This is a genomic window from Micromonospora sp. LHW51205 (assembly GCF_003315815.1).
In the GTDB taxonomy this organism is placed as follows: domain Bacteria; phylum Actinomycetota; class Actinomycetes; order Mycobacteriales; family Micromonosporaceae; genus Micromonospora; species Micromonospora chalcea.
Genome location: NZ_QMEZ01000004.1, coordinates 283,671 through 341,116, shown reverse-complemented (window position 1 = coordinate 341,116; position 57,446 = coordinate 283,671). Strand labels below are relative to the sequence as shown.

Below are 57,446 nucleotides of genomic sequence, written 5' to 3'. Positions count from 1 at the left end.
CATCTCCGGTTGCCGATGTCCGGCGGTCGCGGTGAACTGAATTACATGGGTGTCATCAAGGTGGGCACGTCCTCCTGGGCCGACCAGATGCTGGTCCGCTCCGGGTGGTATCCGCGCGGCGTCAACACGCCCGCCGGCCGGCTGGGTTTCTACGCCGAGCGCTTCGGACTGGTCGAGGTGGACACGTCGTACTACGCGGTGCCAGCGCCGGAGACGACGGCGGGCTGGGCGGCCGCGACGCCGGACGGATTCACCTTCGACGTCAAGGCGTTCCGCCTGTTCACCGGCCACCACACCCCGATCGACGCGCTGCCGAAGGATCTGCGCCCGGCCGGCGGCCCGAACCGGATCCGCTGGCGCGACCTGCCCGCCGGGGCGTACGACGAGTTGTGGGTCCGGTTCCACGCGGCGCTGGCGCCGCTCGCGGCGGCCGACCGGCTCGGCGCCGTGCTGTTGCAGTTCCCGCCGTGGCTGGCCCGCGGCGACGCGGCCCGGCGGCGGATCCTGGACGCGGCACGCCGCTGCCGCCCCTGGCCGGTCACCGTCGAGCTGCGGCACTCCTCCTGGTTCGACGGGGACGCGATGGCCGAGACGGTGACGTTCCTGCGCGAGCACGACCTCGGGTACGCCTGCGTGGACATGCCGCAGGGGCACGTCTCCTCGGTGCCGCCGGTCCTGGTCGCCACCACCGATCTGGCCGTGATCCGGTTCCACGGGCACAGCACGGCCTGGGAGAGCGGCGACAAGCAGGAGCGGTTCCGCTACGCCTACGGCGAGCGGGAGCTGCGGCACTGGTCGGTGCTGCTGCGCGAGCTGGCCGACCAGTGCGCCGAACTGCACGTGCTGATGAACAACTGCTGCGGCGACCAGGCCCAGCGCGACGCCGCGAGCCTGGCCGACCTGCTCGGCGTCGCCCCGGCCGCCGCGCGCGCCTGAGGTTTTCCCGGCTTCCTCCCGGGTACCGCCGGGTTCGTGGACGACCGCGAAGGGGGATCGGTGGAGCAGCGGCGCGACGAGGACGAGCGGGACCCGCGGGCGACCCGGGAGGCCGAGGAGGCGCACGGCGGCAGCATGGCGCCGAGCCTGGTCGACGACACCGGGCACCCGGTGGCCGAGTCACCGGTGCCGGACAACGAGCCGTCCGCGCTCGGCAGCCCGGACGAGGACGGCACCGGCTCCTGAGCTCTCACTGACGCGTCTCCGGACGCATCCCGGTCGCCTCCTCCAGCGCGTTGTCGCCGAGGTCGCCGTCCGCGCGGTCGTCCGGGAACGTCCGCGCCGACGGGGCCGGGTCCGGCGGCGCGCCCGGCCCGGCCTCCGGCGTCCGGGTGGGTTCGACGGTCCCGAACCCGTGCCGGCCCGTCTTCGGGCCGCCCGGTCCTGCGCCGGCCGCCCGGCGTTCACCGAGCCGTCCCTCGGGCACCGCCGTCTCCTCGCTGCCCTCGTCCATCGGGTCGTCGTCGCCCGCGCCCCACGGCGGGTCGGCGTCGAAGCCGCCGGTGCTGCCCCACGGCGCGGCCGACTCCGGCCCGCGCCCGTCGCCCGTACCCGGGCGGTCCCTGCTGGTCATGGTCACCTCACCTTGGCTGCTGGCCACCGGCGTGGCCGGTCCGGTCCCGGTGCACCGCGCGGCCGGCGACCCACCCCGATGTGGGTCGTCGGCCGCGCGGTGGTCAGCGGGTCGCCCCGACCAGGTGACGGCCGGCCGCGCCCACGGCGGCGACCTTGCCGATGTTCTTCGGCGCGGCCATCAGCCCGCCCGCGCGGTCCAGCATGCCCCGGAACACCTGCCCCGGCTTCTGCTGCTCACCCATGTACGCCGACACCACTACCAGCGCGCCGGTCATCGCCGGCACCGCCCACTGGAGCAGCTTCATCTGCCGCTGGCTGGCGCCGACGTTCGCCGGGGTGTGGTGGTTCGGCTCGGTGGTCCCCTCGACCGGCGGTCCGCCGGCCCGCTCCAGCCGCCTGCCGACCAACCGGCTGTAACCGGTCACCGCCAGCGCGCCGACCGTCAGCGCGGTCTTCACCGCGCTCATCTTCCCCACGCCCGCCTGGCGGGCCATCCGCGGGCTCTCGGTGACCAGCTCACCGACCGCGCCGGCAAGGTGCGCCCCGATCGCCGCCGCGTTGACCGGCGTCCACCGCGCCCACCCGGCCGAGGCCACCGGCAGCCGTTCGGTCGTGTCGTTGATCCGCGCCGCCGCGCCGTTCACGCCCAGCGCCCCCATCAGGGAACCGCCGAACCAGGCCGCCAGGCCCAGGTCGTGCATCGAGCGCAGCGTGGTGTGCCGTTCTGACATCAGATCCCCCTCCGCCGTGTTCGGGCGGTGCGGCATACCCACGATCGGGCGACTCACGCCCGGGCGTGGCTCACCGGCGGGGAGCGTGCCGGCTCGGCTCAGCGGCGGGGGAGCGTGCCCGCGAACGCGGCGATCCGGGCGGCCAGCGGCGCCGACGCGCGTACCCAGGTGAAGTGGTCGAGCGGCGCGCCCGCCTCGGCGACCGTGTAGCGGTGCCGCGTCACCGGCGCGCCGGCCAGCTTCCCGCAGAGGTGGTCGAGCGTCTCGTGCGGCGTGTACTGGTCGTCGTCGACGCTGACCGCGAGCACCGGCGTGCGGATCCGCCGCACGGCGGCCTCCGTGTCCACCCCGTCCAGCGCCGGGAACCGGCCGGTGCGGGCGGTGTGCGCCCAGTCCCGGATCACGCCGGCGGCCTGCCGGCCGCCGAAACCCCAGCCGGGCCAGACGCCGAGCAGCCGCGCCGTCGCGGCGATCCCCTGGGTGTACGGCAGCACGCCCCACCCGCGCAGACCCGGGTACGTCCGCCACCACGGCAGCCCCACCGCCACCAGGGCCAGCCCGTCCACCCGGTCGTCGTCGTCCAGCGCCTGGTGCAGCACCGCCACCTGACCGCCCAGGGAGTGCCCGAGCAGCAGCCGGGTGCGGCCGTCCAGCCGGGGCTTGAGCGCGTCGAGCACGGCGCCGACGTCGGCGGCCATCTCCTGGTAGCCGTACCGGCAGGCGCGCGACGGCGCGGGGGTGCTCTCGCCGGTGCCGCGCAGGTCGGCCACGATCACCGCGAGCCCGGCCTCGCGCAGCGCGGCGGCGAACGGCCGGTAGTAGCGGGCGCGCACACCCATCGCGGGCCAGATCAGCACCACCGGCGCGCCGGGCGGACCGGCCGGCTCCGGGTAGACCTGCACGCCGATGCGCGCGCCGTCGACGTCCACGAACTCCTGGATGTAGTCCCCGCTCACCCGGATCAGGGTACGGCCCGAACCCTACCGGTGGGTAGCAAGGGGTCGCCTCACGCCACCGCCGGTGCGGGCCGCGCCGCGGTCGTCAGCGCGCCGTAGACGGCGACGAGCTGCTCCGCGCAGCGCCTCCAGGAGTACCGGCTGCGGACGCGGTCGAGCGCGGCGGTGGCGTACGCGAACCGGCGCACGTTGTCGCCGAGCAGCCGCCGCAGCGCGGTGCCCAGCGCGCGGGGGTCACGCGGCGGCACCAGGTCGCCGGTGAGCCCGTCCACCACGCTGTCGGCGATGCCGCCCACGTTCGTGCCGATCACCGGCACACCGCAGGCCATGCCCTCCAGCGGGGTGAGCCCGAACGGCTCGTACCAGGGTGCGGCCACGAGCACGTCCGCCGACCGGTACCAGGCGGCCATCTCCTCGCGCGGCACGCCGCCGAGCAGCCGTACCCGGTCGGCCACGCCGCACGAGTCGGCGAGCGCGGACAGCCGGCGGGCGAACGTGTCGGCGGGCAGCAGGTGGGCCGGCGGGCCGCCGACCACCACGCACTCCGCGTCCGGCACCGCTGGTAGCGCCCGGACCACGTCCAGGAAGCCCTTGCGTTCGACCATCCGCCCGACGGTGAGGATGCGCGGGCGGGCCGGGTCGCGGGGCGCGACCGGGCCGTCCGGGCGGAACACCGCCTCGTTGACGCCGGACGGCACGAGGGCCATCCGGGACCGGGGTACGCCCATCCGGACCAGTTCGGCGACCTCGTCGGAGCACTGCACGACGACCCGGTCCACGGCCCGGCCGAGCGCCCGCTCGTAACCGGCGCGCCCCGGTGGACCGGTGTCCGGCACGCCCTGGTGACGACGCTTGACCGTGCCGAGCGAGTGGTACGTCAACACGGTCGGCACGCCGGTGCGACGGCTCGCGTGCACGGTGGCCAGCCCGCTCGTCCAGAAGTGCGCGTGCGCCACGTCCGGGGTCCAGCCGCCGCGCCGCCAGGTGTCGGCCAGCCGGCCCCCGAACTCGCCCGTGTACGGCAGCAGGTCGGCCTTCGGCACCCGCCGCGCGGGACCGGCCGGCACGTGGCACACCTGATAGCCGTCGGGCGCGTCGACCGCCTCGGGCAGCGCGGGGGAGTCACGACGGGTGTAGACGCGGACGTCGTGGCCGGCGACGGTGAGCGCGGACGCGAGTTCAGCCACATGCGTGTTCTGGCCGCCCGCGTCCTCCGCGCCGGGCGCGGCGAGCGGGCTGGCGTGCTGGGAAATCATCGCGATGCGCATGTTCTCGTCCTCCAGGATCCGGTCCCAGTCGGCGAGGAATCGGTCCGGACCGGACCGATTCCTCGCCACCTCGCGTGCCCGTGCGCCGAGTCGGTACGCGGCGTCGGCGCCCTCGGTCAGCCGGCGCGCCGCCTCCACGAGCGTGTCGACGCGGGTGGCCGGCGCCCCGGCTTCCGGTGGGACGGCGTCCACCGCTTCCGAGGGGGCCGGAAGATCGCGTTGATACCGGGGACGCGCATGGAGAGACCCGTACCCTCGGCCTGCGCCCCTAACCAGGAGATCGTCGACTTCTCCGCGCGCCGCCCGCTCCGCTGTGGAGGCTCGCGGCCCTGGCCAGGGCATCGACGCGTGCCCCGTACCGAAGAACGGGTCCACGGAGGTCCTGTTTCGCCGCGGGGCGTCAGCCCGGCAGCATCCCCGGGCCGAACACCTCGTAGGCGATCCGCTCGCCCGGCACGCCCCGGCGCAGCAGGTTGGCCCGGACCAGGTTCATGAACGCCACCGGGCCGCACAGGTGCGCGGTCACCCCGGCGGGCAGCGCGAGCCGGTCCGGGTCGATCAGTCCGGCGGACACCTCGGCCTTCAGTCCGGGCAGGTCGGCCCCGGCGGCGTCCAGATACCAGAGGTGGAGGACCAGGTTCGGCAGCCGCTGCTGCAGCGCGGGCAGTTCGTGGCGCAGCGCGTGCGCCTCGGCGGCGCGGTCGGCGTGCGCCAGCGTCACCCGGCGTCCCGGATCCCGGTCGGCCAGGTGGGCCAGCGCCGCCATCGCCGGCGTGAGTCCGATCCCGGCGCTGACCAGCAGCAGCGGCCCGTCGCCGCCGGCCGCGTCAACCTCGCCGAACGCCGGGCTCAGTCGCAGCGTGTCGCCGACCGTCACCCGGTCGTGCAGGTGACCGGAGACCATCCCGTCGGGCGCGCCGCCCTCGCCGCGTACCCGCTTCACGGTGATCCGCCACTGGTCGGCGCCGGGACGGCCGGAGAGGCTGTACTGGCGGATCTGCTGTCCCCGGCCGCCGTCCAGGTCGACGGCGACCGAGACGTACCGGCCGGGGGTGAAGCCGGGCGCGGCGCCGCCGCCGGCCGGCGCGAAGGTGAGCGAGACGACGTCGGCGCTCTCCCGGGTCCGGCCGGTGACCCGCCAGTCCCGCCACACCGGACCGCCCTCCGGTACGCCGGCGCCCGCGTAGAGCCGCGCCTCGCGGGCGATCAGCTCGCAGGCCAGCAGCCAGTAGACCTCGTCCCAGGCGGCGGCCACCTCCGGGGTGACGCCGTCGCCGAGCACCTCGGCGACGGCGGCGAGCAGGTGCCGGCCGACGATCGGGTACTGGGTGGCGGTGATGCCGAGGGAGGCGTGCTTGTGCGCGATCCGGTCCAGGACCGGCCCCCACGGCATGCCGCCGTCGCCGGTCAGGTGCGCCGCGTACGCGACCACCGCCGAGGCGAGCGCGGCCTTCTGCGCGCCGGTGGCCTGGTTGCCCCGGTTGAACAGGTCCAGCAGGTCCGGGTGGGCGTCGAACATCCGCTGGTAGAAGCGGCCGGTGATGGCCTCGCCGTGTGCCCGCACGACGGGCAGGGTGGCGGTCACGATCGCTGCTGAGGATTCCGTGAGCACTACCGAATCTCCTTCCGGGGCTCGAACAGGTCGATCCCCACGAAACAGGATTTCTGGATTCCTCTTTTAGGGTCGAAGGTCCCGGGAGGGCGGTGGCATGGGTCACCGTGAATCTGCCTGTGTCGCCGAGGGCACCGAATGGCTAGGGTCGGTGCGTGAGGCTCAACCGGTCGACAGACATGGCGCTGCGGATCGCCATGCTCACCGCCGCGTCCCCGGTCCGGGCCACAGTCGACGAACTCGCCACCCGGCTCGCGCTGCCCCGCAGCCACGTCGCCAAGGTGGTGCAGCGGCTGCAACGCATCGGCGTCCTGGTCACCATCAGAGGCCGCTCCGGCGGCGTCGCCTTCGCCGAACACGCCGGTGACCTCACCGTCGGCCAGGTGGTCCGCGCCTTCGAGGGCGACGGCGAGGTGGTCAACTGCGCGCAGCCGGTCTGCCCGCTCATCGCGGAGTGCCGGCTGCGCGGCGAGCTGCGCCGCGCCCAGGCCGCCTTCCTCGCCGTGCTCGACGGCGTACGCCTCGGCGACCTGGTCGACGGATCCGCCGGCCCGCTCCTGCTCAGCCTCGGCGCGCCACCGGCCGGTCGCTGATGGCCGTCTCCCATCCGATCTTCGCCCGGCTCTTCGCCCGCGCCAGCGTCGCCATGGACCAGGCCGGCGTGGCCGGGCACCGGGCCCGCCTGGTCGCCGGGCTGCGCGGCCGGGTGGTCGAGGTCGGCGCCGGCAACGGCCGCAACCTCGCGCACTACCCGGCGAGCGTGACCGGCGTGCTCGCCGTCGAGCCGGAACCCCACCTGCGCGCGCTGGCCCACGCCGCCGCGCCGGGCGCCCCGGTCCCGGTCACCGTCGCCGCCGGGCTGGCCGAGGAACTGCCGGTCGCCGACGGCGCCGCCGACGCGGTGGTGGTGTCGCTGGTGCTCTGCTCGGTGCCAGACCAGGCGGTCGCGCTGCGCGAGGCGCGGCGGGTGCTGCGGCCCGGCGGCGAGCTGTGCTTCTACGAACACGTGGTGGCCGCCACGCCCGGCCTGCGCCGGGCCCAGCGCCTGGCCGACGCCACGCTCTGGCCGCTGTTCTGCGCCGGCTGCCACACCGCCCGGGACACGGTGGCCGCGATCCGCGCCGCCGGTTTCGAGGTGACCGCGCTGGACCGCTTCCGCTTCCCGCCGACCGGGCTGCCGGCCCCGGCCTCGCCGCACGTGCTCGGCGCCGCGATCCGGGCCTGACGCCGGACCGGGCCGGTTCGTCCCGGCCCGGTCCGGCGTGCTCAGCTCACATTCACCGTGCCGTCCGGGGCACGGACGCAGGAGACGGTACGGGCGCCGGTGGCCGCCGCCCCGGCCAGGCACCGGCCGAGCACCTTGTGCCCGGCGGCGTTCGGGTGCCACGACTCCTGGCAGGTCTGGAAGTACGTGCCGCAGGCGTTGGCGATCCGCTGGATGTCGAGCTTGTCGAACCCGGAGAGACTGGTGACGAACGTGCCGGTCGGGCCGTCCATCAGCCGGATCGGCGTGGCCAGGGCGTTGCCCGGGCTACCGGTCGACTCGCAGAGCCGGGCCCCGTCGAACGCGCGCTGCACGTTCAGGTAGACCAGGTCGTCCTGCGGGAACTCGTTGGCGAGCGTGCCACGTACCGAGCTGACCAGCGTGCCGAGCCCCTGCGAGAAACGGTGCCCGGGCGCCAGGCTGGCCCGGTGGATCGGGCACCCGGCCGCGTACCGCTCGGCGCCCAGCGCGCGGAACTTGTCCCGGGTGTCGTCCCGGCTGTCCTCGGTCCAGTAGCTCTGCTCCAGCTCGAACGGCAGCGGGTTGGTGTAGTCCTGGAACACCACCCGGTGCTGGCCGTCGGCGTCGATCTCGTCCAGCGTGGTGAGCAGTTGCCGCAGCGCCGTGGTGGTCTCCGCGGTGGCGGCGGCGAACTGCGCGGCGGTGCCCAGGTCGGCGTCGGTGCACGGCTTCTGCTCCACCGGCCCGCCCAGGTACGCCCAGAACTCCCACCAGCCGGTCCAGGCGTCGGCGATGAACCGGTTGGCGCACTTCTCCGCCACGCTGCCGAAGGTGAACGAGCTGTTGTTCGAGCCGAGGCCGACGAGCACCAGGTCGATGTCGTGGGTCCGGGCCACCGACCGGAGCTGGTCGAGCTGGGCGGCCACCTGCCGTCCCTTGGCCCGCGTCGACGAGGCGTTCGCGATGTCGTACGGCTGGCCGCCCGAGCAGGCCAGGTTGAACCGCGCGGAGATGCCGGGCAGGTTCGCCTGGAACAGCGAGGCGTTCGGCGATCGGTGGCAGAAGTAGGCGTTGGCGTTGGCGGCGGACCAGCCGGGGAAGCCCTGGGCCACCCCGTTGACGTCCACCACCGGCGCGTACGCCCCGGCGCCCTCGCCGCTGATGAAGCTGTCTCCCAGCGCCACCGCGGCGGTGGGCAGCGCGGCGGCAGCCGGCTGGGCGGGCGCCGCGGCGGCGGGTAACGCCACCGCGGCGAGCGCCAGCGCCGCCGCGAGCGCGGAACGACGGAACACGGACATGCCCGACCTCCCAGACATCGAAACGTGAAAGATTCTTTGGGATGGCGATCAGATCACGCGCGTGTGACGGGCGTCAATGCCCTGACACCTGCGACGGGTCGCCGGGGAAGACATCGGGCGTGCGGATCGTTGTGCCGCCTGGACGCCCCGTCCGCCCGCCGGACCGCCGTACGCGGCGGCGGCGCGGACCCGGCCGCGAGGCCGATCGCGCAACGCACCGCCCCGGTACCGCCGACCTGTCAGGGCATCCGGCTAGGCTCGCTCCGGCGCGCCGCGCCCGGCGATCATCGTGGGGGAGTCACACGGTGAACGGCACCACACCGCCGAGACCTGGGAGTACGACCAGTTGACCGCACAGCCTGAGACCCTCTACGGGGCCGACGACCTGACGCACCTGGAGGGCCTCGACGCCGTCCGCAAACGCCCCGGCATGTACATCGGCTCGACCGACAGCCGTGGCGTGGGTCACCTCGTCAACGAGATCCTCGACAACTCGACCGACGAGGGTGTCGCGGGTCACGCCACCACTGTCGACGTGATCCTGCACGCCGACGGCTCGGTCCAGGTCGACGACGACGGCCGCGGCATCCCCACCGACGTGCACGCCAAGTCCGGCATCTCCGGCGTCGAGCTGGTGCTCACCCGCCTGCACGCGGGCGGCAAGTTCGGTGGCTCCGGCTACAAGACCTCCGGCGGCCTGCACGGCGTCGGCGCCTCCGCGGTCAACGCCCTGTCCCGCCGCTTCGACGTCACCGTCCGGCGCGGCGGCAAGATCCACGCGATGTCGTTCCGCCACGGCGTGCCGGGCGTCTTCGACGGAGCCGGCCCCGACGCGCCGTTCACCCCCGGTCCCGGCCTGCAGATCGTCGGCGCGATGAAGCGCGGCCAGCGCACCGGCACCTCGATCCGCTGGTGGCACGACCCCCGCTACTTCGAGACCGGCGCCGCGCTCGACACCGAGGCGGTCCGGCTCAAGCTGCGCAACACCGCCTTCCTCGTCCCCGGCGTGGCCTACCGGCTGCGCGACGAGACCGGCGAGGAGCCGGTCGAGGAACGCTTCCACTTCCCCAACGGCCTGACCGACATGGTGGAATACCTCGCCCCGGCCGGCGACCGGCCGGTCTCCGGCACGCTGCTGGTCACCGGCGAGGGCACCTACCGGGAGAACGCCGCCGACGCCAACGGCGTCATGCAGTCCAACGTGCAGCGCCGCGCCGAGGTCGAGGTGGCGTTCCGCTGGGGCACCGGCTACGAGCGCACCGTCGAGTGCTTCACCAACACCATCCGCAACGCCCACGGCGGCACCCACCGCAAGGGCTTCGAGCGGGCGCTGGCGCGTACCCTCGCCGACGCCGCCCGCAACGCCCGCGGCCTGCTCAAGCCCAAGGAGGACGCGCCCACCCTGGACGACGTCCTGGAGGGCATGACCGCCGTGGTGCACGTGCGCATCCCGGAGCCGCAGTTCACCTCGCAGACCAAGGACGAACTGTCCACCGCCGGCATCACCAAGGTGCTCCAGGGCCTGATCGAGGCGCACCTCAAGAGCTGGCTGGACGACCGGCGCACCAAGGCCGAGGCCCGGACGGTGCTCCAGAAGATCGTCGACGCGGCCCGGGTACGGCTCACCCAGAAGCAGCAGAAGGACGCCGCCCGCCGCAAGACCGCGCTGGAGGGCGCGGCCATGCCGGCCAAGCTCGTCGACTGCCGGGCCGCGGGCATCGAGAGAAGCGAACTGTTCATCGTGGAGGGGGACAGCGCCCTCGGGACAGGGCGCCTCGCGCGGTCCTCCGAATACCAGGCGCTGCTGCCGATCCGCGGCAAGATCCTCAACGTGCAGAAGGCCAACCTCCAGCAGGTGCTGGACAACGCCGAGTGCGCCGCGATCGTGCAGGTGCTCGGCGCCGGCTCCGGCCGCACGTTCGACCTGTCCTCCCTACGCTACGGCCGGGTCCTCATCATGGCCGACGCGGACGTCGACGGCGCGCACATCCGTACCCTGCTGATCACGCTGTTCGCCCGCTACATGCGGCCGCTGATCGAGGCCGGGCGGCTCTACGCGGCGATGCCGCCCCTGCACAAGATCACCACGAAGGGGCGCAACCCGCAGACCGTCTACACCTACACCCAGGCGGAGATGGAGGCGACGGTCCGCAAGCTGGAGAAGGCCGGCAAGCAGATCGTCACGCCGATCCCGCGCTTCAAGGGCCTCGGTGAGATGGACGCCGACGAGCTGTGGGAGACCACCATGAACCCGGCCACCCGGGCGGTCCGCCGCATCACGCTCGACGACGTCGACGCCGCCGAGCGGATCCTCGAACTGCTCATGGGGGAGAAGGTCGAGCCCCGCCGCAACTGGCTGATCGACTCCGCCGACCGGGTCGACCGCGACGCCATCGACGCCTGACCAACGGGTTCGTCTCGGAAGGAAACCGCACCATGGCACGCCGCAAGGACGACCGCGCGAAGGCGGATCTGGCCGCCTTCGACCAGGCCGGCGCTCGCGTCTTCGACAACCCGCTGGTCACCGAGGTCTCGGACTCCTACCTGGAGTACGCGTTCTCGGTCATCCACTCCCGCGCGCTGCCCGACGCGCGCGACGGGCTCAAGCCGGTGCACCGGCGGATCCTGTGGTCGATGTACGAGCAGGGACACCGGCCGGACCGCGGCCACGTCAAGAGTGCCCGAATTGTCGGGGATGTGATGGGAAAGTACCATCCGCACGGCGACACCGCGATCTACGACGCGATGGTGCGGCTGGCACAGGACTTCTCGCTCAACGTCCCGCTCATCGACGGGCACGGCAACTTCGGCAGCCCGGACGACGGCCCGGCAGCGGCGCGCTACTGCGTCGTGGGTGACACCCGGATCCGCCTGGCCGATGGCAGCAGCCCACGGATCGGTGATGTGGTCGACCTGCCGCCGAACAGCGAGGCGGAGGCCGATTTCGAAGTCCTCGACAAGGACGGCAAAGCGGTTCGCGTCAACAAGGTCTTCAACTCGGGCGTCCACCCGACGCTCCGGATCACGACTGAGACCGGATTCTCCCTCCGTGGTAGTGAGAATCATCTGGTTCTCTGCCTCGAAGCTCCGATGGGTGTCCCTGTCTTCCAGTGGCGTCGGCTCGACGAGGTGACGCCGGGCTCGGTGGTCTGTATCGCGCGGAACGCATGGAACCAGGTCGTCCCCGCCGCTCGCGAATACATGCTCGGCGTGCTCGGTGGCGCCTGGGTCTCTGAAGGCTTCGCGAGCGAGTCGCGGGCAGGATTCAGCAATACCGATGAGCATTTCTTCGGCGAGGTCCTGCATGCCTACGACCAGGTCGTGGGTGGACGACGCTACGTCAGCGACCGGCACACGCGCCGAGACCGTCGCCGCATACACGAACTTGACGTCCAGGACGTCGCCGGCGGGATGGAATCCTTCCGGGCGAGCCCACTCGCCGAGCTGATCGGTCACCAGGCGAGGGACAAGTTCGTGCCGGAGTTCGTCTGGGCAGGGGGGTGGGGCATCAAGCGGGCCTTCCTGATGGCCCTCTTCGAAGGCGACGGCGGAGTCCGCGTCGCCAACAGCAGCTTCACCATCCAGTACACCAGCTACAGCGAGCGTCTGACTCGGGAGGTCCAGGAACTGCTCGCGGAGTTCGGCGTGATCGCCTGTCGACGCCACTACACCCGGCCCAGTGGCTCGGTGGAGCACCGCCTGGTGGTTTCCGGGACGCGAAACATCAGGGCTTTCGCAACTCGTGTCGGCTTCCTCCGTACCAAGCAGGCGGTGCTGGCCAAGATGCTGCGGCATGCGCCGCTGCGCCCGCATCGGCTTAGTCAGGACCACGTCCCCTTTGTGGCCGACTACGTGCGCAGCAGCATCGACTTCGATCGTCGGGGCAGCGGACGCAAGTGGCTCACCAGCCACAACTTCGATCGTGTCGAGCGGTGGGAAACCGAACGACTCCGCATCATCGACCGCATCAAGGACACCGAGATCCTTGCCACGATCCTGCCCGTGATGGATGCGGGCTATCGGTACGAGAAGGTCGTCGCGGTCTCGCCCGACGAGCCGGCGGAGGTCTATTCCGTTCGAGTGGAATCCGCCGACCACTCCTTCCTGGCCGGTGGCTTCGTCAACCACAACACCGAGGCCCGGATGTCCCGGGAGGCGATGCTGCTCACCGGCGAGCTGGGTGAGGACACCGTCGACGTCGAGCCGAACTACGACGGCTCGCTGACCCAGCCCACGGTGCTGCCGGCGGCGTTCCCGAACCTGCTCGTCAACGGCGCATCCGGCATCGCGGTCGGCATGGCCACCAACATGATCCCGCACAACCTCGGCGAGGTCGTCCAGGCCGCCCGCTGGCTGATCAACCACCCGGACGCCACGCTCGACAAGCTCATGGAGTTCGTGCCCGGCCCCGACCTGCCCACCGGCGGGCTGCTGCTCGGCCTGGACGAGGTGCGCCGCGCGTACGAGACCGGGCGCGGCGTGGTGCGCATGCGCGGGCGGGTGGAGATCGGCCCGCTGGAGGGCAGCCGCGGCCGGCAGGCCATCACCGTCACCGAGCTGCCGTACGGCGTCGGTGCCGAGAAGGTCATAGCGGCCATCACCAACGAGGTGAACAAGACCAAGCGGCTGACCGGCATCGCCGACGTCAAGGACCTCACCGACCGGGAGAACGGCACCCGCCTGGTGGTGGAGTGCAAGGTCGGCGTGAACCCGCAGGCGCTGCTGGCCGACCTCTACCGGCTCACCCCGCTGGAGCAGTCCTTCGGCGTGAACAACCTGGTGCTCGTGGACGGGCAGCCGCGCACCCTCGGGCTCAAGGAACTGCTCGACGTGTTCCTGGCGCACCGCTACGAGGTGGTGACCCGGCGCAGCGCGTACCGCAAGCGCAAGCGGGAAGAGCGCCTGCACCTGGTCGACGGCCTGCTGATCGCCCTGCTCGACATCGACCGGGTGGTCAAGCTGATCCGCGCCAGCGAGGACGCCCAGGCCGCCAAGGACGGCCTGATGCAGAAGTTCAAGCTCTCCGAGATCCAGGCGAGCTACATCCTGGACACTCCGCTGCGCCGCCTGACCAAGTACGACCGGCTGGAGCTGGAGGCCGAGCAGGAGAAGCTGCGCGGCGAGATCGCGGAGCTGTCGAAGATCCTGGACGATGACAAGGTGCTTCGGAAGGTGGTCTCCGACGAGCTGGCCGCGGTGGTCAAGCAGTTCGGTGCGCCGCGGCGCACCACGCTCGTCGACGGCGACCTCAAGGAGGTGCTGGCCGCCTCGGTGCCGGCCGGCCCGCTGGAGGTGGCCGACGACCCGTGCCAGGTGATCCTCTCCGCCACCGGGCTGGTGGCGCGGACCGCGGCCGAGTCGGAGGAGGCCGCCGAGGCGCGCCGGCGCAGCGGCCGGGTCAAGCACGACGCGGTACGCGCGATCGTGCACTCCACCGCGCGGGGCCGGGTGCTGCTGGTGACCAGCGCCGGGCGCGCCTTCAAGATCGACGTGTTGCCGTTGCCGGTGCTGCCGGAGCAGTCCGGCACGGTGTCGCTGCGCGGCGGCATGTCGGCTGCGGAACTGGTGCCGCTGGAGCCGGGCGAGACGGTCGTCGGGCTGGCCCCGCTGGGGTCGTCCGCGCAGGGCTCACCCGGGCTGGCGCTCGGCACCCGGGCCGGCGTGGTCAAGGTGTGCGCGCCGGACTGGCCGGTCCGCTCCGACGAGTTCGAGGTGATCTCGTTGCGGGACGGCGACGAGGTGATCGGCGCGACCTGGCTGACCGACGGCGCCGAGACACTGGCGTTCGTCTCCTCGGAGGCGTCGCTGCTGCGCTTCGCCGCCTCGGTGGTACGCCCGCAGGGGCTCAAGGGTGGCGGCATGGCCGGCATCAACCTGCCCGCCGGGGCGCGGGCGGTGTTCTTCGGCGCGATCCGCACCGACGACACGGCGCACGGTGAGCCGATGGTGGTCACGTCGACCGGCGCCACGGTGAAGGTGACGCCGTTCAAGGCGTACCCGGCGAAGGGCAGGGCGACCGGCGGCGTGCGCGCGCAGCGGTTCCTCAAGGGCGAGGTGGAGCTGTCGGTGGCCTGGATCGGCCCGCGGCCGGTGGGCGCGACCGCCACCGGCGACCCGGTGGAGCTGCCACCTGCCGACCCGCGCCGGGACGGCTCCGGTTTCGCCGTGATGCTGGGCCCGACGGTGGTGGGTCACCACATCGACCGCGACTGACGAGCCGGCTGGGGGAGGGCGGCGGGAGACCGCCCCCTCCCGCCCCGACGCGTTGATCAAGGAGTTTGCGGACTCTTCGCGTCCTCTGCAGTCCCTAAACTCCTTGATCACCGAGGTGAGCGCGTCAGCGGACCGGGCACCCGGAGCTGCTGACGGGATCCGTGCGCTCGTGTGCCCGGCTGCACCCCCATCGCGCGTTGATCAAGGAGTTGGCGGCCTTTTTGCGCTCTCTGCAGGCCCTAAATTCCTTGATCAACGCGCCCGGGCACTCCGGGGGCAGGGCTGCCCTAGGGTAATGGGGCACATTCCGGGTGTTTTTGGCGGAAGACCTCGGCCCTGCACGGTCGATCATGAGGTTGGCGGCGACAAAACGGACACCGAGCGCCGCTAACCTCATGATCGACGTGGTTGAGGGCTGGCTGGCCCTGGCTGCGAGGGCGTCGGGCCGCTGGGGCACCCGCGCGATCTTGCACTTCGGGCCCTCTGGGTGTCCCGCTCGCGTGGGCCGGCCCCAATCGCGCGCCAAATGGTCCGTTGATCATGAAGTTGGCGGGTGTGAGTCGGACAATTTGCGCCGCTAACTTCATGATCAACGAGGCCGGGCCGGGCGGAAGGGGAGGAGAGGGGAGGGGTCAGAGTTCGGAGTCGGGGGACTGGCGGGACTCGGGCGTGGTGCCGCGCAGCCGCGCGATCAGGCGCATCCCGTGGTAGATGATCAGGGCGGCCGCCGTGCCCAGCGCGATGCCGTTGAACGACAGGTCACCGGCGGTCAGCGTGTAGTTGGCGGCGCCGATGATCACCGCCACCGCCGCGGTGAACAGGTTGATCGGGTCGTGGAAGTCGACCCGGCTCTCGATCCAGATCCGGGCGCCCAGGATGGCGATCAGGCCGTACAGCGCGGTGGTGGCGCCGCCGAGCACGCCGGCCGGGACGGTGAGGATCAGCGCGCCGAACTTCGGGCACAGGCCGAGCAGGATCGCCGTGCCGCCGGCGATCCAGTACGCGGCGGTGGAGTAGACGCGGGTCGCCGCCATCACGCCGATGTTCTCCGCGTACGTGGTGGTGCCGGAACCGCCCCCGGAGCCGGCCAGCACCGTGGCGACGCCGTCACCGAGCAGCGCCCGGCCCATGTCGCGGTCGAGGTTGCGGCCGGTCATCGCGGCGACCGCCTTGACGTGCCCGGCGTTCTCCGCGATCAGCACCAGGATCACCGGGATGACCAGCACGACGGCGCGCGCGTCGAAGCTCGGCGTGTGGAACTCGGGGAAGCCGACCCAGGCGGCCTGCCGCAGCCCGCGTACGGCCTGCTGGTCGAGGTTGCCGGTCAGTGCGGCGAGCACCCAGCCGACCACCACGCCGACGAGGATCGACAGCCGCGCCACGAAGCCGCGGAACAGCACAGTGGTGAGCAGGATCGCGACGAGCGTGACCACGGCGATCAGCGGCTGCGCCTTCACGCCGGTGCCGGCGCCGCCGCCGTCCCAGGCCACCGGCGCCAGGTTGAGGCCGATCAGCATGACGATCGCGCCGGTGACCACGGGCGGCATCAGCGCGTCGATCCAGCGGGAGCCGGCCACCTGCACCACCACGCCGACGAGCGCGAGCGCGACGCCCGCGACGACGATGCCGCCGAGGGCCGCGCTGATGCCGCCGTCGGTCTTCGCGGCGAGCACCGGCGCGATGAACGCGAACGACGAGCCGAGGTACGAGGGCAGCCGGTTGCCGGTGATCAGCAGGAACAGCAGCGTCCCGAGCCCGGAGAAGAGCAGCGTGGTGGCGGGCGGGAAGCCGGTGATCAGCGGGACGGTGAAGGTGGCGCCGAACATGGCGACCACGTGCTGCACGCCCACGCCGACGGTGCGCGGCCAGGAGAGCCGTTCGTCGGGCGCGACCACGTCGCCGGGGCGTACCTGGCGGCCGTCGCCGTGCAGCGTCCACGGGGACCGGCGGGAGGTGGGGGACTGGGTCATCGGTCGCCCTTCGCGTCATCGGGTGACGGGGGCGTGATCGACCCTGGGAGTTGTTTCTAGCACGTGCCCAGCACGGATGTGGGCCCGCCCCGGGCTCAGGCGACGCCGGTGGGACGGAACTGGACGCTGACGCGGGGGCCGACCGGGCGGGTGGTCTTCGGTACCGCGTGTTCCCAGGTGCGCTGGCAGGAGCCGCCCATCACCACGAGGTCGCCGTGGCCGAGCGGGAACCGCAGGCTGCCGCCGCCTCCGCCGCGAGGGCGGAGCAGCAGCGCGCGCGGGGAGCCGAACGAGACGATCGCCACCATGGTGTCGGTGTGCGCGGAGCGGCCCAGCGTGTCGCCGTGCCAGGCCACGCTGTCGCGCCCGTCGCGGTAGAGGCACATGCCGGCGGTGACGAACGGCTCGCCCAGCTCGGGCGCGTAGTGCCGGGTGAGCGCGTCGCGGGCCGCGGTGAGCACCGGGTGCGGCAGCGGCCGGCCGGCGGCGTACCAGCAGAGCAGCCGGGGCACGTCGACAGCGGTGTCGTACATGGTGCGGCGTTCGGCCCGCCAGGGCACGTCGTGGCGCAGCGTGTCGAGCACCGCGTCGGAGCCCCGGACCCAGCCGGGCAGGTGGTCGACCCAGGCGCCCCGGCTCAGCTCGTGGCGGCGCACCGCCCCGGCGAGCGGGCCCAGGGTCGGGCCCTGCTCGGCCAGGTCGAGCATCGAGGGCTGGTACGCGACGTCGGGCACGCCGCCGATCGTACCCTGTTTAGAACAGGCGTACGACGATCAGCGCCGCAGCATCCGGCGGACCTTGCCCGGGACGGCCTGCTTGATCCGCTCCCGGAGCTGCTGCGAGCGCAGCGCGTCGATGGTCCCGGTGAGCTTGGCGTTCTCGTCGCGCAGCCGCTCGATGCGGGTCAGCAGCTCGGCCGGCGGGGTGGCGGCAGCGGGCCGGACGGCCGGCGGGAACACCGTCTCGCGGACCCGCTGGTCGAAGCGGGCGGCGCTGTCGTCGTCGTCGAACGAGATGCCGAGGTCGTGCTTGCGCAGGAACGCGGTGATGGTCTCGAAGCGGGCCTTGTGGCCCTCGGTGAGCGCGGTGTAGTCGGCCTCGGCGTAGAGGTCGGCGGCGTCCACGTCGGCCGGCACGTCGCGCATGATCCGGTGCGGGATGCCGAAGTAGCGGGCCAGTTCCAGCGTGCGCGAGTCGTGCGCGAACAGGTAGCCGGGCGTGCCGGCGACGAGCGCGGTGATGGTGCCGTGGATGCGGGTGCCGAACGCGAAGTCGTACCCGGAGAGGTGGTCCATCCAGGTCCACGGGTCGACGAACATGCGCACCTTGTCCTCGACGAACAGCGGGTGCGAGGTGTGCAGCGGGATGTCGCTGCTCTGGCCGCGGTGCTCGGGCGCGTCGCCGTAGAGCAGGGTGCCGAGCGTCCGCAGGTCCTGGGGCACGTAGCACAGGTTCGGGTAGCGCTCGTGGTGGTGGCGGACCACCGAGGCCATCGAGCGGACGTACGGCGAGATGGTGAGCGCCACCTTCGACTCGGCGGTCAGCTCCGGCTGCTTCTTCGCCAGCTGGAACGTGTCGCCGTGCAGGAACATCGACGGGCAGCCGATCTGCTCCACATCGGAGAAGCCCAGCGTGTTCAGGTAGCTCGCGGTCACCTCGCCGCGTACGCCGATGCTGTGCGACCGGTCCAGCACTGCCTTGCAGAACGCGCGCACCGGCTCGTCGATCGGCCGCAGGTACTCGCGGTCGCCGTCGACGTTCGTCTGCACGCCGACACCGAGCACCACCACCGGGATCTTCAGCCGTTCGATCAGCCGGGTCAGCGGGGCGAGGCGGTGCACGAAGCTGCGACGGAAGGCGTTCGCCAGCGGTACGACGAATACGTCGTACCGCTCGTTGATCTCGTCGGCGAGGCGCGGGTCGGCCGGGGTGCGGGTCGCGGTGATCTCCGCCGTGGAGGTGGCCAGCAGCTTGTGCGCGGCGTGGCTGAAGACCAGGTTTCCGCTGTTGTCCCCGATCCAGTTGCCGGCGAACGTCTCCTCCGGCGTGAGGACGTCGAACGGGCCCTTGCGGGCGCGGAGCAGGATCCGCTGGTGCATCCGGTTCGCTCACCTTCCGTACGGCACGGCGTGCCGGCGGGCGTCGCCCGCGCGTGCAGGAACGGAAATCCTATCCGCCGTCCCTGGGTGACCCGGCGGCCGTCGGCTCGCCGGGAACGTCCCGGTACTCCGGGGTAGGGTGCCCGGAATGACCAGCGCGCCGACTGTCACCCGTGCCCCGCGCCTGCCGTCGCTGACCGGATTGCGGTGGATCGCCGCGCTGCTGGTCTTCGGTTTCCACGCCGGGACCATGGGGATCGTCGCCGAGCCGCACCTGAAGGCGGTGGTGGACAAGGCGTTCAGCCTCGGCCTGTCCGGCGTCGAGTTCTTCTTCATCCTCAGCGGGTTCGTCCTGGTCTGGTCGTACCGGGACGGGGAGCGGGCGTGGACGTTCCTGCGCCGACGGCTCGCCAAGATCTACCCGAACCACGTGGTGACGTTCGTGGCGGCGCTGGCGGTCGCGGCCTGGTTCGCCGACCCGGTCCTGCCGTGGGCGGCGATCGGCAACTTCTTCCTGGTCCAGGCGTGGATCCCGCTGAACGGCTACTTCTACAGCGTCAACAACGTGAGCTGGTCGCTCTCCTGCGAGCTGGCGTTCTACCTGTGCCTGCCGCTGGTGGTGCCGTGGCTGCGCCGGGCCCGTACCGGGGTGCTCCGGACCGTGCTGGTCGCGGCGCCGCTGCTCATCCTGGCGCTGTGGCCGGGCCAGCAGCTCGTGCCGGAGGAGCAGCGGTGGTGGTTCACCCAGATCTTCCCGGTGACCCGGTCGCTGGAGTTCTGGATGGGGGTGGCCGCCGCCGAGCTGATGCGCCGCCACCGTTGGCGCGGACCGAACCTCGCGGTCGCCACCGGCCTGTTCGTCACCACCTGGGTGGTCGCCGCGCTGTGGATCCCGGCCGAGTTCTGGGCGGCGCTGCTCGCCGTGGCGTACCTGCTGGTCATCGCCGCGGCGGCGGACGCCGACGTGCGCGGCCGGCCCACCCCCTGGCGGTCCCGGCCGATGATCTGGCTCGGTGAGGTCTCGTTCGCCTTCTACCTGGTGCACGTGCTGGTCATGGTCACCGTGCTGCGGCTGACCGGGGACTGGGGGACCGGCCTGCCCGGCTGGCGGGGGCCGCTGGCGGTGCTCGGCTTCCTGCTGCTCACGCTCGCGCTGGCCGCCGCGCTGCACCGCTGGGTGGAGGTGCCGATGATGCGCCTGCTCGGCCCGTCCCGCCGGGCCCGCGCGGCGTCGCGCGCACCGGCCGTGCCGGCTCCGCGCGGGCCCGCCGAGGGCGCGGCCGCCGACGGCGGCGCGCGGTCCGTCTCCGGTCCGGCCGAGGACATCGAGTACGCCGGGCGGCGTCGCCCGGACTGACACGCGCACACGACGGCCGGTCGGTCCGCGACACGCCGTGCGGCGGTGCGTCACTGGGGGTTCGGCGGTAATTTGTACCCGTGCTTCCGATCGCGCTCACCTGCCCCGTGTGGTGGGTGGCGTGCTGGACCGCCCGGATGCTCGCCAGTCTCGCCGTGGTCGTCGCCTGTTCGTTCGGCGCGGCCACGCTGCCGGCCGCCGCCGCCCCGGCCGCGCCAGCCGGCCCGGCGTACGTGAGCACGCCGGCCGCCCCGCGACCGGAATCCGACCGCGCCGCCGAGCGGCAGGCCCGTCCCGACGGCGCACCCGCGCCCGCCGCACGGGCCACCGACACGCTCCCGAACGGCCCGCAGCCGGTCCCGGCCGGCCGGATCACCGCGCCGGTCGGCCTGCGGGCCCCGCCCGCCCGCTGATCCGCCCACGGGCCGCGCCCGTCACCGCACCCACCGAACGTCATCCCGCACCCGCCCCTCGCCGGCCCGGCGCCCCCGCGCCGCGCCCCGACCGGCCGTGCGGATTCTCCCGCCAGGTTCTTCCCGTGAGGTGCCGACCATGTCGCAGACCGCTCTCTACCACTTCCTCACCGCGGTCCCCGAGGCCGCCGCCATCTGGTCCTTTCTGATGCTGCTCGCGTTCGGCCTGCTCGCCGCGCTGGTGGCCCGGCCCGAGCGCGACGGCGTCGCCGAGGTAGCCGCCGATCCGGTGGACCAGGACGCCGCGCGCCGCGACGACCTCGTCCGGTACGCCGAGGAGGTGGCGGTGGCCGCCGCCGGGGCCGCCCAGACGGCCCGTCGCCGCCGGGAACGGTGGCTGGCCGCGCAGGACGAGGCGGAACGCGCCTGGACCGCGTACGACGAGGCGGACAGCGCCGCCCGCCGGCTGGCCGGGGCCGCCCCGCTGGCCGCCCCGCGCACCCCGCGCACCCCGGCGGAGTACGCGGCCCGGGAGCGCTGGCTGCACCACGCCGCCATGACGGCGCACTGGCGCGGCGACCTGTCCGCCCGGCAACTCGCCGACGTGCTGGCGCGCCGCAACGGGTGGGACCCGCGCCGGCACCCGGCCGAGCAGGAGATCGTGCTGGCCCGGGCCGTACGGGACCGGCGCCGGACCGGCTGGGAGAGCGCCGCCGAGCGGGAGCGGCAGGCGTGGCGGGACGCCGAACTGGCCGCCGAGGCCGCCCGTACGCTCGCCGCCGAGGCGTACGCGGCCACCCTGGCGGTGCGGCCCGCCCCGGTGTCCCGCGGCGTGGCGACGATCCCCCTGCCGGTCGGCGCGTCCGTCCGCAACGCCCGCTGGCGTCCGGCCCGGGTCGGCTGAGGCGACCGAATTGTTACCCGGAATGTAGTGAGCCGGCTCACCCCCGGCGCCGAAACGGGCGTGGAGCGCAGAACAGGCCAATGAGCCGCGCCATTGCCGGTCAGGCGCTCGCCGTCTGTCCCCTTTTCGCCTCCCGGGCGCCGTCACCACCGCTTGTCCCATTGAGTGAAGTGAGTAACCGGCTGTTCCGAAATCCGTTACCGGGGATCATGTTTACGCAGGTGGGAGCGCTTGGCAGGGGCAGTACCCGCCGGTAGTGTCGGCGCGTCCGGTGCGGTAACCGATCGCAGAAGGCGACGCCGCGCCGACCCGCCTAATCGTGTCATCACGAACCGGGGAACCATGAGCACCATCGGGGTGAATCCGCGGCCACTGCCGCGGTAGGGCGTACTTCCCGCCCGAATCCGTCAGCTAACCCGGTCGGCGGCCACGGAAGGAGTCCCATCCTCGTGCCCACCCCTCGATCGTCCCCCCGCCTCCACGGCTCCGCGGTACCCGCGCTCGCCTGACGCGACCGGCAAACCGCCCCTGGGCGCCCGGCATCGCGGGCGTACCCGTTCCCCCGGCCCATCCGGCCTGCCAGCACGTGTGAACCCCTCCACGTGCCGGGCCGGCGTGTGCCGATCACGCCCCCCGTGGAGGATTTCGTGAAGCACCACCTGAAGCGTCAGCTGCGGCGGATCGCCACCGAACGCCCGTACCAGATCATCGCCGGATCGGCCGCGGCGCTCGTGCTGGCCGCCGGCGCCGGCACCGCCCTCGCCGCCGGTGAGGACGCCCCGGTCCAGCAGGAGAACACCGCCTCGGTCGCCGAACTCGGCGCACGGCTCGGCGAGCCCGCCAGCCGCAGCGAGGCGCGTATCGGCGTCCCGCCGGCGTCGCCGAGCGCCGAGCCCAGCAAGTCGCCCAGCGCCTCCCCGTCGGCGAAGAAGGCCGCGGCGGACCCGGACGTCACCAAGGCCGCGCCGAAGCCGCCGTCGAGCAAGACGCTGGACTACGACTACCAGGCGCAGATCAACTACTACTACTGCGGCCCGGCCGCCGTGCGCAACGCGCTCAGCGCCACCGGCATCGAGCGCAGCCAGGACGCCCTCGCCGGCCCGCTCGGCACCACCGAGATGGGCACCAACTCGGCCGAGGACACCACGCGCGTGCTCAACCAGCAGGTCAAGGGCAACCCGTACCGGACCCGGATGATTCCCGGCTCGGCCAGCCCGGCCCAGATGGACCGGCTCCAGGCCGACGTGGTCGAGGCGATCAGCAACGGCCGGGGGGTCGTCGCGAACGTCGCCGGCACCGCCACCGACACCAACGGCGGCTGGCACTCGTTCCCCGGCGGCCACTACGTCGCGGTGATCGGCTACAAGGACGACGGCCGGACCGTCCGGATCGCCGACTCGGCCGACCCGTCGCTGCCGTCGTACTGGCTCACCACGATCGACCTGGCGCACTGGATCGCCAGCCGCGGCTACTCCGCCTGACCGCCCCGCACCCTGCGAAGGCCGGCACCCCGTCCCGGGGCGCCGGCCTTCCCCGTCCCCGCCCGCCCCTCGCCCGCCGCCCTCTCGGCGCGCCGATCTTGGACTTGTGGCGCCTGGTATGCCCGGCTCGCCCCGCTATGGGAGGCACCACAACTCCAAGATCGGCGGCGAGGGCGAGGGCGGGCGGTTTGGGCGGGGCGGGTTCGGTCTCGCGTGTCCGGGGCGGGCGGTGGCAGACTGCGCCAATGGGCGATGCGACGGGGAACCGGCACCTGATTCTCCTGCACGGCATGGGCGCCACCGGCGAAGTGTGGCTGCCCTGGGCGCCGCTGCTGGAGCGCCGCTGGCCCGGGCGCTGGCTCGCCCCCGACCTGGCCGGCCACGGCTGGTCGCCGCCGCTCGACGGCTACTCGTTCGACGCCCTGGCCCAGCGCGTCGCAGACGGGCTCGGTCCGCTCCGGCTGGGCCCGCACGACCGGCTGGTGCTGCTCGGACACTCGCTCGGCGGGGTGGTGGCGCTGGCGCTCGCGGCCCGGCAGCGGGCTCTTCCGGTCGACGCGGTGGTGGGGCTCGGCATCAAGGCGGTCTGGTCCCCGGCCGAGCTGGCGAAGGCGAGCGAGCTGGCCGCCCGGCCGGTCACCTGGTTCGCCACCCGGGACGAGGCGGCCCGCCGCTACCTGCGCGTCTCGGGGCTGGCCGGGCTGTTCGCCCCGGACCACCCGGTGGTGGAGGCGGGGCTGCGGCGGGTCGACGGCCGCTGGCGGCTGGCGATGGACCCGGCCGCGTTCGCGGTCGGCGAGCCTCGGCTGCCCGCCCAGCTGGCCGCGACCGGCGTGCCGGTGCTGCTGGCCCGCGGCGAGCAGGACCCGATGGTGAGCGACGCGCAGCTCAAGGAGCTGGGCGTGCCGGTGGCCACCCTGCCCGGCCTGGGCCACAACGCGCACGTCGAGGACCCGGCCGCCGTGCTCGCCCTGCTCGACGCGTACCTGTAGAGCGGGGCCTACACGACGGCGCGCTGCGCCGGGACCGCCCAGTCGGCCTCCAGCTCGCGGCGGGCGGCGGCGAGGAACGCCTCGGCGTAGGCGTCGGCGGGGAAGTCGCCCAGGTAGCGGGTGCGCGCCGCCCAGCGCTGCGCGGCCTTCGGGTCGGCGTCGAGCAGGTCGGTGATCACCTGGTCCACGTTGGACATGTCGCGTCGCAGCACGTAGCCGGACGCCGCGAGCGGGAACCGCTCGACGAAGTGTTCGCCGTCGGCGCCGGTGTCGGTGACCGCGTACGGCTTGCCGGAGTAGAGCCAGTCGGAGATGACGCCGGAGACGTCGGAGACCAGCGCGTCGGCGCGGTTGACGCACTCGGTGAGCGTCAGCTCGCGGGCCGCGGCGGCGCCGAACAGGTGCGGGCGGCCGGTCTTGGCCCGGTCGGCGGCGAGCAGCTCGGTGAGCCGGGCGAGCTGGCGGGCCGAGGCCGGGTTCTTGTCGGTGTACGGGTGGGCGCGCAGGATCACCGCCGCCCCGCGGTCGATCAGCCGGCGGATCAGCGTCTCGGCCACCGGCAGCGAGCAGTAGTTGGCGTCGGCGTGGTGCCCGGTCCAGGTCGGGGTGTAGAGGACCGTCGGGTGCGCCGAGGCGGCGGCCGGCTCCCGGCGTACCTCGATGGCCTCGACCTGGGGCCGGCCGACCACGACGAACTTGTCGGCGGGGATCTCCACGCCGGCGCGGGCGTACCTGTCGATCGCGGCCTGCCCGGCCACGAAGATCTTGTCGAAGATGGCCGAGACCGGGTTGGCGCTCGGGGCCTTGTCGCTGTCGCCGTGGTGCAGCTGCACGTGGGTGAGCTGGTTGAACCGGATCAGGTGGGCGTTCTTCGCGCCGTGGTTGACGTAGAAGGCGACGCGCAGGCTGGGCACCAGCGCCTCGTCGAGCGCCTTCAGGGTGGGGCAGAGGACCACCGGGGCGCGGGTGGCGGCGGCGACGGCCGGCAGGAGCTCCGGCTCGCGCAGCACCACCATGAACGGGCGGCCGATCCGTTCCAGGTACGGCAGCCACATGGTGACCTGGTACTCGGAGCCGGGCGGCGCGGAGAAGTGCAGCACGAACTCGGGCTGGTGGCGGCGCAGCGCGCGGCCGACCGGGCCCCCGCCGGCGGGCGGCCGGAACCGGCGCCGGGCGAGGTCGAGCGCGACCGCCCCGCAGCCGGCGCCGACGAGCAGCGCGGCGGCGAGCGCCGTGAAGGCGGGCAGCGCCAGCGCGGCGGCGAGCGCCACCACGGCGAGCAGCACCAGCAGCGCGTCACCGAGCCGGGCGGCGACCAGCGGCGTCCACGTGCGTACCGGAAGGTTCGCCGCCCGGATCTCCAGCGCGCCGGCCTGCCGCAGCGGGCCGACCAGCAGCACCAGGCCGAGCAGGACGAGCGCGGTGGCGGCGAGGGCCGGGTCGAAGCCGTCGTCGAGGCGCCGGGCGTAGCCGACGAGGATGCCGGCGGCGACGAGCACCGTCTCGGCCAGGCCGTCGGCGGACGGCCGGACCCGGCGTTCCCAGGCGGTGGCGGCGAGCGCCGCGACGGCCAGGGCCAGGCCCCAGCCGGTGGCGCCGGTGAGCGCCACGACCAGGAAGGCCAGCACCGCCAGCCCGGTGGTCAGTACTCGGGCGAGCAACTTGCGGACCAGGTCACCACGCATCTGGCACGTCCCGTCGGTCTCAGGCGCCGGTGGACAGCTCGGACCGGTCGGCGCCGGGCTGCGCCGGTACGGCGGCGACCTGCTCGCCGGGGGACCGGCGCACGTCGACCACCTGGCCGGTCAGTTCGGAGATCAGCACGTCCAGGGACGCCTGCGCGACCGCCTCGGAGGAGAGCAGCGTGTGCTCCGGCTCCTCGCCGAACGCCCGCGTCCGCATCGGGGTGGCGGTGCGCTCCGGGTTGACGCAGTTGACCCGTACGCCGAACTCGGCCCACTCGTCGGCGAGCGCCTGGGTGAGGTTGACCAGCGCGGCCTTGGTGGCCGAGTAGAGCGCGTAGCGGGCCCGGCCCCGGGTGTACGAGCTGGACGTGTAGAGCAGCAGCTGGCCCTTGGTCTGCTGCAGGTACGGCAGCGACTGGCGCGCGATGGTGACCGGGCCGACGAAGTTGACGTGCAGGAGACGGTCCATCGTCTCGGAGTCCATCTCGGCGAGCGCGCCCTTCTCCAGGATGCCGGCGGTGACCACCACGTGGTCGATCCGGCCGGTGGCCTCGAACGCGGTCTTCAGCGCGGCGGTGACGTCCTCGGCGCGCTCGACGTGGGTGCCGGTGGTGGAGCGGCTGAACGGGAAGACCTGCGCGCCGTAGCCGCGGGCCAGCTCGGCGAGGTCGTGGCCGATGCCGTAGCTGCCGCCGAAGACCACGATGGTCCGGCCGGTCAGCTCCTCGGCGTAGCCGCGGTGGGTCAGCCGGGGCGCCTGGGCGGCGGCGAGCTGGAACAGCTTGTCGGCCAGGTGCACGTCGACCGGGTGGGTGACCTTGATGTTCTCGTCCGAGCCGTCGATCACCTTGATCGGCGTGCCGGGCAGGTAGCGCAGCACCACGCCGCAGTCGTCGGTGGCGGCGAAGTCGGGGTCGCCCTCGGCACGGCGGTACGCCTCGCGGATGGTGCCGGAGCGGAACGCCTGCGGGGTCTGGCCGCGGCGCAGCCGGGAGCGGACCGGGATGTCGGTGATGCAGTCGTCCGCGTCGACCTGGATGATCGTGTCGGCGGACGGGATGGCCACGTCGACGGCCGAGTACGTCCAGAGCGCGTTCACGCACTCGCGCACGATCCGGGCGCTGACCAGCGGGCGTACCGCGTCGTGGAAGAGGATGTTGACGTCGCCGTCGCCGACCGCGTCGAGCGCGATCCGGGTGGTGTCGTTGCGGGTCTCGCCGCCCTCGATCACCTTGGTGACCTTGCGGAAGCCGGCGTCGGCGACGATGCGCCGCGCGTCGTCGACGTGACCGGTGGCCATCAGCACGATGATCTCGTCGATCTCCGGCGCGGCCTCGAAGACGGCCAGGGTGTGCTCGATGATCGGCTTACCGGCGATCTTGAGGAGCTGCTTCGGGATGCCCAGCCCGAGGCGCGTGCCGGTCCCCCCGGCGAGGATCACGGCCACCGTACGCGCGGGTCGCCAGGGTGCCGGGCTCGCCGGCGCGGCGTCCGGTGCGGTGGTGTGGTCCTGCGTCATTGCCGTACCTCACTCTGGGTGAAAGGGGATGGATCCGAAAACCTTAACGCGGACGGCGGAGCGCACCGATCCGGGCGATCCCGGGACCGGTGCGCTCCGGCGGGCTACTTCTGGCCCTCGTACGCGTCGCAGACCTCCTTGGTGGGGCCGTCCATCCTCAGGACGCCGCCCTCCAGCCAGATGGTCCGCTCGCAGGTGTCCCGGATCGAGCCGATGGAGTGGCTGACCAGGAACACGGTGCCGGCGCTGTCGCGCAGCTCGCGGACCCGCTGTTCGCTGCGGACCCGGAACTTGCGGTCACCGGTGGCCAGCGCCTCGTCGATGAGCAGCACGTCGTGCTTCTTCGCCGACGAGATGGCGAAGCGCAGCCGGGCGCCCATGCCGGAGGAGTACGTGCGCATCGGCAGCGAGGCGAAGTCGCCGCGCTCGTTGATGCCGGAGAACTCGATGATCTCCGGGGCGATCTTCTTGACCTGGTCCGGTTGCATGCCCATGGCGAGGCAGCCGAGCACCACGTTGCGCTCGCCGGACAGGTCGTTGAGCAGCGCGGCGTTGACGCCCAGCAGGGACGGCTGGCCCTGGGTGTAGACCGCGCCGCGGGCCGGCGGGAGCAGCCCGGCGATGGCCCGCAGCAGCGTCGACTTGCCGGAGCCGTTGCTGCCGATCAGGCCGATCGCCTCACCCTGGTACGCGGTGAAGCTCACGCCCTTGACCGCGTGCACCTCGCGGATGTTCGGCGCCTTGGTGCGCGAGACGATCCGCTTGAGCGCGGAGACCGGTGTGGTGCCGCCGCTCGCGCCCTTGTGGATCCGGTAGATCACGTGCACGTCGTCCACCACGACTGTGGGCACGCGACCCGAGTCGATCACGGGACCGGCGTTCAGCGGCAGGGTCTGCTCAGCCACGGCCGTACTCCTTCTCTCCGCGCCAGAAGTAGACGAACCCGCCGATGCCCATGACGACCGCCCAGAACAGGCCCAGCGCCCAGAGCTTCGGCGGCGAGCTGACCAGATCGGGCTGGTGGGAGTTGAGCAGCGAGAAGCGGGCCAGCTCGATGAAGACCAGCGGCGGGTTCCACTCCAGGAGGCTCGCGGCCCAGTGCGGCAGGTGCTGGCGGAACAGCGCCACCGGGTAGAGCACGCCGGAGGCGTACAGCCAGGTGCGCATCACGAACGGCATGATCTGCTTGAGGTCGGTGATCTTGGAGCCGATCCGGGCCATGATCATGGTGAGGCCGATGTTGAAGACCGTCTGGAGCAGCAGCGTCGGGGCGAGCAGCAGCCAGCGCCAGGTCACCGGCTCGCCGGTGAACAGCACGATCGCGCCCAGCACCACCATCGACATGAGCAGCTGCTGGAGCTGCACCAGCGTGACCGTGATCGGCAGCGCGGCCCGGGGGAACTGGAGCGCCCGGATCAGGCCCAGGTTGCCGGTGATCGCGCTGGTGCCGTTCGACACCGCGGTCTGGGTGAACATGAAGATGAACACGCCGGTGCACAGGTACGCGATGAAGTTCGACACGTTCCGGTTCTGCGACAGGATCACGCCGAAGATCAGGAAGTAAACCGCCGCGTTGGTGAGCGGTGTCAGCACCTGCCAGAGCTGCCCGAGCTGGGTGTTGCTCAGCGAGGACGCGACCTTCGCCCGCGAGTACGCGGTCATGAAGTGCCGGTACGCCCACAACCGGCGGGTGTACTCGCCCAGTGGTGGTCGTTCCCCGGCGACCCGCAACCCGTACCGCCGGGCCAGTTCGGCCCGGCTCAGTCCGGATTCGGGGTCGGCCACCGCGGTGTTGGCCATGATCAGGCGCTCCGATCTTTCGTGCTGATGGGGAGCAGTGCGGTGAACAGATCCAGCGTGGCCCGGCGGGGAGGAGCCGCCTCGCTGCTGCATGGAAGGTAGTCCACCGAACGTCGGGACGCAACCGTACCGTCGTTGCGCTACATTGTTCCACGTGACGACCGAGAAGAGGCGTGCCCCGGCCGGCGCGGCGGTGCTGCGCGGGGAGATCACCAGCGCCATCCGTACCGCCGTGATGCAGGAGTTGGCCGAGGTCGGCTACGGTCGCCTCTCCATCGAGGCGGTGGCCCGCCGGGCCGGTGTGAGCAAGACCGCCATCTACCGCCGCTGGCGGTCCAAGCTCGACCTGGTGCTGGACATGGTCTCCGCCGTGGCGGGCCGCAACATCCCGCTGCTGGACACCGGCAGCCTGCTCGGTGACCTGGAGATCCTGCTGCACGTGATGGCGCGTGCGCTGCGTCACCGGCTGGCCGCGCAGATCATCCCGGACCTGCTGGCCGAGGCGGCCCGCAACCCGCAGATCGCGGAGAAGTTGCAGGCCGCCCTGGACGACTACCAGCAGGCGGTGGGGCGGATCCTGATCGGCCGGGCGGTCGAGCGCGGCGAGCTGTCCCCGGACACCGACCGGCGCGCCGCCGTCGATCTCATCGTGGGGCCGGTGTACTGGCGGATGGCGATCTCCCGGGCCCCGCTGGAGCCCGCCGAGGTGCCCCGGATGGCGGCCGCGATCGTCGCCGCCCTGCGGGTAGCATGCGTGGGGCCTGTGCGCGACGAGGTGGAAGTCTGACCCGGGTCGCCCCCGGAGGGCCGTCGTCGATCATGAACAGAACGTCACATCCAGTCGGACAATCAGCGCGACCCGATTGTTTTCCTGACAGAGCGGTAGCATCCCCCGAAATGTCTCCCATGAACCACGTGTCGACAGGAGGAAGCCCCATGGCCGGGCCGCATCCAGAGTTCATTCCCCCCGCACGGCCGATCATCGGCGAGGCCGAGATCGAGGCGGCCGTCCGGGTGCTGCGGAGCGGCCGGGTCGTGCAGGGCCCCGAGGTCGCGGCGTTCGAGGAGGAGTTCGGCGACCTGGTCGGCGGCCGGCACTGCGTCGCCGTCAACTCCGGCACCTCCGCGCTGCAGCTGACGCTGATGGCGCTCGGCTTCGGCCCGGGCGACGAGATCATCGTGCCCTCGTTCTCCTTCGCCGCGAGCGCCAACGCGGTGCGGCTGGTCGGCGCCGAGCCGGTCTTCGTGGACATCGAGCCGGGCAGCTTCTGCGTCGACCCGGAGGCGGTCGCCGCCGCCGTCACGCCGAAGACCGTCGCGATCATGCCGGTACACCTCTACGGCCACCCGGCCGCGATGGACCGGATCATGGCGATCGCGCAGCAGCACGGACTCGCTGTGGTCGAGGACGCCGCGCAGGCGCACGGCGCCGAGCTGAACGGCACCCCGGTCGGCGCCTTCGGCACCGCCGGCTGCTTCAGCTTCTACCCGACGAAGAACATGCACGCCCTGGAGGGCGGCATGATCAGCACCGCCGACGCCGAGCTGGCCCGTACCCTGCGGCTGCTGCGCAACCAGGGCATGGAGCAGCGGTACGCCAACGAGATCGTCGGCGCCAACATGCGGATGACGGACGTGGCCGCCGCCATCGGCCGGGTGCAGCTCACCCAGCTCGGCGAGTGGACCGAGCAGCGCCGCGCCAACGCCAAGTTCCTCGACTCGGCGATCACCGGCATGGTCACCCCTCCGGTCGCCGACGGCGCCCGGCACGTCTACCACCAGTACACCGTGCGCGTCACCGGCAACCGGGACGCCGCCCAGGCCCGCCTCACCGAGCTGGGCATCGGCAACGCGGTCTACTACCCGACCCCGATCCACCGGCTCAAGCCGTACCTCGTGGACGGCAAGCCGGGCGCGTGGGACCTGCCGGAGACCGAGCGGGCCGCCGCCGAGGTCGTCTCGCTGCCGGTGCACCCGTCGCTGAGCCAGGCCGACCTGGAGCGGATCGCCGAGGGCGCGAACCTGGCCGGCGGTGCCCGGTGAGCGCGAGGAGTGAGTCGGGTTTGCGAGCCCCGCAGTCGCGAACGAAGGACAGCTCAGTGAGTGAAGGTCGCAAGCTGCGCGCCGGTCTGATCGGCCTCGGCGCCATGGGGCGCAACCACGCCCGGGTGCTGTCCAACCTCGACGGCGTCGAGCTGGTCGGCGTGGTCGACCCGGCCGGCGACGTGACCGGGACGCTGCGCGCGCCCGTCGTACCCGAGCTGAGCGACCTGCTCGCCCTCGGCGTCGACTACGCGGTGGTGGCCTGCCCGACGGCGCTGCACGAGCCGATCGGCATGGAGCTGGCCGCCAACGGCGTCTGCGCGCTGATCGAGAAGCCCCTCGCGCAGTCCGTCGACGCGGCGACCCGGCTGGTCGAGGCGTTCGAGGCCGCCGGCCTGGTCGCCGGCGTCGGCCACATCGAGCGCTACAACCCGGCGCTGCAGAGCCTGCGCACCCGCCTGGAGGCCGGGGAGCTGGGCGAGGTGTTCCAGGTCGTCACCCGGCGCCAGGGCCCGTTCCCGCACCGGATCGCCGACGTCGGCGTGGTGATGGACCTGGCCACCCACGACATCGACCTCACCGCGTGGGTGACCGGCCAGGAGTACACCTCGGTCTCCGCCCGCACGGTCTCGCGCAGCGGCCGGCTGCACGAGGACATGGTCGCCGTCGTCGGCCAGCTCGCCGACGGCACCATGGTCAACCACCTGGTCAACTGGCTGAGCCCGCTCAAGGAGCGGTCCACCGTCGTCACCGGCGACAAGGGCTGCTTCGTGGCCGACACGCTCACCGCCGACCTCACCTTCTACGCCAACGCCGCCATCGACACCGAGTGGGAGGCGCTGCGCGCGTTCCGCGGCGTGGCCGAGGGCGACATGGTCCGCTACGCCATCCCGAAGCGGGAGCCGCTGCTGGTCGAGCACGAGCGGTTCCGCGACGCGGTGGAGGGCAAGCAGAGCGACATCGTCACCCTGCGGCAGGGCCTGCGTACCGTCCAGGTCGCCGCCGCCCTGCTGGAGTCCGCGTCCGACGGCCGTACCGTGGCCGTGGGCCCGGCCGCCGCCGACCGGGACGGGCGCGGCCTGCAGCCGACCCCGGCCTGACACCGGCCCGGCCGGGCGTCACCGACGCCCGGCCGGCCCGGTCAGTCGATCCCCAGCAGACGGTCGAAGCACGGTGCGTTCACCGACCAGTCCCAGGTGGCCGAGGCGTGCTTGGCCGCGGCCTCGCCGGCGGCCCGCCAGACCTGCTCGTCCGCGGTGACCGCACGGACGCGGGCGGCGGCCTCGGCCGGCGTCGCGACCACCCAGTCGGCCGGGAAGACGGTACGCGCGCCGTGTTCCCCATCGGCGAAGAACGGCCAGTCCCGCACCACCGGCACCGCGCCGCTCGCGGCGCCCTCCACCACGGCACAGTGGAAGCTCTCCCGCACCGAGCTGCTGAGCACCACGCCGATGCCGGTCAGCACACCCGGCACGTCGTCGGTGTGGCCGAGCCGGGTCACCGCGCCGGAGGGCGCCAGCTCGGCCAGCTCCGTCTCCAGCGCCGCCGCGTAGTCGCGCGCCGCCCGGCTCATCCCGGTGTCGATGCTCCCGCCGACCAGCAGCAGGCGGTACCGCTCGTCGGCGGCGCGCAGCAGCCGCAGCACCTCGATCGCCCACCGCGGGTCCTTGGCGACCGCGCTGGTGCCCACCAGGCCGAGCGTGAACCGGGCCGCGGAGTCCTTCGGCCGCGCGAACGGCGCCAGGTTTATCGCGTTGCACAACACGTGGGTACGCGGCGCGTGCGCGCCGGTGAGCCCGGGCGCCACCCGGAGCGTGAAGTCACGCAGGTGCTCGGAGACGAAGACCACGTCGTCCACCCGGCTGAAGTCGATCAGGTTCGGCCACCTGCCGAACGCCTCGTAGCTGTGCAGCCGGACCACCACCCGGGTGTCGCCGGGGTCGACCAGGCCGACCATCACAGCGGTCGCCACGGCCCAGTCGACGAACACCGTGTCGGCCCAGTCCAGGTGCGGGCGCAGCCAGGCCTCGACCTGCCTGCCGTACTCGGTGTCGCGCAGCAGCGCCTCGGCGGTCATGCGCCTGGACTGCCGGATCAGCGGCCCGGCCACCGGGTCGTCGTCCAGCCGCACGTAACGCAGCTCCACATCGGGGTGGGCGGCGTAGCGCTCCCGGATCGCCTGCACGAAGTGCGCGCTTCCGTTGAGCAGCAGCAGCACCCGTTGCGGCCGGTCCGTCGGCGGCGGCGCGGCCGGCTGCCGGCGGCCGCGCGGCGTCAGCAGCGCCCGACCCACGGCGCTGCCGTGCAGCGGCGCGAGGAACGCCGCCGGATCGTCCGCCAGCGGCGAGTCGAGCTGGTCGAAGTGGATCACCCGGTGGAACTGGGTGTGCAGCACCCGGTGCAGCCGCCGGGCCGCCGCCTCGCCGTCACCCCGGGCGTACGCCCGGTCCGCCTCGGCCAGGTCGGCCTCGACGGCGGCAGTCAGGTGGGCCGGGGTGCGTCCCTCGGCGATCTCGTCGGCGGCCTCCTGCGCGAGCAGGTCGGCACGGGCGGCCGGGCCCACGCCACCGGCCACCGCGACCAGCGCGGCCCGGGACTCCGCCGCCGGCCAGCCGGCCCGGACCATGCCGGCGCGCAGGCGGCGGGCCAGCGACGACCGCGCGCCGGCCGGCAGCAGCGGCGCGGCCGCCAGGCCGTGGATCAGACGGGCCGCCGCGCGGTGACGCACCACCCGGGGAGCGGTGACGCGACGGAGCACGCCGGCTGCGAGCTTGCTGCCCATCTGGGCTGGGTCCTTCCGATCGCGGAGGCTGGCGCCGCAACGCCGACCCGCGTGGTCGGCGAGCGCGGTTCGTGCATGTTAACGTGGCGCGGTCCCTACTTGCGGCGAGGAAGGTTCGGGTGCCGGCAACTTCAGCACGGGACGTCGTCGTCCTCACGCCCTGGTTCCCGACCCGCGAACTGCCCTTCCGCGGCTCGTTCGTCCAGGCGATGGTCGACGCGACCGCACCGGTTTCCGACCGGATGACCGTCTATCACTGCGACGCCTGGGTGGCCGCCCTCGATCCGGCGGCTGAGCGCCGGGTCAAGGACGCCCACCGCGTCCTGCTCGGCCACGCCCGGCACCGCACCCCGACCGTCGGCGGCGCCGACCTGGTCTACGTCCCGGTGCCGGTGCCCCGCGGGCTGGGGCACGCGGAGATCGCCGACCGGCACGACGAGGCGCTGCGCGCGGCCCTCGGCGGCCGTCCGCTCACCGCACCGGTCGTGCACGCCCACGTCGGGCTGCCCAGCGGCTGGGCGGCGATCCGCAACGCCGGCCCGGACACCCGGGTCTACGTGACCGAGCACGCCAGCTTCCTGGACAAGGTGCTCGAGACCGCCCGCGGCCGGGAGATGTACGACGAGGTGCTCGACCGGTGCGCCGGTTTCCTCGCCGTGGGCGAGGGCGTCCGGGCCCCGCTGGTCGAGGCGTTCCCGCACCACGCGGACCGGATCGGCGCGATCGCCAACCCGATCTCCTTCGACCGGCCCCGCCCGACGCCGATCACCGCGCTGCGCCGGTGGCTGTTCGTCGGCGCGCTCTCCGAGCTCAAAGGCGTACCGCTGCTGCTGGAGGCGTTCGCGCGGTGCCGGCAGGACGACCCGGCACTGACGCTGACGCTGGTGGGGGAGGGCGCGCTGCTGGCGAGCCTGACCGCCCGGGCGGCCGAGCTCGGGGTGGCCGACGCGGTCACGTTCACCGGGGCGGTCCCGCCCGAGCGGGCGCTGGAGCTGATGCGGGAGCACGACCTGCTGGTGCACCCGAGCCGCCGCGAGACGTTCGGGGTGGCGGTCATCGAGGCGATCGCGGCCGGGCTGCCCGTCCTGGTCACCCGCTGCGGCGGTCCGGAGCGGACGCTGGCCGGCATCGAGGACGCCGCCGGTCAGATGATCGACGTGACAGACGACCCGGAGACGATCGTCGCCGGATACCGGCGGCTGCGGTCCCGGTTCCCCGACGACCTCGAACCGGCCCACGCCCGTAAGGCGCTCGCCGACCGGTACGGCTACGCCGCCGTCGCCGAGACGCACCGCCGCCTGTGGTTCTCCGACGAGGCCGACCCGGCGGTCTGACGCCGGGCGCCGCAGCTGATGGAGTGAGATGCACGTCCTTTTCCTGTCCGTCGGGTCGGTCCGGCGGCGCGCGGTCGTGGAGGAGTCCCGCCAGGTGATCGCCGACGGGGGCGCCGCCACCGTGGTGGTCGACAAGATGGGCCCCTGGAGTCGTGAGACGTTCGCCACCGGCGTGCGGGTGATCGACCTGGCCGCCCTGCAACGTCGGCTGCCGGCCGACCGGGTCGAACAGGCGGCGCTGTACAAGGCGCCCCGCAAGCTGCTGCGGACCATCGGCCGCGGTCCGCTGCGGAAGGTGTCGAAGCGGGCCGAGCGCGCGTTCCAGCGGCGCCTCGCCGACCCGGCGCACCGGGCGTTCGTGCGGATGCGCGGCGACCAGCGTGACCGGCTTCTCGCCCGGGCCTGCGCGCGTCCCACGGTGGATGTGCTCGTCGTCACCGATCCGGTGGCGATGCCGTACGCGGTGCGCCTGCTGGAGCGCCGACGCGGTCACGCGAGCCCGAGAGTCTGCTTCAGTTACGACTACTCTGGAGTGGCGACCGATGGCCAGAACCGACCCGACCCGGATTCCGCCCAGGGGGACAATCCATGACGCGCCCGACGCGCCGACCGCGCATCCTGTACCTGTCCTTCTACTTTCCGCCGTCGCGGGCCAGCGGCGTGTACCGGGCCCGGGCCACCGCGAACTACCTGGCCGAGCACGGCTGGGACGTGACCGCCTTCGCGTCGCCGCTGTCGTTCCTGCACCGGGTGATCGGCTCGGTCGACGAGCAGCTGGCCGAGACCGTGCACCCGTCGGTCCAGGTGGAGCGGCCCAACATCAGCCACTTCGCCTGGGAACGTGACCTGCACGCCTACGGCCGGTTCCGGGGCATGTCGCCGATCCTGGCCCGCAACCTCTACAACTTCGGGTTGAAGAAGTTCTTCCCCGAGCACTACCTGTCCTGGGCGCTGGCGTCGGTGCGCAAGGCGCTGCGGATGCACGCCCGGCGGCGCTTCGACGTGGTGCTCGCCACCGGCAACCCGTTCGCCTCGTTCGCCGCCGCCTGGATGATCCACAAGGCCACCGGCGTGCCGTTCGCCGTCGACTACCGCGACGCCTGGACGCTCAACATGTTCACCGAGGAGCCGGGGTACGAGCCGGGCCACCCCGCCTGGCGCTGGGAGCGCCGGATCCTGCGCGACGCCTCCGCCTCGATCTTCGTCAACCAGCCGCTGCTGGCCTGGTACGCCGACCGCTACCCGAACGCCGCGGACCGGATGATGGTGGTCCCCAACGGCTGGGACCCGGATCTGCTGACCCAGCTCGACGCGCCCACGCCGCCGTCCGAGTCGGACCGCGACCGCCCGCTGCGCTTCTCCTTCCTCGGCACCATGAACAGCACCCAGCCGGTGGAGCAGATGGCCGAGGCGTTCCAGATCGCCCGGCGGCATCCCGACCTGGCCGACGCGGAGCTGAACATCCACGGTCACCTCGGCTACTTCAAGCAGGGCAAGACCGACCTCATCGCGCGGCTCGGCCTGGTCGAGGGCGAGCAGGGGCACGCGCTGCCCGAGTACGGCATCCACTACCGGGGCCCGGTCTCCAAGACCGAGGTCGGCAAGGTCTACCAGGACAGCGACGTGCTGGTCTTCCTGGCCGGCGGCGCGCGGTACGTCACCTCCGGGAAGATCTTCGAGTACATGGCGAGCGGCAGCCCGATCGTCTCGGTGCACGCGCCCGGCATCGCCGCGCAGGACGTGCTGGCCGGCTATCCCCTCTGGTTCAACCCGGAGAGCCTCGACGTGCACGACATCGCCGAGTCGATGATCGCCGCCGGCAAGGCGGCCCGGGACATGTCGGCGAAGCAGCGTGCCGAGGCGCGTGCGCACGCCGACACGTTCACCCGGCAGGCGGTCACGGCGCCGCTGGAGGCCAGGCTGCGCTCGATGGTGCGGCGCAAGATCGAGGCGGGAAGGATCGCATCGTGACGTTCGACGACGCAGCCGGCAACCAGCCGCCCACCGCGGGCGCGTCCCGCACGCCGCGGGCGCTGCTGCTGGCGTTCAACCACAAACCGCACGAGAAGGTCGTGGCGCTGGCCGAGCGGCTCCTCGACGAGGGCGCCCGGCTGGACGTGGTGGTCCTCAGCGACACCAACTGGGCGGACCTGGCCGGCCGGCCCAACGTGCGGCTGTTCACCCTCGGCGCCGCGGAGAAGCGGCATCCGCTGCTGCGTACCGAACGGATCGTGGTCACCAGCGGGCCCCGGCGGGTGGCCCGCGGGCTGAGCCGGCTGGCCGGCGGCGGCACGGCGAGCGGGCTCAGCCGGCGGCAGGAGCGCCTGAGCCGGGCGTTCCACAAGCGAGTGTTCATGAAGGCGTACTCGAACGTGCGCCCGCTGGTGCTGTCCCGGCTGGCCGACAAGCGGCTGTCCGAACTGGACCTGGAGCGCGACCCGGTCGACCTGATCGTGGCCTCCGACGCGCTGTCCATCACGCTGGGCTGGCGGCTGGCCCGCCGCTTCCCGAACGTGGTCGCCACCACCTCGCTCGACCCGCCCCCGTTGACGCAGCTCACCGCGGCGGCCTGACGCCGCCTGCCGCACCACGTGAAGCGGCCCGCCGGCACCGTCGATCGCGACGGCGCCCGGCGGGCCGGTCCGATTTCAGCGGGCGTGCTCGGCGAGCACCCGGACCACGTTCTCGGCCGCGCGGCCGTCACCGTACGGGTTGCCCCGCGCGGCGGCCGGCCGGGGCCGGGTGGCGGTCCGCACCCAGCCGTCGGCGCCCAGCGCGGACGGGTCCGGCACCAGCCGGTTCCAGTCGTCCGCGAGGGTCTCCACCCACTCCGTCTCCGGGCGCAGCGTGGTGCAGGGCCGGTCCAGCAGGTACGCCTCCTTCTGCAGGCCGCCCGAGTCGGTCACCACACCGACGGAGCCGAGCACCGCGGCCACCATGCCGCCGTACGGCAGCGGCCGGCCCACGTGCAGCGCGCCGCCACCCAGCTTGATGCCGTGCTCCTCGGCCCGGGCCAGCAGGCGCGGGTGCGCCAGCAGGGCGACCGGCACCGGCAGCTCGGCGAGCGCGCCCACCAGTGCGGCCAGCCGCTCCGGGTCGTCGGTGTTCTCCGCCCGGTGCAGCGTGGCCAGCAGGTACGGCGCGTCCGGGTCGATGCCGGCCGGCAGCTCGGGGCGCGGCTGGTCACCGGCCAGCACCGCGTCACGCACCCGCAGGCAAACGTCGACCATCACGTCGCCGACCAGCACGGAACGGGCGGCCAGGCCCTCGGCGGACAGGTGGCGCACCGCCTCCTCGGTGGGCGCCAGCAGCAGGTCGGCGCAGTGGTCGGTGAGGACGCGGTTGTGCTCCTCCGGCATCCGGCGGTTGAACGAACGCAGCCCCGCCTCCAGGTGGGCCACCGGCAGGTGCATCTTCACCGCGGACAGCGCGCCGGCCAGCGTGGAGTTGGTGTCGCCGTACACCAGCACCCAGTCGGGTCGTTCGGCCGCGAGCACCGGGTCGAGGGCGGCCAGCGTCTTGCCGGTCTGCACGCCGTGGCTGCCGGAACCGATGCCCAAATGCACGTCCGGGTCGGGGATGCCGAGCCCGGAGAAGAAGACGTCGGAGAGGTCGGCGTCGTAGTGCTGCCCGGTGTGCACGATGACGTGCTCGTGCTCCGTGGCGGCGAACGCCGCGGCGATCGGTGCGAGTTTGACCAGCTGGGGCCGGGCGCCAACGATGCTGACGACCTTCATGTGGGTGATCCCTCCGATTGACTGTCCGTCCGACCGGGGCGGCGTCCGTGGGCGCCCCGCGGAACCGGCTGCGCCGGCCGGTGAGGGGAACCCCCACGCGGGCGATCCAGGCTAACATCGGGGCATTCCGCTTCTGGACGCCGACAAGGCCGGCACGAGCGCGAGGAAATCCCGTCATGGTCGAGTCGTCGGTCGTTCAAGAGCGCCCGCAGGAGCCGGCTGAGCCGCCCGCCGCCCGGCGGCCGCGTCCCCGGCCGCGCCCCGCGCAGCTCGTGCTCGCGGGTCTGGTCGTCGCGTTCGTCGCCGCGCGGCTGAGTATCGCCGCGCGGGCCGAGGCGTTCCGCACCTTCGACACCCGGTCGTACGCCGGGCTGCTCGACGGGCCGAACCCGACCGCGACGCTCTCCTTCACCGGGCACGCGCCGCGACTGTGGGGCACGCCGCTGCTCTACACGCTCGCCGGCAGCGATCCGGCCCGCGCGTGGGCGCAGGCCCTGATCAGCACCGCGGCGTGGGTGGTGCTCGTGCTGGCGCTCTGGACGATGCTGCGCGGCACGACCGCCCGGGTCTGCGCCGGGGTCGCGCTGTTCGTGCTGGCGCTGACCCGCGCGGTCTACGTGTGGGACCACACGCTGACCGCCGAGTCGCTCTCCATCAGCCTCGGCCTGCTCGCGTTCGGCCTGCTGGTGCTCTGGGTACGCCGGCGCTCGTGGCCGCTGCTCGCCGCCACGGTCGTGGTGACCGTGTGGTGGATGTTCGTCCGGCAGGACATGCTGCTGTTCATCGCGCTGGTGCCGGCGGTGCTGGCGGTGCTGGCGTGGCGCAGCCGCCCGCACCGCTGGGCGGCGGTGGTGGCGCTGGTCGCGATCGGCGCCGGGCTGGGCTGGAACGCGGCGCTGCTCGGTCCCACCGACGAGACGTTCGCCAAGTGGAGCGCGTCGGGCCGCTCGCAGACCGACGAGACGTTCCTCTACCGGCTGATGGTCGAGGTGCAGCGCGACCCGGAGATTCGGCAGGTCTACCACCGCGAGCTCGGCATGCCGCGGTGCGTGGCGATCGAGGACCCGAGCCTGGTCCGGCGGTGGAACGTCCGCAAGTTCTCCGAGGCGTACGCGAACTGCCCCGAACTGCAGCGGTGGGCCGAGGAGCACGAGATGGCAATCGGCTTCCGGTACGCGATGGCCGAGCCGGATCACTACCGCGAGATCATGGTCGGCCGGATCCTGCCGATGGCGCTGGGCAGCACCGAGTTGCACACGTACGGCCGCCCGGTGTCGATGCTGCCGGACGCGGTCGAGAGGGTCTGGTACCCGCGCCGCGACATGGTGCTTCCTCTGCTCGCCGGCGCCGTCGTGGCGACAGTGCTGGCGTGCGTGCTCACCGGCGCGGTCCGCCGGCGGCCGTGGCTCGTCCTGGCCGGCGTGCTCGGTGTGGTGGTGAGCCTGGTCAGTGTGCTCGCCAGCCTCATGCTGTCCGCCGGGGAGTACAGCCGGTTCGGCATCCAGGAGGCGATCTACCTGCGGATCAGCCTGGTGGTGCTGGCCGTGGCGGCGCTCGACGCGGCGCTGACCAGGCCGTGGAGACGCGCCGGGCGGGCGGCCCGGGGGGTGCCGGGCGACGACGCCGCGCAGCCGTAAACTCCTGCCTCATGACCGTTCCGGACACCCGTCCCACCGACCCCGCTGCGGCCACTACCGGAGACACCTCGCCCGGCGACACGGAGGTCCGCCGGGCGCCGGAGCCGGCGGAGACCGGGACGGACGACGGCGGCCGCACCGAGGCCGGCGACGGGACCGGCGAGCGGCCGGTCCGGCGGTGGAGCCGGTGGGACGGCGTCGTCGCGGCGGTCTACCTGGCCTGGGCGCTCCTGGTGACCGCCCGCGGGTGGCGCAACCCGGACGGACGCCTGCTCGGCAGCCGCCCGGACGACCAGGGGTTCAACGAGTGGATGCTGGCGTACGCGGCGCACGCGGTCCGGCACCTGGAGAACCCGTTCTTCACCACCGCGCAGAACGCCCCCGACGGCGTGAACCTGATGACCAACGTCGGCATGCAGCTGCCCGGGATCCTGCTGTCGCCGGTGACGCTGCTGTTCGGCGCCCCGACGGCGTACGTGCTGCTGATGACGCTCAACCTGGTCGGCACCGGCTACGCCTGGTACCACGTGCTGTCCCGGCACGTGGTGCGGTCCCGTGCCGCCGCGTTCGTCGGCGGCCTGTTCTGCGCGTTCGCGCCGGCGCTGGTGTCGCACAGCAACGGGCACCCGCACATGACCGCGCAGTGGCTGGTGCCGCTGATCGGCTGGCGGGTGCTGGCACTGGCCCGGGGCGGCCGGGTGCTGCGGGACGGGCTGGTGCTCGGCGCGCTGATCGCGGCACAGTTCTTCATCAGCGTGGAGATCCTCTTCCTGCTCGCGCTCGGCTGCCTGCTCGCCGCGCTGGCCCATCTCGCGCTGGCGCCGAAGGTCGCGTTGCGGCGCGCCCCCCGGCTGCTGGGCGGGCTGGGGGTGGCCGGAGCGCTGGTCGCTGTCGTCACCGCGTACCCGCTGTGGATGCAGTTCTTCGGGCCGCAGCACCGGATGGGGCACCCCGGCGGCCCCGACGTCTACGCCCTGAAGCTCGGCTCCTACGTGCGCTACGCGACCGAGTCGATCGCCGGCAGCCCGACCAGCGCCGGCGGCTGGGGCCCGAACACCACCGAGCAGGTCAGCTTCTTCGGCTGGTCGCTGGTGGTGGTGGCGGTCGCCGCCGCGTGGTGGCTGCGCAAGGAGGTCACCGTCCGGGTGCTGACCCTGGTCGCCGTGGTGTGCGCGCTGCTGTCGATGGGCACCACCTGGACCTGGGGCACCGAGCGGACCACGATCCCGGCGCCGTTCGCGTTGCTGCAGCACCTTCCGGTCTTCGACGCCGTGGTGGTGGCCCGCTTCGGGTTCATCACCACCATGGCCGTGGGTGTCCTGCTGGCGCTGGCCCTGGACCGGGTGGCGAGTCTCGCGCGTGACGGGGACCGGCTGCCGGCCCGGATCGCTGTCGTCGCGGTGGCTGCCGCGCTGGTGCCGATCCTGCCCACCCCGCTGCCGGCCCAGGGCCGTCCCGCGGTGCCGGACTTCGTCACCGCCGGCACCTGGCGTGACCACGTGGCCCCCGGCCGCACCCTGGTGCCGGTGCCGGTGGCGAACATGACCTCGGTCTACTGGGGCTCGGCGGCGCTGGCCGAGTTCGCGGTCCCGCAGGGCTACTTCCTCGCCCCCACGTCCAAGGACGACCCGACCGGGCGGTGGGGCGTCGAGCCGCAGCCGACGGCGAAGCTGCTCACGCTGGTCGCGGAGGGCAAGCGCGGCACCGACGTGACGCCGGCCGAGGTCGCCCAGGCCCGCGCCGACGCCCGCTACTGGCGGGCGGACGCGGTGGCGCTGCCCAAGCACCGCCGGCAGGAAGACCTGCGCGTGGTGCTCGACGCCCTGTACGGGCCGGGCCGCCAGGTCGACGACGTGTGGCTCTGGGACGTGCGGCCGTTCAGCAACTGAGCGGCGCGCCTACGGCGACCGGTTCCAGATGATCAGGACGTAGCCGCCGAAGTAGGCGGAGACGATCAGCAGCGGGGCCAGCACGGTGACCGCCCGGGCCCAGCCGGCCCGGGCCAGCGCGACGGCGACCGGCAGCAGGAGCGGGAACGCGGGCAGCAGGAAGCGCGCCTTCGCGTGGTAGTAGCCGGCCGCGCCGAGCGTGGTGAGCAGGATCAGGCCGCTGTAGAGCAGGAGCTGCCAGGGCTGCCGGTCGAGGGCGCTGAGCACGAACAGCGCCAGCGCGATCAGCACCACGAGCGTCACCACGTACATGGTCAGCGCCGTGGGCTGCGCCAGCACGCGCTGCGCCACCCGGACCGTGTCGGCGCCGAAGTCGAAGGTGGTGCCCCAGCCGGCGTCCTGGATGTGGAACCAGCCGTCCGGCCGCCCGGTCTGCCGGCCGACCCAGGCCAGGTACCCGACCCAGCCGGCCGGCGCGATCACCAGCGCGGCCCACGGGCGCCAGCCGTCGCGGCGGCGCAACGCCGCGATCAGCGCCGCGAGACAGACCACGGCGAGCAACGCGGAGCCGGTCGGCCGGGTCAGTCCGGCGCACAGGCTGAGCACGGCGGCGAGCAGCCACGAGCGGCGCAGCAGCGCGTACAGGGACCAGGCGGCGAACGCGGTGAAGATCCCCTCGCTGTAGCTCATGTTCTGCACGATGCTGTGCGGCAGCACGCCCCAGAGCACGGCGAGCAGGATGCCGACGCGGCGGTCGTACAGCCGCTCGCCGACCGCGAACAGACCCCAGGCGGCGGCGAGCGCGGCGACGGCGGCGACCGCCAGCGCGGTGGCGCGCGCGCCGAGCGGGGTCAACGGCTCCAGCGCCCCGACCAGGCGGGGATAGAGCGGGAAGAAGGCCATGTCGCTCTGGACCCGGGCGTAGCCGTCGTAGCCGTCGCGCGCGATCCGCAGGTACCACACGCCGTCGGACCCGGTGAGCAGCGCGGCCGGCCGGGCCCCGGTGGCGCGGGCCCAGAGCCAGAGCGTGACCAGCCCCACCGCTCGCACGGCGACGTAGCCGACGAGCGCGGGCAGGGCGTTGCGGAAGGCGGTCGCCAGCCGGTGCCCGAAGGAGGCCCGGTGCTGGGAAACCGTCTCCGCGGGCGGCTGTTGGCCGCGCGTCGGTGCGGTCATGCGTGGTCCTGTCCGAGTGATCTTCGCCCCCGGCGTCGGCGTCCGGGGCGTCGGCGACCGGCGGGAGCGCTCGCCCGGAGCCGGGTGCAGGGTAGCAACGGCGACACCGGCTTCCCGGCACGGCCGGGCATCGGCCTCCCGCGCCGCGCTTGTCGTACACTCGCTCGGGTCGCACGTGCGACAGTGGTTGACACGGAGACGGACGGGCATGGGTTCTGACGGGGCGGTCTCTGCGGCGGACCTGGGGGCGGCAGCCGCGGCACGGGGCGCCGTCACGATCGACACCTCGGCCCGGACGGCGGCCGGGCGGTGAGCCGACCGGACGTCACGGTCGTCGTCGCGGTGTACAACACCATGCCGGACCTCACCACCTGCCTCGAGTCGCTCGTCAACCAGACGATCGGGCACGACCGGCTGCAGATCGTCGCGGTCGACGACGGCTCCACCGACGGCAGCGGCGCGGAGCTGGAGCGGTTCGCGGCGGCGTACCCCTCGGTCCTGACGGTGGTGCACCAGCCCAACTCCGGCGGGCCGGCCGCCCCCAGCAACCGGGCGCTGGACCTGGCCACCGGCCGGTACGTGTTCTTCATCGGGGCCGACGACCACCTGGGCCGCGAGGCGCTGGAGCGGCTGGTGTCGGCGGCCGACCGGTGGGGCTCGGACGTGGTGCTCGGCCGCATGGTCGGCGTGAACAAGCGCTACGTGCACCAGGAGATCTACGACCGGACCCGGTCCGACATCGACCTGTTCGACTCGCCGCTGCCGTTCTCGCTGTCGAACACGAAGCTGTTCCGGCGGGACCTGATCGAGCGTCACCACCTGCGCTTCCCGGAGGACATGGCGGTCGGCAGCGACCAGCCGTTCACGTTGGAGGCGTGCCTGCGGGCGGCCCGCATCTCGGTGCTCGCCGACTACGACTACTACTTCGCGGTCAAGCGCCTCAACTCCACGAACATCACCTACCGCAGCGACCATCTCGCCCGGCTGGAGTGTGTGGAGCGCATCGTCCGGTTCGTGGCCGACATGGTGGAGCCGGGGCAGCGGCGCGACGCGGTGCTGCGGCGCCACTTCGCCTGGGAGATTGCGAAGCTGTTCCGCCCCGACTACCTCAAACTCGACGCCGAGACCCGGGAGCAGGTCCGGTCGCGGGTCGGCAAGCTGGTCCGGGAGTACCTCACCGACGGCATCCGCGACCGGCTCGACGCGGCCACCCGCGTGCTCGTCGGCACGGCCGCGTACGGCCGGCCGGAGGACCTGGTGGCGATCATCCGGCTGACCGCCGCCGACGGCCTGCCCTCGACGGTGGTCCGCGACCAGCGCTGGTTCGCCGCGTTCCCGGGCTTCGGTGAGGCGGGTGGCCTGAGTGACGAATGGTACGAGTTGGAGCCGGCGGCGAGCCGGTGGCTCGCCGCGCTGACCGCGGTTTCGGTACGCTCGGTGACCGGGCCCGACGGTGACCGGCGGGTGCAGATCCTCGCCCGCAGTCCCCGGCCGGATCTCGCCGACCTGGTCGGCGGGGACATGTCCGTGCGGGTGGGTGAGGCGGAGGCCGCCGTGCGGCTGCTGCCGGCCGACCCGATGGGCACGACTGTGGAGGCCACGTTCCGGCTCCCGGATCTGGCGGCCGACCTCGGTCCGGCGGGAACGACCCGGGCGGTCCGGGTCCGGGTGGCGGACAGCGCCGCCGTCCCGGTGCGGGGGTTCCGGCCGCCGCTGATCCACCGGGTGGTGTACCGCGACGGCACCCGACTGCATCTGGTCACGATCAACAACAACCACAAAGGTCACTTGGCGTTCACCGTCTGGCCGGTGACGCTTCGCCGGGTCGCGGCCCGTCTTCGGCGCCGGCTCCCCCGAGGAGGAAAGTAGTTCATGAACATCTGCGTCGTCGCGCTCGGCAAGATCGGTCTGCCGCTGGCCGTGCAGTTCGCGTCCAAGGGGCACCGGGTGATCGGCGCCGACGTCTCCGAGCGGGTCGTCCAGCTGGTGAACGACGGTGCGGTGCCCTTCCCGGGCGAGGCCGACCTGGACGTCAAGCTGAAGGAGACGGTCGCCGCCGGCCTGCTGTCGGCCACCACCGACACCGCCGCCGCGGTCGCCGAGTCGGAGGCGGTCGTCGTGGTCGTGCCGCTGTTCGTGGACGCCGAGGGCGTGCCGGACTTCGGCTGGATGGACGACGCCACCCGGGCCATCGCCCGTGGGCTGAAGCCGGGCACGCTGGTCAGCTACGAGACCACGCTGCCGGTCGGCACCACCCGCAACCGCTGGGCGCCGATGCTCGCCGAGGGTTCCGGCCTCACCGCCGGCACCGACTTCCACCTCGTGTTCAGCCCCGAGCGGGTGCTCACCGGCCGGGTCTTCGCCGACCTGCGCCGCTACCCGAAGCTGGTCGGCGGCATCGACGAGACGTCGGCCGCGCACGGCGTCCGGTTCTACGAGGCGGTGCTCGACTTCGACGAGCGGCCCGACCTGGACCGCCCCAACGGCGTGTGGGACCTCGGCTCGGCCGAGGCGTCCGAGCTGGCCAAGCTCGCCGAGACGACCTACCGGGACGTGAACATCGGCCTGGCGAACCAGTTCGCCCGCTTCGCCGACACCGTGGGCGTGGACGTCACCAAGGTCATCGAGGCGTGCAACACGCAGCCGTACAGCCACATCCACTCGCCGGGCATCGCGGTCGGCGGCCACTGCATCCCGATCTACCCGCGGATGTACCTGTGGAACGACCCGGCCGCCACCGTGGTGCGCTCGGCCCGCGAGGCCAACGCGGCCATGCCGGAGTACGCGGTCGACCTGCTCGCCGCCGCGTACGGCGACCTGACCGGGGTCGGCGTGCTGGTGCTCGGCGCCGCCTACCGCGGTGGCGTCAAGGAGACCGCCTTCTCCGGCGTCTTCCCGACCGTCGAGGCGCTGCGCCGCCGGGGCGCGGTGCCGTACGTGTCGGACCCGATGTACAGCAACGAGGAGCTGGCCGCGCACGGCCTGCCCGGCTACGACGGCGAGCCGCTCGGCGCCGCGGTGATCCAGGCCGACCACGCGGAGTACCGCACGCTGTCCCCGGCCGACCTGCCCGGCGTGACGGTGCTCGTGGACGGCCGGCGGGTCACCGACCCGGAGCGCTGGACCGGCGTGCGCCGGGTGGTCATCGGAGGCTGACCGCACACGCGCGTACCGGGCCCCGGCCGTGATCACGGCCGGGGCCCGTCGCGTGTCGCCACCAGCCGATCGGCGTCCGCCGTTCACCTGCCGGACACCCCGGCAATACTTGTGTCATGTGACCCGTTTAGGGTCGCAGCGGTCCGAATCGAACCTGGCCGACGTCGGGGCAGACAGGGAGCGTGTCGTTGTTGAGCAGAATTCGCAGCCAGCAGGGTCTCGCCGCGGTGGGCGCGACGCTCCTCGGCTACGCGGTCATGGTCCTCTCCGGAGTACTCGGCCTGGTGGTGCCGTTCGCGGTGGCCGCCGTGGTCGCCTTCGCCGGTGAACTGGCCCTGGCCGGGCGGCACACTCCGACCGCCGAACTGCTCGACAAGGCCGGGCTCGGCGAGACCTTCCGGCGGCTGGTGCGGGACCTGTCGGTGGTCCTGCTGGTGGTCGTCTCGGCCCGCCCCGGCGTGGCCGGCACGATCGCGGTGCTGCTGCTGCCCGCCGCGCTCTGGACCGTTGCGGTAGCCACGAACGCGGTGACGAAGGTGATCGACGGGCGGGTCGACCCCCCGGCGTACACCCGCAACATCGACCTCGGCGCGCTGCGGCGCGTCCCGGTGCCGCCGGCCTGGGCGCGGTGGCTGGCCGGGCTGAACATGCCGCTGCTCAACGTGCTTCTGGTGCCGGCGGCGGTGGCGGCCGCCGCGCTCGACCAGGTCGCCCCGGTGGTGGTCACCGGCCTGGTGACGCTCGCCGTCGGCCTGGTCACCGCCGCGGTGCTGGCGCTGACCGCGCTGCGCGGCCGGGGCAGCCAGCCGGGCGTGCTGCCCGCCGTGCACGACTGGCTCGCCCGGGAACGGCCCGAGGTCGCGCTCTACTTCGCCGGCCCGGCCAAGGACGTCTACCAGGCCAACATGTGGCTCGCGCCGGTGGAGGCGACCGGTCGCCGCGCGGTGGTTCTGCTGCGCGCCGCTGACGCGTTCGAGCAGCTCGCCGACACCCGGCTGCCGGTCATCTGCGTGCCGGCCGGCGTCGACTTCATGAACCTCGACCTCAGCTCGCTGCGCGTGGCGCTGTACGCCGCGAACGTCGGCGCCAACATCCACCTGCTGCGGGAACCGGGCGTCAAGCACGTCTTCGTCGGCCACGGCGACAGCGACAAGCAGGCGAGCGTGAATCCGTACAGCAAGGTGTACGACGAGGTCTGGGTGGCCGGGCCGGCCGGGCGGGAGCGGTACGCGCGCGCCGACGTCGGCGTGCTGGACCGCGACATCGTGGAGGTCGGCCGGCCGCAGCTCGCCGGGGTGCACACGTTCGGCTCCGGCGCCGCCGACCACCGCTTCACCGTGCTCTACGCGCCCACCTGGGAGGGCTGGCTCGACGACGACCCGTACCACACCTCGCTGGTGCTGATGGGGGAGCGGATCGTCTCCGGCCTGCTCGCCGCCGGTGACGTGCGGGTGATCTACAAGCCGCACCCGCTGACCGGCAGCCGGTCGGCGAAGGCGCGGGCCGTGCACGAGCGGATCGTGGGCCGGATCAAGGCGGCCGGCGGCGACATCGATCCGTCCTCGCTGGACGGGACCGCGCACCTGGTGGTCACCGGCCGCACGCCGGGGCTGTTCGACTGCTTCAACGTCACCGACCTGCTGGTCAGCGACGTGTCCAGCGTGGTCTCCGACTTCGTGCAGAGCGAGCGGCCGTACGTGGTGGCGAACCCGGCCGGTCTGTCCGAGGACGAGTTCCGCCGGCAGTTCCCGACCGCGCGCGCGGCGTACCTGCTCTCGGCGGACTGCGGCGAGCTGGCGAAGATCCTCGACGTGACGCGGTCCGGCGACGACCCGATGACCGGGGCGCGACGGGAGCTGAAGGAGTACCTGCTCGGCCCGGCCGGGTCGAACCCGATGGACCGCTTCCGGGACGAGGTCGGCCGGCTCTGCGGCTGAGGCGTAACCGTGACGGGGGCGACGACCGGCCTGGTCGTCGCCCCTCGTCGCCTGGTCAGCCCTGGTGCGGCGGGTTGTCGACGTCGCGGGAGACGACCTCGCCCTTGGCGTCGACCCAGCCCTTCGGCCGGGCCGGGTTGCCGGCCACCAGCTGGTACGGCTTGACGTCGCGGGTCACCACCGAACCGGCGGCGATCATCGCGTACTCGCCCACCTCGATGCCGCAGACGAGCGTGGCGTTCGCGCCGATCGAGGCGCCACGCCGGATCAGCGTCGGCGTGATCGTCCAGTCCGGATTCTGTGCGCGCGGGCGGAAGTCGTTGGTGAACACGGCGCAGGGACCCACGAACACCTCGTCCTCGATGGTCACGCCCTGGTAGACCGAGACGTTGTTCTGGATCTTCACCAGGTCGCCCACCGTGACGCCCGCGTCGACGTAGACGTTGCGGCCGATCACGCAGCCGGCGCCGACCTGCGCGCTCGACCGGATGTGCGCCAGGTGCCAGACCTTGGTGCCGTCGCCGACCTTGGCGCCGTCCTCCACGTCGGCCGTCGGGTGGACGAAGACGGAGGCGGACCGGTCGTTGCTGTCAGTCATCTCAACTCGCATCGTGGCAGGGCGCGTCGCGCCGTCGGGCGGGCTCGACGCAGCATAACGAGCGCTCACCCGAGCAGTTCGGCCACCGCGTCGGCGGCGGGCCGGTCGGCCGGCAGCGGATGCGCGGCGACGACAGCGTCCACCGGCAGCGCGGCGTACAGGTGCGGGAACAGCGCGCCGCCGCGGGAGGCCTCCCAGCGCAGCGCGTCGCCGAGCCGGGACTCGTCCACCGCGAGCACGGTCAGGCCGGTGACCCCGGCGAAGAACCTCCGCGCGGTCTCCACCACCTGGTCGGCGGCGGACAGGTGGACGTAGCCGTCCTGCCGGTCCATCGCGGTGCCGGCGAACCGCCCGTCCGCCCGTGCCCGCGCCCACTCGTCGTCGGAGAGAATCTTGTAGATCACGCCAGCAGCCTAGAGCGGCCTCGCGTCCCGGCGGCGCGTCTGCCACCATTCGCAGGGCACACGTCGAGCGGAGGGAGGAACGGGTGCGGATCCTCCTGGTCGAGGACGACCGTCGGGTCGCCGCCGCGCTGTCGTCCGCGCTGACCCGGCGCGGCTACCAGGTGGAACACGCCGCCACAGTCGCCGCGGCGCTCTCCGCCGCCCCCTGCGACCTGGTGCTGCTCGACCTGACGCTGCCCGACGGCGACGGCACCGAGGTGTGCCGCGAGCTGCGCCGCCGCAGCAGCCAGCTCGGCATCATCGCGGTGACCGCCCGTGGCGAGGAACGCGACCGGGTGCTGGGCCTGCGGCTGGGCGCCGACGACTACGTGGTCAAGCCGTTCTCGATGGTGGAGTTGCAGGCGCGGATCGAGGCGGTGCTGCGCCGCGCCGCGCACACCGTCCCGGAGCGTCACCTCATCGAGGCCGGGCCGGTGCGCATCGACGTCGGCGGCCGGACGGTGAGCGTGGACGGCCGGGACGTGTCGCTCACCCGCAAGGAGTTCGACATCCTGCTCTCGCTGGCCCGCCAGCCGGGGGTGGCGGTGCCGCGCGAGCGGATCCTGCTCGACGTGTGGGGCACCACCTGGGCCGACCGGCACACCGTGGAGGTGCACGTCGGGTCGCTGCGCGGCAAGCTCGGCGACGCGACGCTGGTGGAGACCGTGCGCGGGGTCGGTTACCGGCTCCGCGGCGCGTGAGGAGGGGCCCGTGCGGCGCCGACTGGTGATCAGCTACCTGCTGCTGATGGTGCTCGTCCTGATCGCCCTGGAGACGCCGCTGGCGTTCACGCTGGCCTCCCGGGAGACCGACCGGGTACGCGCCGACCGCCTCGCCGACGCCACCCGGTTCGCCTCGCTCGCCGGCCCGGCGCTGCGCGGCGGCAGCCCCGGTCCGCTCGACGGGGAACTGGCCGCCTACGACGCCCTCTACGGCATCGGTGCCGCGGTGGTGGACCGGGAGCGCCGTACCGTCGCCGCCTCGTCGGCCTGGGAGCCGGGCGCGGGCACCGGCGCGGCGCTCGACACCGCGCTGTCCGGGCAGCAGTTCAGCGGCCCCGAGTCGGTCTGGCCGTGGGACGGCGGGCCGGTGGTGACGGCCGTGCCGATCAACGACGGCGGCGAGGTGCTCGGCGCGGTGGTGACCACCAGCCCGGCGGACGGGGTGCGCCGCACCGTCAGCGCGTGGTGGCTGCTGCTGGCCGGCATCGGCCTGCTCGCGGTGCTGGCCTGCGTCTCCACCGCGTTCGGGCTGGCCGGCTGGGTGCTGCGCCCGGTGACCGAGCTGGACGCGGTGACCCACGAGATCGCCGAGGGCCGCCGGACCGCGCGGGTGCGCCCCCGGCTCGGCCCACCCGAGCTGCGCCGGCTCGCGACGAGCTTCAACGACATGGCCGACGCGGTCTCCGACGTGATGGACCGGCAGCGCGCCTTCGTCGCGCACGCCAGCCACCAGCTCCGCAACCCGCTGACCGCGCTGCGGCTGCGGGTCGAGGAACTGGGTCCCAGCCTCAGCGACGCGGACGGGCGGGCCGAGCACCGGCTGGCGCTGGAGGAGACCGACCGGCTGGCCACCGTGCTCGACGCGCTGCTGACCCTGGCCCGCGCCGAGCGGGAGGAGAACCAGCGGGTCACCGTGGACGCCGCCGCCACCGCCGCGTCCCGGGTGTCCGCCTGGCTGCCGCTGGCCCGGCACTGCGACGTCGCGCTGCGCCTGGACGCGGACGGCGAGCCGGTGTACGCCCGCACCGTACCCACCGCGATCGACCAGGCGCTGGACGCCCTGATCGACAACGCGGTGAAGTTCAGCGGCGCCGGGGGAGAGGTGACGGTGACGGTCCGCGCCGCCGAGGGCGGTACGACGCTCACCGTCCGGGACACCGGCCCGGGCATGACGGCCAGCCAGCTCGACCAGGCAACCGAACGGTTCTGGCGGGCGCCGGACGTGCAGAACGTGGACGGCGCGGGCCTCGGGCTGACCATCGCGGCGGTGCTCGTGGACGCCTCGGACGGCCGGCTCACCATGCGCCGGGGCGAGCCCCGGGGCCTGGTCGCCGAGTTGTGGTTCCCGGCGCCCGCCGACGATCCGGGTGAGGCCGGCGGGGAGGCCGAGACCGCCGAGCCGGTGGGCCCGCGACACGACGGCGAGCCGGCCACCCGCTGACCGCGCGCGGGCTCAGGGCTTCGCGGCGCGGTACCACTGCGCCGCGCCCGGGTGCAGCGGCAGCGGGGTGGTGACGATCGCCGACCGCTGGCTCATCCGGCCCGCCGCCGGGTGCGCGGCGGCCAGTTCCGCCCGGCGCTCCATCAGCAGGCGGGTCACGTCGCGCACCAGCGCGGCGGGCAGGTCGGCGCGGACGATCAGGTAGTTCGGGTTCGCCACCGTGCTGACCGGCTCCGCCTGGTACATGGAGCGGGGGATGTCCCGGGTCACGTAGACCTGCCCGTACCCGCGGCGCAGCGCCTCGGTCCACTCGCCCAGGTCCACGATCCGCAGCGAGGTCCGCTCGGCCAGGTCGGCGACGCCGCGTACGGGCAGTCCGCCGGAGAAGAAGAACGCGTCGATCCGGTCCTCCCGCAGCGCGGTCATCGAGTCGTCCAGCCCGAGGTGCTCCTGGCGGATCCGGTCGCCGTCGAGCTGGGCCACCTCCAGTAGGCGGGTGGCGGTGATCTCGGTGCCGGACCCGTCGGCGCCCACCGAGACCCGCCGGCCGCGCAGGTCGGCGAGCGTGCGGATCGGGCCGCCGGCGCGGGTGACCAGGTGCAGCAGGTCGTCGTAGACGCGGGCCACGGCGAGCACGGACGGATGCTCGGGTTCACGTGCCGGGAGCACGTCGGCCTGGGTGAAGCCCAGTTCCGCCGCGCCGGACCCGACCAGCCGGACGTTCTGCGCCGAGGCGGCGGTGACCACCACCTCGGCCCGTACCCCGGGCAGCTCCCGGTTGAGCACGGCGGCGAGCGACTGGCCGAAGGCGTGGTAGACGGCGGTCGGGCTGCCGGTGGCGATGCGGATCCGGGTCGGCTCGGCCGGCTCGTCCCGGCATCCGGCCAGGCCGGAGACGAGCAGCAGCACCAGCACGAGCGGGGCGGCGGCGCGCACAGGCCAGTGTCGGCTCACGGGCTGCACTCTGCGCCGTGCACCCGCCGCCGCGCAAGCCCGCCGCCGGGCCGGTCAGCCGGCGGCGGCCAGCTCCGCGCTCTCGGTGATCCGGGTCCGGTGCTCTCCGTTGGGCACGATCACCAGGAAGCAGCCCGCGCCCGGCCGCAACGCCGCCGGCACCTCCAGCAGCGCCGCGCTGCGGACCAGCACCGCGGCCAGGTCACGGTCGGCCAGCCGGATGCCGAGGCAGTGCCGGCGTACGTGCCGGCCGCCGGCGAGCAGCGCCGCCCGCCAGGCCGCCGCCGCCAGCCGGGGCCGCCAGAGCCGCCGCGCCGCCGAGGCGCCCGGGAACGGCCCGCCGAGCAGCTCCCGGCGGCCCTGCCGCCAGCCCGTGGTGAGCAGATTCGCGTACGCCGCCCGGTGCTGCGGCGGCACCGCCAGCCGGTGCAGCTCGTAGCGGCGGCGCAGGCCACCGGTGGTCAGTTCGTGCTGCACCGGCACGTCGAGTCGACCCAGCAGCTGCCGCATCCGGTGCGCCGCGTCCTCGCGGTTGAACTCGGCGATCCCGCCCCGGTGCGGTCCGGGGTCCAGGCGGCGTACGTCGGCGGCCGGCGGCGGCGTGCAGCGCACCATGCAGGCGATCTCGAAGGCGTCGGTCAGGGTCAGCCAGTCCAGCGGCGGGGACGGGCGGGGGCGGTCGAGCAGCGAGGTGGGCTCGGCGAGCATCGGCGCAGCTCCTCGGTCAGAGTCGGGGTACCTCTACCGTTGCCGCCAACGGCCGGGTCGGGAACCGATGCGGCCGAGCCTTGAGCAAAATTTGCGGGAAGCCCGCCGGTCAGAGTTCGGTGACCACCAGGTCGACCTGCCGGGGCCGCCCGGCCGCCCGGGGTGCCTCCTCGACCGTGTACTTCAGCTCCCGCAGCGCCCCCACCAGCGCGTCTGCGGTACGCGGCCGGGCGTCGGCGAGCAGCAGATCCCGTACCAGCCGGCCCTTCGTCGCCTTGTTGAAGTGGCTCACCACCGACCGGGTCGGCGTGCCGTCCACGGTCCGCTCGTGCAGCACCCGCACCGTGACCGTGCGTTCGGCGAGCGCGCCGCGCGGCGTCCAGGTGGCCGCGTACGCGCCGGAGCGCAGGTCCAGCACCGGGCCGCGTCCGGCGGCGGGCTCCAGCACCGGCCCGAGCGCGCCACGCCAGTACGCCGACAGCGCCCCGAGCCCGGGCAGCCGCGCCCCGATCGGGCAGCGGTACGGCGGGATCCGGTCGGCGAGGCGCACCGCGCCCCACAGCCCGGAGCTGATCAGCACCTGGCGGCGGGCCGCCCGCTGCGCGTCGGGCGGCAGTGTGTCCAGGCCCAGCGCCTCGTAGAGCACCCCGGTGTAGAGCCGCCCGGCCGGGGCGGTCGCCGCCTCCCGCAGCCGGGCGTTGCGGCGCAGTTCGCCGCGCTGCCCCTCGGTGAGGCCCAGCGCGGCCAGGGCCGCCGTCTCGTCCGGCCCGGCGCACAGGTCGACGAGCGCGGTCAGCACCGCCTCCCGGGCCGGGTTCAGCTCGGTCAGGGACAGCCGGGACAGGTCCAGCCGGCGGCCGGTGCCGGCCTCGGCCTTCCCCTCCGACGGGGGCAGCAGGATGAGCACCGGCACAGCGTACGGGCCGGGCTCAGCGCCACGGCCGCACGGCACGGTCGGGGTGGTACACGCGACTGCCGCCCACCTCGGCCACCACCGCCGCGTCGGCGCGGTCACCAAGCAGCCGCCGCAGTGTGCGCTCGGCGGGGGAGCCGACGTCCAGCACGTACCCGGGCCGTTGCGCGCGCGCCACCCGCTGCCAGTACGCCGGATAGCGGTTCTGCCCCGGCGTGAGCGCCCCGTCGAGCACACCGCAGGCGACCGTCTCCCCGGTGTTGAAGATCAGCCGGTTGCAGGTCCAGTAGTCCCCGTACACCTCGCGCAGACCGGCCTCCCGCACCGTGTCGGCCAGGCGGCGGGCCGTGCGCTCCTCGTCCCGTACGCCCGGCACGCCGGGCAGGAACGCCACGGTCCCGGCGACCGTGGCGGCGGTCAGCCCGGCCAGCACCACGGCCGCCGTGGCGCCGCCGAGCCGGGCGGCCGGACCGGCGGTTCTGCGCAGCGCGTGCGCGGCGGCCAGCCAGAGCGGCCACAGCACGGCCGGCAGCGAGATCTGCAGCACCGACAGGTACCTGGAGTTGCCGAGTGGGTCGGTCGCGGCGAGCGGGCTGCGCACGTACGCCAGCAGGGTCAACGCCGCGCCCACTACCAGCGCGAGGATCGCCGCGGCCCGGACCCGCGCGGCGTGGTCGGCGGCCCGGCGGTACGCGACCAGCCCGAGCGCCGCGGCGGCCACCAGCAGCACCGGGTAGAGCACGCCGAACCACTGCGCCCAGCGCGCGCAGCCGTCCATCGGGCACAGGCCGGACGCCAGCGGCACCCCCTCCAGCAGCCCGCCGCGCAGCCGTTCGGCCAGCGACGGCGCGACGCCCTCCTTGGTGCTGATCTCCCGGAACACCGACAGCGAGTCCTGCCCGGCCGGCGCGACGATGTTGTCCTTCACCACCGGCGCGATCCCGGCGGCGAAGCCCGCCACCAGCAGCACGCCCGGCCAGCCGATCAGCTCCCGGGGCATGGCCAGGACCAGCACCACGCCCGCCACCAGCAGGTACGGCGCGATCAGCCAGTCCGACCAGAGCGCCAGCCCGGCGAGCAGCCCGAACGCGCCGGTGGCCAGCCAGCGGTGCCGGACCCGCTCCTCGCCGAGCGCGACCGCGAGCAGCAGCATCGCCAGCACCGCCGGCTTCACCTCGGGACGGCCGCCGACCACTGTGAGCTGGTCGCGGACCACCCGCTCCGAGCCGAGCGCCAGCAGGCCCACCACGACGACCGCCAGCCAGGGGGAGAACAGGCGGCGGGTCAGCCGGTACGCCAGCCACAGGAACACCGCGAACAGCGCGAGCAGCGGCAGCCGCAGCACCGGCCAGCTCGGCCCGGCCCAGCCGACCAGCGGCGCGGCCAGGTAGGACTCCAGCACGCCCATGTAGCGCTGGCCGTAGAGGAAGACCGGCCGCTCACCGCGCTCGGCGATGTGCAGCGCGGCCAGGCCGAACGTGGCCTCGTCGCTGTTCGACGCGGGCACCGTGAGCAGCGTCAGCACCAGGCGGTAGCCGACTCCGGCCACACCGAGCAGCAACGCCACCAGCGCCGCCGCGTCCGGACGCGGCCGCACCCGGTCCCGCTTCGTCGTCGACACGACCAACGCCCCCGTCGTCGCCCCGACCGCAGTCTGTCACGGCGGAACGCGGCTCCGAGGGCCGATCGGTGTGGATCACTCGCGTGGCCGGGCCCGGCCGGGTGTGGCAGTGTTGCAGCGTGCCACCCACACCACCGGACCAGCTTGCCGTACCGCGACTGCACCGCGCCGCGCGCTTCGAGGACGCCGTGCACGGCCTGGTCGAGCGCCGGTTGCGGCGCACCGGGTGGCAGCCCAACATCATCGCGTACGCGGGCTACGGCGCCCCGGGCTGGGCGCGGGTGCTCTGCCGGGTACTGCTGGGCCGCCCGGACACCCGGCGGCGGGGCCGCCTGGACAAGGTGCGGGGCTGGCGCAGCTTCGCCACGCTGCCCGCCAAGCACATCCGGGTGACCATCGAGGCCGACGGCGTGCGCCAGGAGGTGACCGCCGACCGCAGCGGGTTCGTCGACACCGTGATCGAGGCCGACTTCACCCCCGGCTGGGGCTGCGTACGCCTCAGCGTCGCCGACGCCGAACCGGTGGAGGCGCTGGTCCGCGTGCTCGACCCGGCCGTCCGGTTCGGCATCCTCTCCGACATCGACGACACCGTCATGGTGACCGCGCTGCCCCGGCCGCTGCTGGCCGCGTGGAACACGTTCGTGCTGGACGAGCACGCCCGCACGGCGGTGCCGGGCATGGCGGTGCTGTACGAGCGGCTGGCCACCGCCCACCCGGGCGCGCCGGTGTTCTACCTGTCCACCGGCGCCTGGAACGTCGCGCCGACGCTGACCCGGTTCCTGTCCCGGCACCTCTACCCGGCCGGGCCACTGCTGCTCACCGACTGGGGGCCGACCGCGGACCGGTGGTTCCGCAGCGGCCGGGAACACAAGCGGGCCACGCTGGCCCGGCTGTCCCGCGAGTTCCCCGAGGTGCGGTGGCTGCTGATCGGCGACGACGGGCAGCACGACCCGGAGATCTACCGGGAGTTCGCCGCCGCGCACCCGGACCACGTCGCCGGGGTGGCGATCCGGCAGCTGTCGCCGACCCAGTCGGTGCTGGCGGGCAGCCTGCCCGCCCCCGCCGGACGGCCGTCGTCCGGCCCGGTCGGCCAGAAGTGGCTGAGCGCCCCCGACGGCGCCGGCCTCTGGAAGCTCCTCCGAGAAGCCGACCTGGTCTGACGCTTCTCTTCAGCGTCGATCATGAAGTTGACGGCCTTGTGGATCTCCTGGAGTGCCGCCAACTTCATGATCAACGGGGTCAGGCCGAGGGTTGACGCGG

At 73.4% G+C, this 57,446-nt stretch carries 48 protein-coding genes, 3 pseudogenes and 1 riboswitch (1 of these 52 only partly in view); of the genes and pseudogenes, 28 read left to right on the top strand and 23 right to left on the bottom strand.

What is annotated here, in order from left to right; genetic code table 11:
• Positions 1-45: 45 nt before the first annotated feature.
• Positions 46-936 carry a DUF72 domain-containing protein gene (locus DQE82_RS17530; protein ID WP_113973228.1) on the top strand — a complete coding sequence of 297 codons (891 nt, stop codon included), beginning with the start codon at positions 46-48 and terminating at the stop codon, positions 934-936.
• A 36-nt stretch (positions 937-972) separates the two neighbouring features.
• A complete protein-coding gene (locus DQE82_RS17525) occupies positions 973-1,182 on the top strand; it encodes a GTPase activator (protein WP_113973227.1) in 210 nt (69 codons plus the stop codon).
• A 4-nt stretch (positions 1,183-1,186) separates the two neighbouring features.
• Here the strand turns inward: DQE82_RS17525 and DQE82_RS17520 are convergent, their stop codons facing one another.
• The 5 genes from DQE82_RS17520 to DQE82_RS17500 all read right to left on the bottom strand — a co-directional run bounded on the left by DQE82_RS17520 (position 1,187) and on the right by DQE82_RS17500 (position 6,139).
• A complete protein-coding gene (locus DQE82_RS17520; RefSeq protein WP_113973414.1) occupies positions 1,187-1,570 on the bottom strand; it encodes a hypothetical protein in 384 nt (127 codons plus the stop codon).
• 103 nt (positions 1,571-1,673) lie between these two features.
• The gene (locus DQE82_RS17515; RefSeq protein WP_113973413.1) at positions 1,674-2,303 is read right to left on the bottom strand and encodes a hypothetical protein; all 630 of its coding nucleotides are present in this window, start codon (positions 2,301-2,303) and stop codon (positions 1,674-1,676) included.
• Positions 2,304-2,401: 98 nt separating this feature from the next.
• Positions 2,402-3,259 (bottom strand): alpha/beta fold hydrolase, encoded by an 858-nt coding sequence (locus tag DQE82_RS17510; RefSeq protein WP_113973226.1) that lies wholly within the window; start codon positions 3,257-3,259, stop codon positions 2,402-2,404.
• Between the two features lie 50 nt (positions 3,260-3,309).
• Positions 3,310-4,527, bottom strand: a complete 1,218-nt coding sequence (locus DQE82_RS17505) for a glycosyltransferase (RefSeq protein WP_113973412.1) — start codon at positions 4,525-4,527, stop codon at positions 3,310-3,312.
• A 400-nt stretch (positions 4,528-4,927) separates the two neighbouring features.
• A complete protein-coding gene (locus DQE82_RS17500; RefSeq protein ID WP_113973225.1) occupies positions 4,928-6,139 on the bottom strand; it encodes a globin domain-containing protein in 1,212 nt (403 codons plus the stop codon).
• Positions 6,140-6,294: 155 nt separating this feature from the next.
• Between DQE82_RS17500 and DQE82_RS17495 the strand changes: the two genes are divergently transcribed.
• Both DQE82_RS17495 and DQE82_RS17490 read left to right on the top strand, forming a co-directional pair.
• Positions 6,295-6,732: an Rrf2 family transcriptional regulator gene (locus DQE82_RS17495; RefSeq protein ID WP_064447467.1), complete on the top strand. Its 438-nt coding sequence runs from the start codon at positions 6,295-6,297 to the stop codon at positions 6,730-6,732.
• Positions 6,732-7,364, top strand: a complete 633-nt coding sequence (locus tag DQE82_RS17490) for a class I SAM-dependent methyltransferase (protein ID WP_113973224.1) — start codon at positions 6,732-6,734, stop codon at positions 7,362-7,364. The genes DQE82_RS17495 and DQE82_RS17490 overlap by 1 nt, the downstream gene beginning before the upstream one ends.
• 41 nt (positions 7,365-7,405) lie before the next feature.
• On the opposite strand, the gene DQE82_RS17485 is transcribed toward DQE82_RS17490, so the two are convergent.
• Positions 7,406-8,662, bottom strand: a complete 1,257-nt coding sequence (locus tag DQE82_RS17485) for a hypothetical protein (protein ID WP_043325125.1) — start codon at positions 8,660-8,662, stop codon at positions 7,406-7,408.
• A gap of 289 nt (positions 8,663-8,951) precedes the next feature.
• On the opposite strand from DQE82_RS17485, the gene DQE82_RS17480 reads away from it, so the two are divergent.
• The 4 genes and pseudogenes from DQE82_RS17480 to DQE82_RS31460 all read left to right on the top strand — a co-directional run.
• Positions 8,952-11,066 carry a type IIA DNA topoisomerase subunit B gene (locus DQE82_RS17480; protein ID WP_199496020.1) on the top strand — a complete coding sequence of 705 codons (2,115 nt, stop codon included), beginning with the start codon at positions 8,952-8,954 and terminating at the stop codon, positions 11,064-11,066.
• Positions 11,067-11,098: 32 nt separating this feature from the next.
• Positions 11,099-11,725: pseudogene (locus tag DQE82_RS31470) on the top strand (DNA gyrase subunit A); the annotation flags it as partial.
• 27 nt (positions 11,726-11,752) lie between these two features.
• Positions 11,753-12,400, top strand: a pseudogene (locus DQE82_RS31465) (LAGLIDADG family homing endonuclease); the annotation flags it as partial.
• A gap of 393 nt (positions 12,401-12,793) precedes the next feature.
• A pseudogene (locus tag DQE82_RS31460) lies at positions 12,794-14,875 on the top strand (DNA gyrase subunit A); the annotation flags it as partial.
• A gap of 632 nt (positions 14,876-15,507) precedes the next feature.
• Here DQE82_RS31460 and DQE82_RS17470 read toward each other — a convergent pair.
• The 3 genes from DQE82_RS17470 to DQE82_RS17460 form a co-directional block, all read right to left on the bottom strand.
• Positions 15,508-16,845, bottom strand: a complete 1,338-nt coding sequence (locus DQE82_RS17470) for a uracil-xanthine permease family protein (RefSeq protein WP_113973222.1) — start codon at positions 16,843-16,845, stop codon at positions 15,508-15,510.
• Positions 16,846-16,940: 95 nt separating this feature from the next.
• Positions 16,941-17,552: an alpha-ketoglutarate-dependent dioxygenase AlkB gene (locus tag DQE82_RS17465; protein ID WP_064447542.1), complete on the bottom strand. Its 612-nt coding sequence runs from the start codon at positions 17,550-17,552 to the stop codon at positions 16,941-16,943.
• 66 nt (positions 17,553-17,618) lie between these two features.
• On the bottom strand, positions 17,619-18,944 hold the full coding sequence (locus DQE82_RS17460) for a polysaccharide pyruvyl transferase family protein (protein WP_113973221.1): 1,326 nt from the start codon (positions 18,942-18,944) through the stop codon (positions 17,619-17,621).
• Between the two features lie 148 nt (positions 18,945-19,092).
• Here DQE82_RS17460 and DQE82_RS17455 point away from each other — a divergent pair, with 148 nt between their 5' ends.
• From DQE82_RS17455 to DQE82_RS17435, 5 genes are all read left to right on the top strand, one after another.
• A complete protein-coding gene (locus DQE82_RS17455) occupies positions 19,093-20,301 on the top strand; it encodes an acyltransferase (RefSeq protein ID WP_113973220.1) in 1,209 nt (402 codons plus the stop codon).
• 80 nt (positions 20,302-20,381) lie between these two features.
• Complete coding sequence (locus tag DQE82_RS17450) at positions 20,382-20,714, top strand: hypothetical protein (protein ID WP_113973219.1); 333 nt, start codon at positions 20,382-20,384, stop codon at positions 20,712-20,714.
• Between the two features lie 139 nt (positions 20,715-20,853).
• On the top strand, positions 20,854-21,618 hold the full coding sequence (locus DQE82_RS17445) for a hypothetical protein (RefSeq protein ID WP_113973218.1): 765 nt from the start codon (positions 20,854-20,856) through the stop codon (positions 21,616-21,618).
• Positions 21,619-21,918: 300 nt separating this feature from the next.
• Positions 21,919-22,059, top strand: a riboswitch (cyclic di-AMP (ydaO/yuaA leader).
• A gap of 206 nt (positions 22,060-22,265) precedes the next feature.
• The gene (locus DQE82_RS17440) at positions 22,266-23,099 is read left to right on the top strand and encodes a C39 family peptidase (RefSeq protein WP_064447544.1); all 834 of its coding nucleotides are present in this window, start codon (positions 22,266-22,268) and stop codon (positions 23,097-23,099) included.
• A gap of 245 nt (positions 23,100-23,344) precedes the next feature.
• Positions 23,345-24,091, top strand: a complete 747-nt coding sequence (locus DQE82_RS17435) for an alpha/beta fold hydrolase (RefSeq protein WP_069089958.1) — start codon at positions 23,345-23,347, stop codon at positions 24,089-24,091.
• Between the two features lie 8 nt (positions 24,092-24,099).
• Here the strand turns inward: DQE82_RS17435 and DQE82_RS17430 are convergent, their stop codons facing one another.
• From DQE82_RS17430 to DQE82_RS17415, 4 genes are all read right to left on the bottom strand, one after another.
• Positions 24,100-25,776 carry a CDP-glycerol glycerophosphotransferase family protein gene (locus DQE82_RS17430; protein WP_113973217.1) on the bottom strand — a complete coding sequence of 559 codons (1,677 nt, stop codon included), beginning with the start codon at positions 25,774-25,776 and terminating at the stop codon, positions 24,100-24,102.
• Positions 25,777-25,795: 19 nt separating this feature from the next.
• Positions 25,796-27,295, bottom strand: a complete 1,500-nt coding sequence (locus DQE82_RS17425) for a bifunctional cytidylyltransferase/SDR family oxidoreductase (RefSeq protein WP_113973216.1) — start codon at positions 27,293-27,295, stop codon at positions 25,796-25,798.
• 104 nt (positions 27,296-27,399) lie between these two features.
• Positions 27,400-28,200 (bottom strand): ABC transporter ATP-binding protein, encoded by an 801-nt coding sequence (locus DQE82_RS17420; RefSeq protein ID WP_030499725.1) that lies wholly within the window; start codon positions 28,198-28,200, stop codon positions 27,400-27,402.
• The gene (locus DQE82_RS17415) at positions 28,193-29,095 is read right to left on the bottom strand and encodes an ABC transporter permease (RefSeq protein ID WP_043325116.1); all 903 of its coding nucleotides are present in this window, start codon (positions 29,093-29,095) and stop codon (positions 28,193-28,195) included. Before DQE82_RS17415 ends, DQE82_RS17420 begins: the two co-directional genes overlap by 8 nt.
• Positions 29,096-29,249: 154 nt before the next feature.
• Between DQE82_RS17415 and DQE82_RS17410 the strand changes: the two genes are divergently transcribed.
• The 3 genes from DQE82_RS17410 to DQE82_RS17400 all read left to right on the top strand — a co-directional run bounded on the left by DQE82_RS17410 (position 29,250) and on the right by DQE82_RS17400 (position 32,238).
• Positions 29,250-29,882: a TetR/AcrR family transcriptional regulator gene (locus DQE82_RS17410; protein ID WP_043325115.1), complete on the top strand. Its 633-nt coding sequence runs from the start codon at positions 29,250-29,252 to the stop codon at positions 29,880-29,882.
• Positions 29,883-30,031: 149 nt separating this feature from the next.
• On the top strand, positions 30,032-31,138 hold the full coding sequence (locus DQE82_RS17405) for a DegT/DnrJ/EryC1/StrS aminotransferase family protein (protein ID WP_104113590.1): 1,107 nt from the start codon (positions 30,032-30,034) through the stop codon (positions 31,136-31,138).
• A gap of 56 nt (positions 31,139-31,194) precedes the next feature.
• Complete coding sequence (locus tag DQE82_RS17400) at positions 31,195-32,238, top strand: Gfo/Idh/MocA family protein (protein ID WP_043325113.1); 1,044 nt, start codon at positions 31,195-31,197, stop codon at positions 32,236-32,238.
• Positions 32,239-32,279: 41 nt separating this feature from the next.
• Here DQE82_RS17400 and DQE82_RS17395 read toward each other — a convergent pair whose 3' ends face one another.
• Positions 32,280-33,920: a glycosyltransferase gene (locus tag DQE82_RS17395; RefSeq protein WP_113973215.1), complete on the bottom strand. Its 1,641-nt coding sequence runs from the start codon at positions 33,918-33,920 to the stop codon at positions 32,280-32,282.
• Between the two features lie 119 nt (positions 33,921-34,039).
• Between DQE82_RS17395 and DQE82_RS17390 the strand changes: the two genes are divergently transcribed.
• The 4 genes from DQE82_RS17390 to DQE82_RS17375 are packed head-to-tail and all read left to right on the top strand — an operon-like array spanning position 34,040 to position 37,827.
• Positions 34,040-35,254, top strand: a complete 1,215-nt coding sequence (locus tag DQE82_RS17390) for a glycosyltransferase (protein ID WP_223201138.1) — start codon at positions 34,040-34,042, stop codon at positions 35,252-35,254.
• A gap of 28 nt (positions 35,255-35,282) precedes the next feature.
• Entirely contained in the window at positions 35,283-35,846 is a 564-nt protein-coding gene (locus DQE82_RS17385; RefSeq protein WP_051611092.1) for a hypothetical protein, read from the top strand.
• On the top strand, positions 35,843-37,225 hold the full coding sequence (locus DQE82_RS17380; protein ID WP_030499733.1) for a glycosyltransferase: 1,383 nt from the start codon (positions 35,843-35,845) through the stop codon (positions 37,223-37,225). The genes DQE82_RS17385 and DQE82_RS17380 overlap by 4 nt, the downstream gene beginning before the upstream one ends.
• Entirely contained in the window at positions 37,222-37,827 is a 606-nt protein-coding gene (locus tag DQE82_RS17375; protein ID WP_113973214.1) for a hypothetical protein, read from the top strand. The genes DQE82_RS17380 and DQE82_RS17375 overlap by 4 nt, the downstream gene beginning before the upstream one ends.
• A 75-nt stretch (positions 37,828-37,902) precedes the next feature.
• On the opposite strand, the gene wecB is transcribed toward DQE82_RS17375, so the two are convergent.
• Positions 37,903-38,991 (bottom strand): non-hydrolyzing UDP-N-acetylglucosamine 2-epimerase, encoded by a 1,089-nt coding sequence (wecB, locus tag DQE82_RS17370; RefSeq protein ID WP_043325111.1) that lies wholly within the window; start codon positions 38,989-38,991, stop codon positions 37,903-37,905.
• A gap of 176 nt (positions 38,992-39,167) precedes the next feature.
• On the opposite strand from wecB, the gene DQE82_RS17365 reads away from it, so the two are divergent.
• Together DQE82_RS17365 and DQE82_RS17360 are read left to right on the top strand one after the other, a co-directional pair.
• On the top strand, positions 39,168-40,628 hold the full coding sequence (locus tag DQE82_RS17365) for a hypothetical protein (protein ID WP_113973213.1): 1,461 nt from the start codon (positions 39,168-39,170) through the stop codon (positions 40,626-40,628).
• A gap of 11 nt (positions 40,629-40,639) precedes the next feature.
• Positions 40,640-42,517, top strand: coding sequence for a hypothetical protein (locus DQE82_RS17360; RefSeq protein ID WP_113973212.1), 1,878 nt, complete (start codon positions 40,640-40,642; stop codon positions 42,515-42,517).
• A 9-nt stretch (positions 42,518-42,526) separates the two neighbouring features.
• Here DQE82_RS17360 and DQE82_RS17355 read toward each other — a convergent pair whose 3' ends face one another.
• A complete protein-coding gene (locus tag DQE82_RS17355) occupies positions 42,527-43,693 on the bottom strand; it encodes a hypothetical protein (RefSeq protein WP_233514694.1) in 1,167 nt (388 codons plus the stop codon).
• Between the two features lie 309 nt (positions 43,694-44,002).
• Here DQE82_RS17355 and DQE82_RS17350 point away from each other — a divergent pair, with 309 nt between their 5' ends.
• From DQE82_RS17350 to DQE82_RS17340, 3 genes are all read left to right on the top strand, one after another.
• Positions 44,003-45,562 carry a glycosyltransferase gene (locus tag DQE82_RS17350; RefSeq protein ID WP_043325108.1) on the top strand — a complete coding sequence of 520 codons (1,560 nt, stop codon included), beginning with the start codon at positions 44,003-44,005 and terminating at the stop codon, positions 45,560-45,562.
• 3 nt (positions 45,563-45,565) lie between these two features.
• Positions 45,566-46,849 (top strand): nucleotide sugar dehydrogenase, encoded by a 1,284-nt coding sequence (locus DQE82_RS17345; RefSeq protein ID WP_043325107.1) that lies wholly within the window; start codon positions 45,566-45,568, stop codon positions 46,847-46,849.
• 188 nt (positions 46,850-47,037) lie between these two features.
• The gene (locus DQE82_RS17340; RefSeq protein ID WP_069090033.1) at positions 47,038-48,786 is read left to right on the top strand and encodes a CDP-glycerol glycerophosphotransferase family protein; all 1,749 of its coding nucleotides are present in this window, start codon (positions 47,038-47,040) and stop codon (positions 48,784-48,786) included.
• 55 nt (positions 48,787-48,841) lie between these two features.
• Here DQE82_RS17340 and DQE82_RS17335 read toward each other — a convergent pair whose 3' ends face one another.
• Together DQE82_RS17335 and DQE82_RS17330 are read right to left on the bottom strand one after the other, a co-directional pair.
• A complete protein-coding gene (locus DQE82_RS17335; protein WP_030499741.1) occupies positions 48,842-49,384 on the bottom strand; it encodes an acyltransferase in 543 nt (180 codons plus the stop codon).
• 65 nt (positions 49,385-49,449) lie between these two features.
• Positions 49,450-49,788, bottom strand: coding sequence for a DUF952 domain-containing protein (locus tag DQE82_RS17330; RefSeq protein WP_043325106.1), 339 nt, complete (start codon positions 49,786-49,788; stop codon positions 49,450-49,452).
• Positions 49,789-49,871: 83 nt separating this feature from the next.
• Here DQE82_RS17330 and DQE82_RS17325 point away from each other — a divergent pair, with 83 nt between their 5' ends.
• Positions 49,872-50,528, top strand: a complete 657-nt coding sequence (locus tag DQE82_RS17325; RefSeq protein ID WP_043325105.1) for a response regulator transcription factor — start codon at positions 49,872-49,874, stop codon at positions 50,526-50,528.
• Positions 50,529-50,538: 10 nt separating this feature from the next.
• Positions 50,539-51,990: a HAMP domain-containing sensor histidine kinase gene (locus DQE82_RS17320; RefSeq protein ID WP_064447481.1), complete on the top strand. Its 1,452-nt coding sequence runs from the start codon at positions 50,539-50,541 to the stop codon at positions 51,988-51,990.
• A gap of 12 nt (positions 51,991-52,002) precedes the next feature.
• On the opposite strand, the gene DQE82_RS17315 is transcribed toward DQE82_RS17320, so the two are convergent.
• The 4 genes from DQE82_RS17315 to DQE82_RS17300 all read right to left on the bottom strand — a co-directional run bounded on the left by DQE82_RS17315 (position 52,003) and on the right by DQE82_RS17300 (position 56,186).
• Positions 52,003-52,944, bottom strand: coding sequence for a TAXI family TRAP transporter solute-binding subunit (locus DQE82_RS17315; protein WP_083297126.1), 942 nt, complete (start codon positions 52,942-52,944; stop codon positions 52,003-52,005).
• A gap of 54 nt (positions 52,945-52,998) precedes the next feature.
• A complete protein-coding gene (locus tag DQE82_RS17310; RefSeq protein ID WP_030499746.1) occupies positions 52,999-53,652 on the bottom strand; it encodes a hypothetical protein in 654 nt (217 codons plus the stop codon).
• A 109-nt stretch (positions 53,653-53,761) separates the two neighbouring features.
• The gene (gene yaaA / locus DQE82_RS17305; protein ID WP_084789663.1) at positions 53,762-54,565 is read right to left on the bottom strand and encodes a peroxide stress protein YaaA; all 804 of its coding nucleotides are present in this window, start codon (positions 54,563-54,565) and stop codon (positions 53,762-53,764) included.
• Positions 54,566-54,581: 16 nt separating this feature from the next.
• Complete coding sequence (locus DQE82_RS17300; protein ID WP_113973211.1) at positions 54,582-56,186, bottom strand: hypothetical protein; 1,605 nt, start codon at positions 56,184-56,186, stop codon at positions 54,582-54,584.
• Positions 56,187-56,305: 119 nt separating this feature from the next.
• On the opposite strand from DQE82_RS17300, the gene DQE82_RS17295 reads away from it, so the two are divergent.
• Positions 56,306-57,346, top strand: coding sequence for an App1 family protein (locus DQE82_RS17295; RefSeq protein ID WP_043330371.1), 1,041 nt, complete (start codon positions 56,306-56,308; stop codon positions 57,344-57,346).
• 79 nt (positions 57,347-57,425) lie between these two features.
• On the opposite strand, the gene glgB is transcribed toward DQE82_RS17295, so the two are convergent.
• Positions 57,426-57,446: the 3' end of a 1,4-alpha-glucan branching protein GlgB gene (gene glgB / locus DQE82_RS17290; protein ID WP_113973210.1), read on the bottom strand. The gene runs 2,094 nt beyond the window's last position; the window shows 21 of its 2,115 coding nt (coding positions 2,095-2,115); its start codon lies beyond the right edge, outside the window; it ends in the stop codon at positions 57,426-57,428.

Coding starts and splice junctions, on each gene's coding strand:
- DQE82_RS17515 (WP_113973413.1), bottom strand. CDS start 2,303: ATGTCAGAACGGCACACCACGCTGCGCTCGATGCACGACCTGGGCCTG.
- DQE82_RS17455 (WP_113973220.1), top strand. CDS start 19,093: ATGACCAGCGCGCCGACTGTCACCCGTGCCCCGCGCCTGCCGTCGCTG.
- DQE82_RS17430 (WP_113973217.1), bottom strand. CDS start 25,776: ATGCGTGGTGACCTGGTCCGCAAGTTGCTCGCCCGAGTACTGACCACC.
- DQE82_RS17470 (WP_113973222.1), bottom strand. CDS start 16,845: ATGACCCAGTCCCCCACCTCCCGCCGGTCCCCGTGGACGCTGCACGGC.
- wecB (WP_043325111.1), bottom strand. CDS start 38,991: ATGAAGGTCGTCAGCATCGTTGGCGCCCGGCCCCAGCTGGTCAAACTC.
- DQE82_RS17380 (WP_030499733.1), top strand. CDS start 35,843: ATGACGCGCCCGACGCGCCGACCGCGCATCCTGTACCTGTCCTTCTAC.
- DQE82_RS17445 (WP_113973218.1), top strand. CDS start 20,854: ATGTCGCAGACCGCTCTCTACCACTTCCTCACCGCGGTCCCCGAGGCC.
- DQE82_RS17405 (WP_104113590.1), top strand. CDS start 30,032: ATGGCCGGGCCGCATCCAGAGTTCATTCCCCCCGCACGGCCGATCATC.
- DQE82_RS17520 (WP_113973414.1), bottom strand. CDS start 1,570: ATGACCAGCAGGGACCGCCCGGGTACGGGCGACGGGCGCGGGCCGGAG.
- DQE82_RS17360 (WP_113973212.1), top strand. CDS start 40,640: ATGACCGTTCCGGACACCCGTCCCACCGACCCCGCTGCGGCCACTACC.
- DQE82_RS17365 (WP_113973213.1), top strand. CDS start 39,168: ATGGTCGAGTCGTCGGTCGTTCAAGAGCGCCCGCAGGAGCCGGCTGAG.
- DQE82_RS17425 (WP_113973216.1), bottom strand. CDS start 27,295: ATGACGCAGGACCACACCACCGCACCGGACGCCGCGCCGGCGAGCCCG.
- DQE82_RS17355 (WP_233514694.1), bottom strand. CDS start 43,693: ATGACCGCACCGACGCGCGGCCAACAGCCGCCCGCGGAGACGGTTTCC.
- DQE82_RS17310 (WP_030499746.1), bottom strand. CDS start 53,652: ATGCTCGCCGAGCCCACCTCGCTGCTCGACCGCCCCCGCCCGTCCCCG.
- DQE82_RS17395 (WP_113973215.1), bottom strand. CDS start 33,920: ATGGGCAGCAAGCTCGCAGCCGGCGTGCTCCGTCGCGTCACCGCTCCC.
- DQE82_RS17465 (WP_064447542.1), bottom strand. CDS start 17,552: ATGCTCGACCTGGCCGAGCAGGGCCCGACCCTGGGCCCGCTCGCCGGG.
- DQE82_RS17490 (WP_113973224.1), top strand. CDS start 6,732: ATGGCCGTCTCCCATCCGATCTTCGCCCGGCTCTTCGCCCGCGCCAGC.
- DQE82_RS17345 (WP_043325107.1), top strand. CDS start 45,566: ATGAACATCTGCGTCGTCGCGCTCGGCAAGATCGGTCTGCCGCTGGCC.
- DQE82_RS17335 (WP_030499741.1), bottom strand. CDS start 49,384: ATGACTGACAGCAACGACCGGTCCGCCTCCGTCTTCGTCCACCCGACG.
- DQE82_RS17385 (WP_051611092.1), top strand. CDS start 35,283: ATGCACGTCCTTTTCCTGTCCGTCGGGTCGGTCCGGCGGCGCGCGGTC.
- DQE82_RS17530 (WP_113973228.1), top strand. CDS start 46: ATGGGTGTCATCAAGGTGGGCACGTCCTCCTGGGCCGACCAGATGCTG.
- DQE82_RS17460 (WP_113973221.1), bottom strand. CDS start 18,944: ATGCACCAGCGGATCCTGCTCCGCGCCCGCAAGGGCCCGTTCGACGTC.
- DQE82_RS17485 (WP_043325125.1), bottom strand. CDS start 8,662: ATGTCCGTGTTCCGTCGTTCCGCGCTCGCGGCGGCGCTGGCGCTCGCC.
- DQE82_RS17505 (WP_113973412.1), bottom strand. CDS start 4,527: ATGCGCATCGCGATGATTTCCCAGCACGCCAGCCCGCTCGCCGCGCCC.
- DQE82_RS17435 (WP_069089958.1), top strand. CDS start 23,345: ATGGGCGATGCGACGGGGAACCGGCACCTGATTCTCCTGCACGGCATG.
- DQE82_RS17415 (WP_043325116.1), bottom strand. CDS start 29,095: ATGGCCAACACCGCGGTGGCCGACCCCGAATCCGGACTGAGCCGGGCC.